63 protein-coding genes, 1 rRNA gene and 1 pseudogene (1 of these 65 cut by a window edge) are annotated in these 52,852 nt (G+C 68.7%); 36 read left to right on the plus strand and 29 right to left on the minus strand.

The genetic code is table 11. From position 1 onward, the window contains the following. The 7 genes from F784_RS0117355 to F784_RS0117385 form a co-directional block, all read left to right on the plus strand. A 16S ribosomal RNA gene (locus F784_RS0117355) occupies positions 1–283 on the plus strand; the annotation flags it as partial. 118 nt (positions 284–401) lie between these two features. Continuing rightward, positions 402–668, plus strand: coding sequence for an acyl-CoA-binding protein (locus tag F784_RS0117360; RefSeq protein WP_019588001.1), 267 nt, complete (start codon positions 402–404; stop codon positions 666–668). 169 nt (positions 669–837) lie between these two features. Beyond that, complete coding sequence (locus F784_RS0117365) at positions 838–1,626, plus strand: ImmA/IrrE family metallo-endopeptidase (RefSeq protein WP_019588002.1); 789 nt, start codon at positions 838–840, stop codon at positions 1,624–1,626. After that, a complete protein-coding gene (gene folP / locus F784_RS0117370) occupies positions 1,610–2,518 on the plus strand; it encodes a dihydropteroate synthase (protein WP_019588003.1) in 909 nt (302 codons plus the stop codon). Before F784_RS0117365 ends, folP begins: the two co-directional genes overlap by 17 nt. A gap of 10 nt (positions 2,519–2,528) precedes the next feature. Next, on the plus strand, positions 2,529–2,888 hold the full coding sequence (gene folB, locus F784_RS0117375; protein WP_019588004.1) for a dihydroneopterin aldolase: 360 nt from the start codon (positions 2,529–2,531) through the stop codon (positions 2,886–2,888). Beyond that, complete coding sequence (folK, locus tag F784_RS0117380; RefSeq protein ID WP_019588005.1) at positions 2,885–3,376, plus strand: 2-amino-4-hydroxy-6-hydroxymethyldihydropteridine diphosphokinase; 492 nt, start codon at positions 2,885–2,887, stop codon at positions 3,374–3,376. The genes folB and folK overlap by 4 nt, the downstream gene beginning before the upstream one ends. A gap of 43 nt (positions 3,377–3,419) precedes the next feature. Continuing rightward, positions 3,420–3,884, plus strand: coding sequence for a hypothetical protein (locus F784_RS0117385; protein ID WP_040383519.1), 465 nt, complete (start codon positions 3,420–3,422; stop codon positions 3,882–3,884). 48 nt (positions 3,885–3,932) lie between these two features. Here the strand turns inward: F784_RS0117385 and F784_RS0117390 are convergent, their stop codons facing one another. Further along, positions 3,933–4,247 carry a hypothetical protein gene (locus F784_RS0117390; protein ID WP_019588007.1) on the minus strand — a complete coding sequence of 105 codons (315 nt, stop codon included), beginning with the start codon at positions 4,245–4,247 and terminating at the stop codon, positions 3,933–3,935. Between the two features lie 37 nt (positions 4,248–4,284). On the opposite strand from F784_RS0117390, the gene F784_RS0117395 reads away from it, so the two are divergent. Beyond that, a complete protein-coding gene (locus F784_RS0117395; protein WP_157465339.1) occupies positions 4,285–4,530 on the plus strand; it encodes a hypothetical protein in 246 nt (81 codons plus the stop codon). A gap of 49 nt (positions 4,531–4,579) precedes the next feature. Here F784_RS0117395 and pnp read toward each other — a convergent pair whose 3' ends face one another. Both pnp and F784_RS0117405 read right to left on the minus strand, forming a co-directional pair. After that, positions 4,580–6,748 (minus strand): polyribonucleotide nucleotidyltransferase, encoded by a 2,169-nt coding sequence (gene pnp / locus F784_RS0117400; RefSeq protein ID WP_019588009.1) that lies wholly within the window; start codon positions 6,746–6,748, stop codon positions 4,580–4,582. A gap of 146 nt (positions 6,749–6,894) precedes the next feature. Beyond that, positions 6,895–7,491, minus strand: a complete 597-nt coding sequence (locus F784_RS0117405) for a GrpB family protein (protein ID WP_019588010.1) — start codon at positions 7,489–7,491, stop codon at positions 6,895–6,897. Positions 7,492–7,626: 135 nt separating this feature from the next. Here F784_RS0117405 and F784_RS0117410 point away from each other — a divergent pair, with 135 nt between their 5' ends. Beyond that, positions 7,627–9,669 (plus strand): molybdopterin oxidoreductase family protein, encoded by a 2,043-nt coding sequence (locus F784_RS0117410; RefSeq protein ID WP_019588011.1) that lies wholly within the window; start codon positions 7,627–7,629, stop codon positions 9,667–9,669. Here F784_RS0117410 and F784_RS0117415 read toward each other — a convergent pair. Continuing rightward, positions 9,666–10,118: a hypothetical protein gene (locus F784_RS0117415; protein ID WP_019588012.1), complete on the minus strand. Its 453-nt coding sequence runs from the start codon at positions 10,116–10,118 to the stop codon at positions 9,666–9,668. The two genes, F784_RS0117410 and F784_RS0117415, sit on opposite strands and share 4 nt — an antisense overlap. A gap of 57 nt (positions 10,119–10,175) precedes the next feature. Between F784_RS0117415 and F784_RS0117420 the strand changes: the two genes are divergently transcribed. Then, positions 10,176–11,267, plus strand: coding sequence for an acyltransferase (locus F784_RS0117420; protein WP_019588013.1), 1,092 nt, complete (start codon positions 10,176–10,178; stop codon positions 11,265–11,267). A 37-nt stretch (positions 11,268–11,304) separates the two neighbouring features. Continuing rightward, positions 11,305–12,156, plus strand: coding sequence for an alpha/beta fold hydrolase (locus F784_RS0117425; protein WP_019588014.1), 852 nt, complete (start codon positions 11,305–11,307; stop codon positions 12,154–12,156). A 4-nt stretch (positions 12,157–12,160) separates the two neighbouring features. Here the strand turns inward: F784_RS0117425 and F784_RS0117430 are convergent, their stop codons facing one another. Further along, positions 12,161–12,517: an ArsC/Spx/MgsR family protein gene (locus F784_RS0117430; RefSeq protein WP_026332556.1), complete on the minus strand. Its 357-nt coding sequence runs from the start codon at positions 12,515–12,517 to the stop codon at positions 12,161–12,163. Between the two features lie 82 nt (positions 12,518–12,599). Beyond that, positions 12,600–13,598: a Holliday junction branch migration DNA helicase RuvB gene (gene ruvB, locus F784_RS0117435; RefSeq protein WP_019588016.1), complete on the minus strand. Its 999-nt coding sequence runs from the start codon at positions 13,596–13,598 to the stop codon at positions 12,600–12,602. A gap of 157 nt (positions 13,599–13,755) precedes the next feature. Here ruvB and F784_RS0117440 point away from each other — a divergent pair, with 157 nt between their 5' ends. Then, positions 13,756–14,535, plus strand: coding sequence for a VOC family protein (locus F784_RS0117440; RefSeq protein ID WP_019588017.1), 780 nt, complete (start codon positions 13,756–13,758; stop codon positions 14,533–14,535). A gap of 48 nt (positions 14,536–14,583) precedes the next feature. Here the strand turns inward: F784_RS0117440 and F784_RS0117445 are convergent, their stop codons facing one another. The 5 genes from F784_RS0117445 to F784_RS0117465 all read right to left on the minus strand — a co-directional run bounded on the left by F784_RS0117445 (position 14,584) and on the right by F784_RS0117465 (position 21,221). Beyond that, positions 14,584–15,261 carry an SCO family protein gene (locus tag F784_RS0117445; RefSeq protein ID WP_019588018.1) on the minus strand — a complete coding sequence of 226 codons (678 nt, stop codon included), beginning with the start codon at positions 15,259–15,261 and terminating at the stop codon, positions 14,584–14,586. Between the two features lie 123 nt (positions 15,262–15,384). Next, a complete protein-coding gene (locus tag F784_RS0117450; protein ID WP_019588019.1) occupies positions 15,385–17,841 on the minus strand; it encodes a cbb3-type cytochrome c oxidase subunit I in 2,457 nt (818 codons plus the stop codon). Then, complete coding sequence (coxB, locus tag F784_RS0117455; protein ID WP_019588020.1) at positions 17,838–19,001, minus strand: cytochrome c oxidase subunit II; 1,164 nt, start codon at positions 18,999–19,001, stop codon at positions 17,838–17,840. Before coxB ends, F784_RS0117450 begins: the two co-directional genes overlap by 4 nt. A gap of 301 nt (positions 19,002–19,302) precedes the next feature. After that, positions 19,303–20,241, minus strand: a complete 939-nt coding sequence (locus F784_RS0117460) for a heme o synthase (RefSeq protein WP_019588021.1) — start codon at positions 20,239–20,241, stop codon at positions 19,303–19,305. Next, entirely contained in the window at positions 20,238–21,221 is a 984-nt protein-coding gene (locus F784_RS0117465; RefSeq protein WP_019588022.1) for a COX15/CtaA family protein, read from the minus strand. Before F784_RS0117465 ends, F784_RS0117460 begins: the two co-directional genes overlap by 4 nt. Positions 21,222–21,387: 166 nt before the next feature. On the opposite strand from F784_RS0117465, the gene F784_RS0117470 reads away from it, so the two are divergent. The 3 genes from F784_RS0117470 (at position 21,388) to F784_RS0117480 (ending at position 23,854) form a co-directional block, all read left to right on the plus strand. Continuing rightward, the gene (locus F784_RS0117470) at positions 21,388–21,867 is read left to right on the plus strand and encodes a DUF420 domain-containing protein (protein WP_019588023.1); all 480 of its coding nucleotides are present in this window, start codon (positions 21,388–21,390) and stop codon (positions 21,865–21,867) included. A gap of 67 nt (positions 21,868–21,934) precedes the next feature. Further along, complete coding sequence (gene panB / locus F784_RS0117475; protein ID WP_019588024.1) at positions 21,935–22,756, plus strand: 3-methyl-2-oxobutanoate hydroxymethyltransferase; 822 nt, start codon at positions 21,935–21,937, stop codon at positions 22,754–22,756. A 78-nt stretch (positions 22,757–22,834) separates the two neighbouring features. Then, entirely contained in the window at positions 22,835–23,854 is a 1,020-nt protein-coding gene (locus F784_RS0117480; RefSeq protein WP_026332557.1) for a GGDEF domain-containing protein, read from the plus strand. Positions 23,855–23,908: 54 nt separating this feature from the next. Here F784_RS0117480 and F784_RS0117485 read toward each other — a convergent pair whose 3' ends face one another. Then, positions 23,909–25,369 (minus strand): sigma 54-interacting transcriptional regulator, encoded by a 1,461-nt coding sequence (locus tag F784_RS0117485; RefSeq protein WP_019588025.1) that lies wholly within the window; start codon positions 25,367–25,369, stop codon positions 23,909–23,911. 67 nt (positions 25,370–25,436) lie between these two features. Next, positions 25,437–25,934, minus strand: a complete 498-nt coding sequence (locus F784_RS0117490; RefSeq protein WP_019588026.1) for a hypothetical protein — start codon at positions 25,932–25,934, stop codon at positions 25,437–25,439. Between the two features lie 89 nt (positions 25,935–26,023). On the opposite strand from F784_RS0117490, the gene F784_RS0117495 reads away from it, so the two are divergent. The 8 genes and pseudogenes from F784_RS0117495 to F784_RS0117525 all read left to right on the plus strand — a co-directional run bounded on the left by F784_RS0117495 (position 26,024) and on the right by F784_RS0117525 (position 31,070). Beyond that, positions 26,024–26,428: a hypothetical protein gene (locus tag F784_RS0117495; RefSeq protein ID WP_019588027.1), complete on the plus strand. Its 405-nt coding sequence runs from the start codon at positions 26,024–26,026 to the stop codon at positions 26,426–26,428. Between the two features lie 4 nt (positions 26,429–26,432). Continuing rightward, complete coding sequence (locus tag F784_RS27315) at positions 26,433–26,633, plus strand: hypothetical protein (RefSeq protein ID WP_019588028.1); 201 nt, start codon at positions 26,433–26,435, stop codon at positions 26,631–26,633. Between the two features lie 36 nt (positions 26,634–26,669). Next, positions 26,670–26,882, plus strand: a pseudogene (locus tag F784_RS27320) (GNAT family N-acetyltransferase); the annotation flags it as partial. Between the two features lie 44 nt (positions 26,883–26,926). Further along, on the plus strand, positions 26,927–27,442 hold the full coding sequence (locus F784_RS0117505; RefSeq protein WP_019588030.1) for a hypothetical protein: 516 nt from the start codon (positions 26,927–26,929) through the stop codon (positions 27,440–27,442). A 43-nt stretch (positions 27,443–27,485) separates the two neighbouring features. Continuing rightward, positions 27,486–28,916, plus strand: a complete 1,431-nt coding sequence (gene gatB, locus F784_RS0117510) for an Asp-tRNA(Asn)/Glu-tRNA(Gln) amidotransferase subunit GatB (RefSeq protein WP_019588031.1) — start codon at positions 27,486–27,488, stop codon at positions 28,914–28,916. Continuing rightward, positions 28,913–29,560: a hypothetical protein gene (locus tag F784_RS0117515; protein WP_026332558.1), complete on the plus strand. Its 648-nt coding sequence runs from the start codon at positions 28,913–28,915 to the stop codon at positions 29,558–29,560. Before gatB ends, F784_RS0117515 begins: the two co-directional genes overlap by 4 nt. Positions 29,561–29,610: 50 nt before the next feature. Continuing rightward, complete coding sequence (locus tag F784_RS0117520) at positions 29,611–30,036, plus strand: hypothetical protein (RefSeq protein WP_019588033.1); 426 nt, start codon at positions 29,611–29,613, stop codon at positions 30,034–30,036. A gap of 350 nt (positions 30,037–30,386) precedes the next feature. Beyond that, positions 30,387–31,070 (plus strand): YqhA family protein, encoded by a 684-nt coding sequence (locus F784_RS0117525; RefSeq protein WP_040383522.1) that lies wholly within the window; start codon positions 30,387–30,389, stop codon positions 31,068–31,070. Between the two features lie 12 nt (positions 31,071–31,082). Here the strand turns inward: F784_RS0117525 and F784_RS0117530 are convergent, their stop codons facing one another. Together F784_RS0117530 and F784_RS0117535 are read right to left on the minus strand one after the other, a co-directional pair. Then, entirely contained in the window at positions 31,083–31,478 is a 396-nt protein-coding gene (locus F784_RS0117530) for a response regulator (protein ID WP_019588035.1), read from the minus strand. Positions 31,479–31,514: 36 nt separating this feature from the next. After that, the gene (locus F784_RS0117535; RefSeq protein WP_019588036.1) at positions 31,515–31,949 is read right to left on the minus strand and encodes a response regulator; all 435 of its coding nucleotides are present in this window, start codon (positions 31,947–31,949) and stop codon (positions 31,515–31,517) included. 335 nt (positions 31,950–32,284) lie between these two features. On the opposite strand from F784_RS0117535, the gene glcF reads away from it, so the two are divergent. Genes glcF through F784_RS0117550 form a run of 3 tightly spaced genes read left to right on the plus strand, consistent with a single transcriptional unit; the run spans position 32,285 to position 35,656 of the window. Further along, positions 32,285–33,562: a glycolate oxidase subunit GlcF gene (gene glcF / locus F784_RS0117540; RefSeq protein WP_019588037.1), complete on the plus strand. Its 1,278-nt coding sequence runs from the start codon at positions 32,285–32,287 to the stop codon at positions 33,560–33,562. After that, a complete protein-coding gene (locus tag F784_RS0117545; protein ID WP_019588038.1) occupies positions 33,559–35,010 on the plus strand; it encodes an FAD-binding oxidoreductase in 1,452 nt (483 codons plus the stop codon). Before glcF ends, F784_RS0117545 begins: the two co-directional genes overlap by 4 nt. Then, the gene (locus tag F784_RS0117550; RefSeq protein ID WP_019588039.1) at positions 34,997–35,656 is read left to right on the plus strand and encodes a DUF5639 domain-containing protein; all 660 of its coding nucleotides are present in this window, start codon (positions 34,997–34,999) and stop codon (positions 35,654–35,656) included. Before F784_RS0117545 ends, F784_RS0117550 begins: the two co-directional genes overlap by 14 nt. 5 nt (positions 35,657–35,661) lie before the next feature. Here the strand turns inward: F784_RS0117550 and F784_RS23695 are convergent, their stop codons facing one another. After that, positions 35,662–36,039: an RlpA-like double-psi beta-barrel domain-containing protein gene (locus F784_RS23695; protein ID WP_019588040.1), complete on the minus strand. Its 378-nt coding sequence runs from the start codon at positions 36,037–36,039 to the stop codon at positions 35,662–35,664. Between the two features lie 354 nt (positions 36,040–36,393). Between F784_RS23695 and surE the strand changes: the two genes are divergently transcribed. Beyond that, a complete protein-coding gene (surE, locus tag F784_RS0117560; RefSeq protein WP_019588041.1) occupies positions 36,394–37,179 on the plus strand; it encodes a 5'/3'-nucleotidase SurE in 786 nt (261 codons plus the stop codon). A gap of 1 nt (position 37,180) precedes the next feature. On the opposite strand, the gene F784_RS0117565 is transcribed toward surE, so the two are convergent. The 5 genes from F784_RS0117565 to F784_RS0117585 form a co-directional block, all read right to left on the minus strand. Beyond that, positions 37,181–38,050, minus strand: a complete 870-nt coding sequence (locus tag F784_RS0117565) for a hypothetical protein (RefSeq protein ID WP_157465340.1) — start codon at positions 38,048–38,050, stop codon at positions 37,181–37,183. Beyond that, positions 38,043–38,381: a permease prefix domain 1-containing protein gene (locus F784_RS0117570; RefSeq protein WP_019588043.1), complete on the minus strand. Its 339-nt coding sequence runs from the start codon at positions 38,379–38,381 to the stop codon at positions 38,043–38,045. The genes F784_RS0117565 and F784_RS0117570 overlap by 8 nt, the downstream gene beginning before the upstream one ends. Beyond that, entirely contained in the window at positions 38,378–38,707 is a 330-nt protein-coding gene (locus F784_RS0117575; RefSeq protein WP_019588044.1) for a PadR family transcriptional regulator, read from the minus strand. Before F784_RS0117575 ends, F784_RS0117570 begins: the two co-directional genes overlap by 4 nt. A gap of 95 nt (positions 38,708–38,802) precedes the next feature. Next, positions 38,803–39,042, minus strand: a complete 240-nt coding sequence (locus F784_RS0117580; protein WP_026332560.1) for an antibiotic biosynthesis monooxygenase family protein — start codon at positions 39,040–39,042, stop codon at positions 38,803–38,805. Positions 39,043–39,067: 25 nt separating this feature from the next. After that, positions 39,068–40,000 carry a LysM peptidoglycan-binding domain-containing M23 family metallopeptidase gene (locus F784_RS0117585; protein ID WP_245557936.1) on the minus strand — a complete coding sequence of 311 codons (933 nt, stop codon included), beginning with the start codon at positions 39,998–40,000 and terminating at the stop codon, positions 39,068–39,070. Positions 40,001–40,065: 65 nt separating this feature from the next. On the opposite strand from F784_RS0117585, the gene truA reads away from it, so the two are divergent. The 3 genes from truA to F784_RS23705 are packed head-to-tail and all read left to right on the plus strand — an operon-like array spanning position 40,066 to position 42,263. Next, positions 40,066–40,908, plus strand: a complete 843-nt coding sequence (gene truA, locus F784_RS23700; RefSeq protein ID WP_019588047.1) for a tRNA pseudouridine(38-40) synthase TruA — start codon at positions 40,066–40,068, stop codon at positions 40,906–40,908. Positions 40,909–40,925: 17 nt separating this feature from the next. Then, positions 40,926–41,147 (plus strand): MerR family transcriptional regulator, encoded by a 222-nt coding sequence (locus tag F784_RS26350; RefSeq protein WP_157465342.1) that lies wholly within the window; start codon positions 40,926–40,928, stop codon positions 41,145–41,147. A 6-nt stretch (positions 41,148–41,153) separates the two neighbouring features. After that, positions 41,154–42,263, plus strand: coding sequence for a DNA cytosine methyltransferase (locus F784_RS23705; protein ID WP_019588048.1), 1,110 nt, complete (start codon positions 41,154–41,156; stop codon positions 42,261–42,263). A gap of 12 nt (positions 42,264–42,275) precedes the next feature. Here the strand turns inward: F784_RS23705 and F784_RS0117600 are convergent, their stop codons facing one another. From F784_RS0117600 to F784_RS0117630, 7 genes are all read right to left on the minus strand, one after another. Beyond that, complete coding sequence (locus F784_RS0117600) at positions 42,276–43,049, minus strand: hypothetical protein (protein ID WP_019588049.1); 774 nt, start codon at positions 43,047–43,049, stop codon at positions 42,276–42,278. Then, positions 43,046–43,555: an HNH endonuclease gene (locus F784_RS23710; RefSeq protein WP_157465343.1), complete on the minus strand. Its 510-nt coding sequence runs from the start codon at positions 43,553–43,555 to the stop codon at positions 43,046–43,048. The genes F784_RS0117600 and F784_RS23710 overlap by 4 nt, the downstream gene beginning before the upstream one ends. A gap of 208 nt (positions 43,556–43,763) precedes the next feature. Continuing rightward, complete coding sequence (gene aguB / locus F784_RS0117610) at positions 43,764–44,657, minus strand: N-carbamoylputrescine amidase (RefSeq protein ID WP_019588051.1); 894 nt, start codon at positions 44,655–44,657, stop codon at positions 43,764–43,766. Then, positions 44,654–45,829 (minus strand): GNAT family N-acetyltransferase, encoded by a 1,176-nt coding sequence (locus F784_RS0117615; protein WP_019588052.1) that lies wholly within the window; start codon positions 45,827–45,829, stop codon positions 44,654–44,656. Before F784_RS0117615 ends, aguB begins: the two co-directional genes overlap by 4 nt. Further along, positions 45,814–46,896 carry an agmatine deiminase family protein gene (locus F784_RS0117620; protein WP_019588053.1) on the minus strand — a complete coding sequence of 361 codons (1,083 nt, stop codon included), beginning with the start codon at positions 46,894–46,896 and terminating at the stop codon, positions 45,814–45,816. Before F784_RS0117620 ends, F784_RS0117615 begins: the two co-directional genes overlap by 16 nt. Before the next feature lie 128 nt (positions 46,897–47,024). Next, the gene (locus F784_RS0117625; protein ID WP_026332561.1) at positions 47,025–47,285 is read right to left on the minus strand and encodes a hypothetical protein; all 261 of its coding nucleotides are present in this window, start codon (positions 47,283–47,285) and stop codon (positions 47,025–47,027) included. A 97-nt stretch (positions 47,286–47,382) separates the two neighbouring features. Then, positions 47,383–48,780 (minus strand): RNB domain-containing ribonuclease, encoded by a 1,398-nt coding sequence (locus tag F784_RS0117630; RefSeq protein ID WP_026332562.1) that lies wholly within the window; start codon positions 48,778–48,780, stop codon positions 47,383–47,385. A gap of 192 nt (positions 48,781–48,972) precedes the next feature. Here F784_RS0117630 and F784_RS0117635 point away from each other — a divergent pair, with 192 nt between their 5' ends. From F784_RS0117635 to F784_RS0117655, 5 genes are all read left to right on the plus strand, one after another. Then, positions 48,973–49,842, plus strand: coding sequence for a DUF4097 family beta strand repeat-containing protein (locus F784_RS0117635; RefSeq protein ID WP_019588056.1), 870 nt, complete (start codon positions 48,973–48,975; stop codon positions 49,840–49,842). Further along, complete coding sequence (locus tag F784_RS0117640) at positions 49,839–50,489, plus strand: hypothetical protein (RefSeq protein WP_019588057.1); 651 nt, start codon at positions 49,839–49,841, stop codon at positions 50,487–50,489. The genes F784_RS0117635 and F784_RS0117640 overlap by 4 nt, the downstream gene beginning before the upstream one ends. A 75-nt stretch (positions 50,490–50,564) precedes the next feature. Next, on the plus strand, positions 50,565–50,921 hold the full coding sequence (locus F784_RS0117645; protein WP_026332563.1) for a DUF2089 domain-containing protein: 357 nt from the start codon (positions 50,565–50,567) through the stop codon (positions 50,919–50,921). A gap of 56 nt (positions 50,922–50,977) precedes the next feature. After that, entirely contained in the window at positions 50,978–51,187 is a 210-nt protein-coding gene (locus F784_RS0117650; protein WP_019588059.1) for a hypothetical protein, read from the plus strand. Positions 51,188–51,367: 180 nt separating this feature from the next. Next, positions 51,368–51,886: a DinB family protein gene (locus tag F784_RS0117655; RefSeq protein WP_019588060.1), complete on the plus strand. Its 519-nt coding sequence runs from the start codon at positions 51,368–51,370 to the stop codon at positions 51,884–51,886. 91 nt (positions 51,887–51,977) lie between these two features. On the opposite strand, the gene F784_RS0117660 is transcribed toward F784_RS0117655, so the two are convergent. Next, positions 51,978–52,508 (minus strand): GNAT family N-acetyltransferase, encoded by a 531-nt coding sequence (locus F784_RS0117660; RefSeq protein WP_019588061.1) that lies wholly within the window; start codon positions 52,506–52,508, stop codon positions 51,978–51,980. A gap of 71 nt (positions 52,509–52,579) precedes the next feature. On the opposite strand from F784_RS0117660, the gene F784_RS24820 reads away from it, so the two are divergent. Then, positions 52,580–52,852: the 5' portion of a GGDEF domain-containing protein gene (locus F784_RS24820; protein ID WP_083939267.1), read on the plus strand. 813 nt of this gene lie beyond the right edge of the window; 273 of the gene's 1,086 nt are visible here — the first part of the coding sequence; its start codon is at positions 52,580–52,582; the stop codon falls past the right edge of the window.

Genomic DNA, 52,852 nt, shown 5'->3' on the forward strand with positions numbered 1-52,852 from the left:
GCCGCCAACTCGCAAGAGTGCGCCAATCGCTGAAAACTGGTCCCAGTTCAGATCGGAGTCTGCAACTCGACTCCGTGAAGGTGGAATCGCTAGTAATCGCGGGTCAGCATACCGCGGTGAATACGTTCCCGGGCCTTGTACACACCGCCCGTCACACCATGGGAGTGCATTGCAGCTGAAACCACCGGGAGCTGAAAGGCAGGTGTCTAGGCTGTGGTTCATGACTGGGGTGAAGTCGTAACAAGGTAACTGTACCGGAAGGTGCGGTTGGATCACCTCCTTTCTACTCGCTCCGCATCTCCCTCTTCCCCCCTGCCCTTCCCTTCACCCCCTGCCCTCCAGCGGGGGGTGTGCGCTTTTCCAAGGGTGGTCACCCTCTTGGACCCACTACAATTCCAACCATGACAGAAGGGGTACGGCAGGCCTTCGAGCAGGCGCAGCAAGACGTGCAGGGTCTTTCTAGAAAGCCCGGTAATGATGTCCTCCTCAAGCTCTACGCCCTGTACAAGCAGGGTACGGTCGGCGACGTGACGGGAGCGCGCCCCGGCGGGTTCGACTTCGTGGGCGGGGCCAAGCACGACGCTTGGGCAGCGCTGCGGGGGCAAAACCAGGAGGACGCGCGGCGTGAATATGTAGCGCTCGTGGATGCCCTTAAAGCGCGGGGCTAGGTTCTCTGCATGAGGTGCCGCCCTGACCCGGGTGGCGCTTCGGCTTTGTGGGAATAGGGCAGGCGGGGCGCGGTAAGCTGCACGGGTGACGCAGGGCCGCACCCCTCCTGAGCAGACCTCCCCGGACGCCTCGCCGGAAACGGGGACGCTCGCTCCTGCCAAGGCGCGGATGCGGGAACTGGCCTCGGCCTACGTCCGGGGCCTCCCCGGTTTGGACACCCACAGCCTGATGAGCGGGCTGGACGCCACCCTGACCTTCATGCCGATGGGGGACCGCGACGGGGCGTACGACCCGGAACACCGCGTGGTGCTGATCAACAGCCGGGTGCGCCCGGAGCGCCAGCGCTTCACCCTCGCGCACGAGATCAGCCACGCCCTGCTGCTGGGCGACGACGACCTGCTGAGCGACCTGCACGACGCCTACGAGGGCGAGCGGCTGGAGCAGGTCATCGAGACGCTGTGTAATGTGGGGGCCGCCGCCATCCTGATGCCGGATGCGCTGATTGACGAGTTGCTCGCCCGCTTCGGACCCAGCGGGCGGGCGCTGGCGGAACTCGCCCGCCGGGCGGATGTGAGTGCGAGCAGCGCCCTGTATGCCCTCGCGGAACGGACGGCAGCGCCGGTGCTCTACGCGGTCTGCGCCGTGGCCCGGCTGGAGGCGGAGCCCGGCGACGAGGAGCGGCCCACCGGCAAGGCGCTGACGGTGCGGGCCAGCGGCGGGGCGCCCAGCGTGAAGTACAGCCTGCGGCCCGGCACCCTGATCCCGGCGGAGCATCCGGTCGCCGTGGCGCTGGAAACGCATCTGCCCATAGCCCAGGAGAGCTACGTGCCCTTCCGCTCCGGTCGGCGGATGCCCGCCTACGTGGACGCCTTTCCCGAGCGGCAGCGGGTGATGGTCAGCTTCACCCTGACGCCCCGGCCCACCAAGGGTGGGGAAAGCGATGAGCCCGCAGGTTGAGGACTGGACGGCGCGAACCCACGCCCTGACTTTCGGGTTCCCCGTACCGGGGGGAGAGCGTGCGCCGAATGGGTGGCGGGTCACCTGGAAGGGCTGCGCCGTGATGGGCGTCCTGAACGTCACGCCGGACAGCTTCAGCGACGGGGGCAGACACGCTTCTCTGGAGGCCGCTGTCACCCGGGCGCGGGCGATGCGGGACGCGGGCGCCATGTTTATCGACGTGGGCGGTGAGAGCACCCGGCCCGGCGCGGAGCCGGTGCCCGCCGAGCAGGAGCTGGACCGGGTGCGGCCCGTGCTGCGGGCGTTGGCGGGCGAGGGTGTGCTGCTCAGCGTGGACACCATGAAGCCCGAGGTGGCTCACGCGGCGCTCGCGGCGGGCGCCCACCTGATCAACGACGTGACGGGACTGCGCGACCCCGGGATGGTAGAGGTCTGCACCGCGGCGGGCGCCCCCGCCTGCGTCATGCACATGCACGGCGAGCCGCGCACCATGCAGCGCTCGCCCCAGTACCGCAATGTGGTGGCTGAGGTCCACGCTTTCCTGCGTGAGCGCGCGGCGGCTGTTCTCGCGGCGGGCGTGCCCTCGGTGCTCCTCGACCCTGGGCTGGGCTTCGGGAAGACGGCGGCGCACAACCTGACCCTGCTGCGGGCGTTGCCGGAGCTCACGGCCGGGCCAGCTCCCGTGCTGGTCGGGGCGAGCCGCAAAAAGATGATTGACCTGTTGGCGGGGGTGCCGAACGCTGCCGACCGTGACCCGGGCAGCCTGGCCCTGCACCTGCATGCGGCGCGGCAGGGGGCGGCGATGGTGCGCGTCCATGCAGCCGCGGCCCACGTCCAGGCCCTGCGGGTGCAGGCGGCGCTGGACGACCCCGACTTCTTCCCCGGTCGCTAGAATCCCGGGCATGAGCCGGGTCGTTCTGGAGGGGCTGGAGTTTCACGCGCGGCACGGCGTGTACGAGACGGAGGCGGCGCTGGGGGCCCGTTTCGTGATTGACGCGGAGCTGCACTGGCCCTTCGCCGGGATTCCCGACGAACTGGCCGCCGCCGTGAATTATGCCGCGGTCTACGACGCCATTCGGGAGGAGGTGACGGGTGAGCGCCACCGGCTGATCGAAGTGCTGGCGGGCCGCATCGCCCGGAGATTGCTGCGCGACCATCCCCGACTGGAGGTCGTGACCGTGCGGGTCCACAAGCCCTTCGCGCCGCTGCCCGGCGTCTTTCGGGACGTGTACGCGGAACTGACCCTGCGGCAGGGCGAGTGAGCGAGGCGGCCTTCATCGCCCTGGGCGCGAACCTGGGCGAACCGCTGATCACGCTGCGCCGCGCCCGGCAGGACCTCGCCGCGCTGGGCGGGGTGACGGGCGTGAGCCGCCTGTACCGCACCGCTCCTGTCGGCGGTCCCCCCGGGCAACCCGACTACCTCAACGCGATGGTGCGGGTGGAGACGGACCTCGCCCCGGTGGAACTGCTCGCCGCCCTCCACAACATCGAAGCGCGGGTCGGGCGGGTACGCCGCGAACGCTGGGAGGCGCGTCTCCTCGACCTCGACCTGATCCTGTACGGGGCGCGGGTGGGGGACGGCCCTGGCCTGATCCTGCCGCACCCCCGTGCCTGGGAGCGGGCTTTCGTGCTGGCCCCCCTCGCCGACCTTGACCCACAGTTGCGGCATCCGGTGACAGGCGAGACGGTGCGGGACGCGCTGGCGCGGGTGGGGCTGGGCGGAGTGACCGGCATCGAGACCGATTGGTGAGGGCATTCCGGCCCTCCCCGTCCACGCTATGCTGACGCTTGACATGAGCGAGCTGACCTCCCCCAAACGTCACGGCAACGTGGGCCGCACGCTGCTGTGGGTCGCCATCCTGCTCAGCGTGCTGCTGCTGGGCTTCGTGACCGCCCTGTCCATCCGCTCCAACCCCTACTACAGCGACGCCCGGGCCAACGGCATCAGCAAGTTCGAGTTTCTGGAAGAGTGCCGCGAGGGTATCCGCGAGGCCGAGCAACTGACGGCCCTGAGGGGGGTACTCCAGCAGGGCGGGCAACTGCAGCCGGGCCAGAACCTGCATGCGGAGATTGCCGCCACACCAAGCGAACTCGTGCGGAATGTGCAAACTGTGCCGGGCGGAGGCTGGACGCTGACGGGTCCCGCCGACATCAGCATCCAGGGGCAGACGGCGGTCCTAGGCCAGCTCGGCGCCCAGTGCGCGTACGATAAGGCGCAGCGCCGCACGGTCGCGCAACTCCAGCTTCCCGGACAGTAATCCTCCTGTCCCAGGCGCCGCTCGGCTCACCCCGGGCGGCGTTTCTCGTCACAACACCGCGTCCAGCCCGCTCAGGCACTCCTCGGCGATGGCGCGGGCCAGCGGATCGCGGGTCGAGCGTGCGTAGCTGACGCCCAGGTGCAGGTGCTCCTGCCCCGCGCCCCCCCCCACCAGGGCGAGCGTCTGGTAAAAGGCGAGGTGGGTGTGCGCCAGCAGCACGTCGCGCGTGCGTTCGGGCGGCAGGGCTCGCAGGATGCTCAGCGCCTCCTCGTAGGCGTCGAGCGCCCGCTCCTGATCACCCTCCACCGCCCATTCGCGCCCGAGTTGCAGGTTGCGGGCGGCGGTCAGGTAGGCGGGCCTCATGCCGGGGATTCTAGCGCCCACCCGGTATCCTGCGGGCATGACGGGCTGGCTCGGGGCAGTGCTGCTCATCCTGGCGGGGTACGGGTGGGGCGCCCGAATCTCGGCGCGGCAGGCGTCCCCCGTGCCGGTCAGGGTCGCCCTCCTCGTCACGCTGGGGGCGAGTGTCGTGGGACTTTCCCTCGTGATCGAGGCCTTTTTGAATCACCAGGACGGGCCGCTGACGATTGGTGCCGTCGGGGCGCTCGTGGCGGCGGCCCTGGCCGTGTTCACGGTGCGCGAATAGAGGAGGGCCGCCTCATTGGAAGCGGCCCCTCTGTCCTAGCTCCTATTCCTCAGTCCCGGCGCGGCGGGCGCGGACCCCGGTCGCTGCCTCCCGTGCGGGCGGGACGGGGCTCACGGGGGGCGATCTTGCCCTCCAGCTCGGGCCGGATCAGGTCGATCTTGCCGCGGTCGTCGATGTTGATGATCTTGACCCGCAGCTTGTCGCCGACGTTGAGCACGTCCTCGACGGCGTTCACCCGCTGCTCGCTCATCTGCGAGATGTGCAGCATCCCGTCCTGGCCGGGGAAGAGGTTGACAAAGGCGCCAAAGGGGGCGGTCTTGACCACCGTTCCCTCGTACTCCTCGCCGACGCGGGCGGTCTTCGTCAGGCCCTCGATGCGGGCGCGGACGGCCTCGGCGGCGGCACCGTCGGCGCTGAAGATGCGGACCGTGCCGTCCTCCTCGACCGTAATCTGCGCGCCCATCGCCTCCAGCTCGCGGATCTGCTTGCCGCCGGGCCCGATCACTTTGCCGATGAGTTCGGGGTTGATCTTGAGGGTCAGGATGCGAGGCGCGGTGGGGGAGAGCTCGAGCCTGGGGGCGGGCAGCACCTCGGCCATCTTGCCCAGGATGTGCAGCCGGGCCTCGCGCGCCTGGGCCAGCGCCTCACGCATGACCGCGGGGGTGATGCCGCCCACCTTGATGTCCATCTGGAGAGCGGTGACGCCCTCCGCCGTGCCGCAGACCTTGAAGTCCATGTCGCCCAGCGCGTCCTCCAGCCCCAGGATGTCGGTGAGGATGCGGTACTTGCCCTCCTCCATTACCAGACCCATCGCCACCCCCGCGACCGGGGCCTTCAGCGGCACGCCCGCGTCCATCAGGCTCAGGGTCCCGGCGCACACCGTTGCCATCGAACTCGATCCGTTGGACTCCAGCACCTCGCCCACCACGCGGATCACGTAGGGGAAGTCGTCAAACTGGGGCAGCACCGCGCGGATCGCCCGCTTGGCGAGATTGCCGTGCCCCACCTCGCGGCGGGACTGGCCGCCCATACGCTTAACCTCGCCCGTGGAGTACGGCGGGAAGTTGTAGTGGAGCAGAAAGCGGTCCTGCGTCTCCTCGGTCAGATCGTCCACAAGCAGCTCGTCGCGCTCAGTGCCCAGCGTCGTGATGCCGAGAACCTGCGTCTCGCCGCGGGTGAAGATCGCGCTGCCGTGCGCCCGGGGCAGGGGCCGCACCTCGATCCAGATGGGGCGGACGGTCCTGGAATTGCGCCCATCGGCGCGCAGGTCCTCCTCGAGGATCAGGCGGCGCAGCTCCTGCTTCTCGACCTTGCCGAAGGCGGCCTTGAGCGCGACGATCTGCTCCTCGGCGCCCTCGACCTCGCCCTCCGGCAGCCGCTCCTCGATCAGGCGGTCACGCAGGGCCTTGAGGTTGGCGCTGCGCTCCTTCTTCTTCGTGGTGAGCAGCGCGTCCCGCAACCCCGCCGCCCGCGCGGCCGCCGCGAGTTCGGGCACGAGGTCGGGGGCCAGGTCCCCGTCCTCCAGGAAGTTGAACTTCTCGCGGCCCAGCTCGGCGCGCATCGTCTCGATCAGGTCCAGCACACCCTGCATCTCGCGGTGGGCGAACTCGATGGCGCCCACCAGGGCCTCCTCGCTGACGACCTGGGCCCCCGCCTCGACCATCATCACGGCGTCCCGCGTTCCGGCGACCACCAGATCCATCCCGGAGCGGGTGAGCTGCTCGGCGGTCGGGTTGATCACGTAGTCGCCGTCAATCTGCCCCACCCGCACGCAGGCGGTCGGCCCGTTCCAGGGAATGTCGCTGACGCTCAGCGCGGCCGAGGCGCCGATGGGTCCCAACACGTCGGGCGCGTTCTGCTGGTCGGCGGAGAGCACGGTGATGATCACCTGCGTCTCGTGACGGTAACCCCTGGGAAACAGGGGCCGAATCTGGCGGTCGGTGATGCGGGCGGAAAGGATCGCGCGCTCGCCAGGCCGCCCCTCTCGGCGGTGGAAGGAGCCGGGAATCTTGCCCACGGCGTAGTGCCGTTCCTCGAACTCGACGGTCAGCGGCAGGAAGTCCAGCGTGCTCTTTTCGTCGCGCGCCTGGGCGGTCACGAGGAGCACGGTGTCGCCGTAACGCAGGGTGACGCTGCCGCTGACGAGTTTCGCCAGCCGCCCCGTCTCGATGCTCAGTTCGCGCCCGCCAAGCATCGTGGTGTAGGTCTTTGCGATCATGGGCAGAAGTCTATCCCGCCCGGACACGGCGAAAAGAAAGCCACGTGAAGAAAGGAAGGATGATCGGCGCGCCGCCGCGGGGGGGCATGACGAGGATTGTGTCTGTGGTGCATCCCCTGTGGGTAGCCCCCCATGATGAGCAGGTGCTACAGCCCTCCTGCCGCCAGGGCCCGGGCGTAGATCGCGTGGATCAGGGGCGCCTTGGCGTTGTTGTACGCGTGCACGTACTCGAAGTTCTGCTCCGAGAGGGCCAGCTTCAACTCCCCATACCGCTGCCGGTCTTCCGGATTCGCCCTCAGCCAGTCGCGGAAGATCAGGTGCCGCGCCGCCTCGGGGCTGCCGAGCGTCCAGACGTGCAGGTTGATGTTGGTGTCCGGTCCCTTGAACATCCGGTGCTCGTGCCAGTCCGGTTCGCGCACGACGAGGCGGTAGCCCGCGGCCTCCAGCAGGGACCGGTACGCGGCCTCGTCCGCCGAGTCGGCGAGCGACAGGTCGATGTCGATGATTGGTTTGGCGGGCAGCCCCGGCACGGCGGTCGAGCCGACGTGATCGAGCGCCAGCACCCGCTCGCCCAGCAGGCCGCGCAAGCGGGCGGCCTCCCGCTCGTACAGGTGCGGCCACTGGGGGTCGTACGCCCGAACCTCCACCCGGCCCGCCAGTCTCGGCAGCTCGCCCACCCAGGCGGCCTGCACCTGCTCCTCGGTAACGGGTTTGGCGTCCGGCTGAAGGGGATGAGGGTTCATGGTGGGGGCATTGTCCGGCCCCGCCCCCACCCAGGACAATCGGCCAGATTCGCTATGGCTGGACGGCACGGCGGCTGTCAGATTCAACGTGTCCTGAAGGGCCTTCCGCCCGCCCCTGGCGCGTAGACTCCTCCCATGACCGTGCCCGCCCCCGTCACCCGCGACGTTCTGCTGACCTGCCCGCTCGACTGCCCGGACGCCTGCCGCCTCCGAATCACCCTGAGCCGCGGCGAGGACGGGGCGGAGCGGGCGGTGAAGTTGACCGGGGACGCGAATCACCCCTACACGAAGGGCTTTGCCTGCGCCAAGACGGTGCATTACCCGGCCCGGCAGAATCATCCTGATCGCCCCCTGTACCCCCTGCGGCGGGTGGGGAAGAAGGCCGACTCCGAGCCCCGTTTCGAGCGCGTGACCTGGGACGAGGCGCTGGACGACATCGCCGCCCGGCTGAAAACGCTGCTGGAGACGCGTGGCCCCTCCACCATCCTGCGTTACAACTACGCGGGGACGATGGGGTTGATGGAGGGCAGCCATGTTCACGCCCTGTGGCGCGCGCTGGGCACCCCTGAACTCGACGAGACGATCTGCGCGACGGCGGGGACGGCGGCCTGGGCGATGGGCTACGGCGCCCGCTACGGGGTGGACCCCCTGGACGTGCCGCACGCCCGCTTGATCATCCTGTGGGGGATCAACTCGTTGAGCACGAACAGCCACCTCACGCCGCAGATGACGGCGGCGCGGAAAAATGGGGCGCGCATCATCCACATCGACCCGTACCGCAACCGCACCAGCCAGTATGCCGACACCCACCTCAAGCTGAAACCCGGCACGGACGCGGCCTTGGCGCTCGGCGTGATGCACGAACTGTTCGCCCACGGCTGGACGGACGATGCTTACATCGCCGAGGCGACCCGGGGCGTGGAGGACTTGCGGGAGGCGGCGCGGGACTGGACCCCCGAGCGCACGGCGGAGGTGACGGGCCTGACGGTGGAGGAGGTCCGCGACCTGGCCCACGCCATCGGCACCACCCGGCCCACCTATATCCGGGTCGGGTACGGAATGACCCGCCACGAGAACGGCGGCACGAACCTGCGCTCTGTGACCCTGATTCCCGCCCTAACCGGGGACTGGCGGCACCGGGGGGGCGGCGTGGTGCTGAGCACGAGCGGTGCCTTCACCCTCAATCGCTCGCGGCTGGGAGCGGCGCACCTGATCCGGCCCGATGTGCCCCACGTCAACATGAACGAGCTGGCCAATGCCCTCGCGCCGGGGGCCGGGCTGGGCGCCCTCGTCGTGTACAACACCAACCCCGCCGTCGTCGCGCCCGACTCGGCCCGGGTTCGCGCGGGGATGATGCGGGACGACCTCCTCATGGTCGTGCTGGAGCAGGCGATGACGGAGACGGCCCGGCTGGCGGATTACGTGCTGCCCGCCACTACGTTCATGGAACACCCCGACGTATACACGAGCTACGGCCACCACTGGCTGGGCTACAACCCGGCCGCCCTGGAGGCCCCCGGCGAGGCGAGGCCCAACACCTGGGTCTTTCAGCAACTCGCCCGCCGCCTGGGCGTGACCGAGCCCAGCGTGTACTGGACGGTGGACGACCTCCTCGCCGAAGTGCTGGACACCGAGCATCCCCACCTCGCTGGCATCACGCCGGAGCGGCTGAAGGCGGAGGGCACGGTGCGCCTGAACCTTCCCGAGAGCTTTCTGCCCTACGCCCACGGGGCAACGACGCCGAGCGGGAAGGTGCAGCTCTCGCCCGCGCCGCAGTACCGGCCAGTGGAGGCTGCTCTGAACGCCGAGTACCCCCTGCGTCTGCTCACGCCTCCCGCCCACCACTTCCTGAACAGCACCTATGGCAACCTCGCCAACCTGAACCGGGCCGAGGGCGGCGAGCCCCACGTCCTGATCCACCCCGGGGACTCCGAGGCGTATGGCCTGGCGGACGGTGAGTACGCCCGCATCGTCAGCGAGGTGGGGCAGGCCCGGCGCCGCGTGAAGGTGACGGAAGCCGCGCAGCCCGGCGTGGCGGTCGTGGAGGGGACGTGGTGGGGCCTGAGCGCCCCGGACGGGACGAGCATCAACGCGGTCACGGCCCAGACACTGACCGACCTGGGTGGGGGGAGCACCTTCCACAACACGCGGGTGCGGCTGGAGCGGGCTGAGCGTTAACCCCCGGTCCTCTTCCGGCCTTCCTCCGACAGCGCCCCCCGGCGCCTCAGGGTTTTGATGAAGCCCACTCGGCGAAAGCGCAGGGCCGTCCAGTCCTCGTCGATGGCGACCTGGCGCACCGGTTCAAATCCCTGGGCGCCCAACTCGGCCCACCCGGTATCCCGGTTAAATTCGCAGGTGTGGCGTTTCGAGGTGCCCTTGGGGTAGGCGATCCAGACCACGGCGTCCCCCCGCGTCCGCCGTCCCACCTGCCGGGCGAAGTCGTCCACCTCATCCTGCCGGGTGGCGAAGGTCAGGATGAAGGCCGGGACGCTGTCCTCCGTCATCTGGGTGTGGACGGTGGTCAGGTTCCGCATCTCGTCCAGCACGGGCTGAAAGTTCTCCGGGGCGTTCAGGACGAACACGTCGGGGTGACCCGCGTAGTTCAGTTTCTTGAGGGTGGAGTGCATGGGCTCACCCTACATCCGGCCCGGGCTGGGAAGGACCTGCCTATACTGGCCCTGCCCATGACGACCGTGAGCAGCGATTCCTCCGCCCCCCCTGCGACGGCCTCCGGGGAGCGGCTCGCGGCCGTGGACCTCTTTCGCGGGCTGGCCATCGTCGCGGTCGTCGCGCACCACCTGACCGGCCTCGCGCTGCGGCACGCGGAGGCGGGGTCGGCCCTGGCGCTCGGCTTGGCCGCCGTCAACCGGACACTGCATTTCGTGGTGCCCGCGTTCGTGTTCATGACGGCCCTCGTGCTGACGCGCTCGGCCCTGCGCCGCTTCGACCCCGGGAAGTACTACTGGGCGCGCGTCCGCACCGCGCTGCTGCCGTACCTGCTGTGGACGGTGCTGTACGTGCTGTTCCGGGTCGCCACCGGGCAGGACGACCCCGCCGCGCTGCGTGACCCTCACCGCTGGCAGGTGTGGGTGCAGTACGGCAAGGGGTACTTCCACCTGTATTTCCTGCTGATCGTCCTCCAGTTCTACCTGGTGCTGCCCCTGCTGTTGCCGCTGTGGCGGCGGCGCTGGCCCTTCCTGGCCGTGCTGCTGGCGGCCTTCGCGGTGCAGTTCGCGGTGTACGGCCTCAACCGGGCGGACATCCTGAACTTCCGCTTCCCCGGCACGATGGCCCTGTGGTACGTCCCGGCCCTGACCCTCGGAATGTACTTCGGAGCGAATCCCGGCGCGTTCGAGGCGCTCTGGTCGCGCTGGCGGGGGTGGTTCGCCCTGGCGGCGGGGCTGGCCCTGCTGTGGTATGTGCCCGTTGCGGTGGCAATGCTGCGGGGCGCGCCCGTGAGCAGCCTGACGTACAGCGCGGCGAACTGGACGTATACGGCGGCGGCGGTCCTCGCCCTGTTCGGGACCGCACAGGTCCTCGCGCCCTGGCAGACCCGGTGGCGATCTGGCCTGGTCTACCTGGGCACCGTGAGCCTCCAGATTTACCTGTTGCACCCGGCAATCCTGTGGTTCCTGGAGCGGCTTGGCTTTCCGCAGGACACGCCCGGGTTCCTGGGGGTGCTCGTCCTGTACGGCCTGGTCGCGCTGGGCGTGCCCGTCCTGGTGGCGCGGCTGCTGGAGGGCACGGCTCTCTCACGCTGGCTGTTCGGACGCTAACCTTCCGGGGCCCGGGGTTCTGGTAGCCTCGGCAGCGATGAAGCGCGTCGCCCTCTCGCTGCTGTTCCTGTCCTCCGTCACCCTGGCGGCAGCGCCCCCCACCCCGCGTTTGGGCAGTCCCGACGCGCCCCAGCCGGTGGCCGGGATAGCGCGGGCCCTGCGCTTCCCGCATCCGCTGGGGGACGCCTTCCTGCTGCGCCCCATCAAGTGCGCCCCCGCATGCCCGCTCGTGGTCGTCTCGCACTCGCGGGGCCTGACGGCCGAGGAGAGCCTGACCCGCCCCCACCTGCGCTCCCTGTTCACGCGCCTGACGGGTGCGGGATACGCGGTCCTGGTCAGCAACGATGCGGGGGCGACGACCTGGGGGGCGCCGCAGGCCATCACCTACAACGCGGACATGCGCCACCGGGCCATCCGCACCTTCGCGTTCAACGGCCGCACCTACAACTTCGGCTACTCGATGGGAGGGCTGCCCGCCCTGCTCGCCGCGTACATGCCCGTCTATCCCGTGTCGGGCGTGGTGCTGCTCGACGCGCAGGTGAGCCTCCTCGATGTCTGGAAGGGGGTGAACCCCAAGTTCCGGGAGGACGTTCGGGTCGCCCACGGCCTGAGCACCCGAGCGGCACTCCCGGCGAACCGGGATCCCGTCACCTTTGCCGGGTCAGCGGTGGCGCGGGTCCCCCTCCTCGTGGCGGGCAGCCCGGAAGATCAGGCCGTGCCCTTCAAGCGCAACGGCGAGGCGATCTTCAAGCGTGCCACCTCGTCCGAAAGCCGCCTGCTGCGTCTGCCCGGCCCGCACCTTGGTGGCTCGCACTTCGGGGCCACGTTCGTCAATGGGATGCTGGCATTCCTGAACCGGCTGGAGCGCCAGGGAGGGGCGAAATCGTAAGGGCTCACCCCTCCAGCATCCGCGCCCAGCCCTCCGGGTCCTCGCCCACCGTCAGCACCTTGCCGCCGCGCACGAGCGGCAACCGCAGCAGCTCCGGCGTCTCGATGATCCGGGTGATGATGCCTTCCTCAGTGGTGCGGAGGTAGGCGAGGTTGGAGCGTTCGTAGGCCTTGCCCTCCAGGTCGAGCAGCGCATTCAGCCCGAACTTCTGCACGAAGCGGGTCAGCTCCCCCTTCGCAATCGGACGCTGCGAGAGGTCCACGAACTGCACCTTCACCCGCCGCTCTTTGAAAAAGCGCTCGGCGGCGCGGGTGGCGGCACTCTTTTTCAGGCCGAACATCTGGACTTGGGGGGCAGTCATGGGGGAAGGATAGCGGTCAGCAAAAGACCCCCAGCAACTGCTGCTGGGAGCCTGCGCTGTCTGAAAACTGATCCTGACCGCCTCAGTTCGTGTAAATCCCCGACAGGTCCTCGTCCCGCCCGCTGACCGGCAGCCCCAGGTGGTCGTAGGCGTGGGCCGTGGCGACGCGACCGCGCGGGGTGCGCTTGATGAAGCCGAGCTGGATCAGGTACGGCTCGTACACGTCCTCCAGGGTCAGGGCGTCCTCCGAGATGGCGGTGGCAAGGGTGTCCACGCCGACTGGCCCGCCCGCGAAGCGGTGGATCAGCGTCTCCAGGTACTTCTTGTCGCGGTCGTCCAGCCCCGCCGCGTCCAGCCCCAGGCGGTCCAGGGCGTCCATCGCGCGCGGCAGCTCGATGACCTTCTCGCCCGCCACCTCGGCATAGTCGCGCACGCGCCGCAGCAGCCGCTTGGCGATGCGCATCGTGCCGCGCGAGCGGGCGCCGATCTCCACCGCCGCGTCCTCGCCCAGCCCGAAGCCCAGCAGCCGGGCGTCGCGCATCAGGTTGGTGCCGATCTCGGTGGGCGTGTAGTACTCCAGGTGCTCAATGATGCCGAAGCGCGAGCGCATGGGCGCCGTGATCAGGCCGGGCCGAGTGGTCGCCCCCACCAGCGTGAAGCGCGGCAGCGGCAGCTCGATGGTCCGCGCCGCCGGACCCTGCCCCAGCACGATGTCGAGTTTGAAATCCTCCATCGCCGGGTAGAGGTGTTCCTCCGCCACCCGCCCCAGCCGGTGAATCTCGTCGATGAACAGCACGTCGCCCTCCTCCAGGCTGTTCGTGAGGATGGCGGCCAGGTCCCCCGGCTTCTCGATGGCCGGACCGGAGGTCACGCGAATGTTCACCCCGAGTTCGGCGGCGATGATGTGCGCGAGCGTCGTCTTGCCCAGGCCGGGGGGGCCGAACAGCAGCGTGTGGTCCAGCGCCTCGCGGCGACCCTTGGCCGCCTGGAGGTACACCGTCAACTTCTCCTTGAGCCGCTCCTGGCCGACGTACTCCGTCAGGGTCTTGGGGCGCAGCGCGGCGTCGAGCGGTTCCGTCATACCCCCTATATTACGCTATTTCCTAAAAAGAAGTAGCAGATGTAGGAGGTTATCTATTTGGTGAAGTTAGGTGCCTTATTCTGCCATTGACATAAGAGGTGTTGTAACTTAAGCTGGGTTATCGGCCCATTCCGCCTCATAACCAGGGAGGGACAGCATGACCGTTCGCACGCAGCAGGCCGCCGGAACGCCCAGTTGGTACGACCTCACGACCGCGAAACCGGAGGAGACGCGGCGGTTTTACAGCCACCTCTTCGGCTGGACCTTCGAGGACCAGGGGCCGGACTACGGGCATTACCACATGGTCCGCCAGTATGGGCATCCCGTCGCTGGATTCATGGAGAAAGGCCCGGAGACGGCGCAGATGCCCAGCGTCTGGACGGTCTACTACTCCAGCGACGACGCCCAGGCCGACGCAGAGCGCATTCGGGAACTGGGCGGGCAGATCATGGTGGAGCCCATGCAGGTGGGGCCGCTGGGTCACATGCTGGTCGCCGCCGACCCCACCGGGGCCGTCTTCGGCCTGTGGCAGCCGCTGGAGTTTCAGGGGTCCGAGCTGGAGAACGAGCACGGCAGCATGACCTGGCAGGAGGTCAACACTCGTGATGCCGAACGTGCCCGCGACTTCTACACACGGCTGTTCGGGGCGACCAGTGAACCCATGCCCGGGGTGGAGGGGCTGACCTACCACACGCTGAAAAAGGGCACCCAGGAGGTCGGCGGCATCATGCAGATGGACGAGGAACACTGGCCCGCCTCCATTCCGCCGCACTGGATGCCCTACTTCGCCGTGAACGAGGTGCAGGACGCGGTAAGGGTCGCCGCCGAGAACGGGGGAACGGTCACCGTGCCGCCCTTCGACTCGCCCTACGGCACAATCGCCGTCCTGACCGACCCGGACGGAGCGGTCTTCAGCGTTATCCAGCTCCGTGACTGATAGGGGGCCGGGGGAGGAACCGCCGCTTTGCCTCCCCCCCCGCCCGCGTTACTGGCCGTACACCCGGATCAGCCCCGGCAGGTCGCGGCCCAGCTCGCCGTCCACCACTTCCCCGTTGTTGTAGACCCTCACGAATCGTCCCCGCGGGTCCACCACGCTGACGTGGTCCCCGTGAACCCGGGCCGCCACGGTCGCGCCCCCCGGCACCTCGTCCGTCTGGTCGGTCCCGCCGTCGTGCCCCAAGTGTTCGCCGTGGGTGCTGGCGGACAGGGGCTGCGGCGGCACATTCGCCACGAACATCACCCGCGCGGCCTCGTTGATGGTCGCTGCGTCGCCCGTCAGCCCGGTGAAGCTGGGGTCGAAGCGCGTCAGGTACTCACGCACCACGGCGGGCCGGTCGTACGCCGGGTCCACAGTGATGAACTGCACCCGCACGCGCTCCCGCTGCCCCGGGGTCAGATCGGCCAGGGTGTTTTTCAGGGTCGCCAGGGTCGCCGGGCACACGTCCGGGCAGCGGACGAAGCCGTAGAACACCAGCCGCAACTTCCCACCGGAGTTGTTCAGGGTCGTCGCCTGGCCCTGGTCGTTCACCAGCCGCAGCGCGGGCAGGGGGACGGGGGTGTCGAGCACCGTCCCCGCCGTGGGGGTGGGAAAGACGTTGCGGTACAGCAGCAGCCCCCCCAGAACCGCCGCCAGGGCCAGCAGTGCTGCCGTGAGCCACTTCATGGGGGCAGGCTAGGGCGGGGAAGGGGGGAGGGGTGTCCCAGGAGGGGTCAGCCGTCAGCCAAAGAAGAGGGTGGAGACGCTCGTCACGTCCCCACCTCTGAATGCTGATGGCTGATCGCTATCTCACCACGCGTAGAAGATCGCCACGATGAACAGCCACACCACGTCCACCAGGTGCCAGTACAGGCTGGCGGGGGCCAGGGAGCCATGGTTGTACTTGTCCATCTTGCCGGTCAGCGCCTGGTAGTACGGCAGGGCCACACCCGTGCCGCCGATCAGGATGTGCAGGCCGTGCAGGCCCACGATGATGAAGAAGCACGACTGCCACAGGTTCTGCTTCCAGTCGCTCTCGTGGCCGAACAGCGAGAACTCGTATACCTGGAACAGCATGAAGAAGGTACCCAGCAGCAGGGTGATGAAGAGCCCCAGCCGGAACCAGGTGTAGCGGCCGTGGTGGTGATCCTGCTCGGCCTTGTGGATCACGAAGGAAGAGGACACCAGGATCAGGGTGTTCAGCGCGGCCAGCCAGACGTTGGGGCGCAGGGCGGGCGGCTCGGCGGCCCCGATCATCCGCAGGTACACGTACCCGGCGATCAGCACGCCGAAGAGGCCCACTTCCGAGATGATGAACCACGCCATGCCCATGAAGCCGTTGTCGTACTTCGTGAGGTGGTGGTGCTCGACGGGCACGTCGTACTCGCGCGTCCCGGCCCACTTGAAGAGCGACCACAGGAACAGCGGGATGCTGGCGTACAGCAGCAGGCTGGCAAAGATATGGCCCGGCGCCGCGTTGAAGAAGGGCTGGAGGCCGCCCGTCGGGGTGTAGTTCGTGAACCACCCGAAGCTCAGGCCGTAGCCCATCAGCAGCACGCTGAAGGCCGTCATGAAGGGCCAGATCGAGTCCACCGGCAGGTGAATGGAGCGCGGGTCCACCGGGGTCAGCCGCTCCCCGCTCTTCTCCCAGTCGTACAGCGGGCGCTCGGTGGGGAAGGTGGTGGGGAACTCATGGGCGAAGTTGTAGGCGGCGGGGGGAGAAGCCGCCGTCCACTCCAGGGTGAACCCGCCCCAGGGGTTGGGGGAGGCGGTGATGGGGCGGCGCATGCTCTGGAGCATGTTCCACACGAACACAACGCCGCCCGCCAGCAGCACGAGCGCGCCCAGGGTGGAGACGAAGTTCAGCTCGGTCCAGGTCCAGTTGCCCGCCGGGTAGGTGTAGTAACGCCGGGGCATGCCCATCAGGCCCAGGATGTACTGCGGCAGGAAGGTCATCCACGAGCCGATCATGAACAGCCAGAAGTGCCACAGCCCGATCTTCTCGTCCATGAAGCGGCCGGTCATCTTCGGCCACCAGTAGTACAGGCCGCCGAAGGCCAGGAACGCCGTGCCAAACATCATCACGTTGTGGAAGTGTGCCACCACGTAGTAGCTCATGGTGACCTGGTAGTCGAAGGGAATCATCCCCAGCGACACGCCCGTGATCCCGCCGATCAGGAAGTTGAAGATGAAGCCCACCAGCCAGTAGGTCGGCGACTTCATCAGGATGCGCCCACCCCACAGGGTGCCGATCAGGTTGAAGATCTTCACGCCGGTCGGCACGGCCACGATCAGGGTGGCGATGGCGAAGGCGATCTGCCAGGCCTCAGGCAACCCGGCCGCGAAGATGTGGTGGACCCACACCAGCAGGCTGACGAGCACGATGCCCAGCAGCGAGTACACCATGACGCGGTAGCCGAACAGCGGCTTGCGGGCCATGGTCGAGGCGATCTCGGCGGCGATGCCCAGGTAGGGCAGCAGCATCACGTACACGGCGGGGTGCGAGTAGAACCAGAAGAACTGTTGCTGGAGGATGGGCACGCCGCCGATGCCGGGGTTGAACATGCTCAGCCCCAGCTTGAGCTCGACAAAGACCGCCAAAGCGGCAGCGGTCAGGCCGCCTAGACTGACGAGCTGGAGGATCGCGGTGGCGAAGATGGACCAGGAGAAGATCGGCATCTTCCACAGGCTCAGGCCGGGCGTGCGCATGTTCACGATGGTCGCCGCGAAGTTCGCGCTGCCCAGCAGCGACCCCAGGCCGTTGAGGATCACGGCGACCATGAAGACCGAGCCGCCCGTCTGGTTGCCGTCCACCACCAGCGGGTAGGGGAAGACCCAGCCGGTGCCGGGCACGCCGCCGTTCACCAGGCTGGAGATCAGGAGGACCAGGCTGAAGACGAAGAGCCACACCGCGAAGGTGTTCACGCGCGGCAGCGCCACGTCACGCACGCCCAGTTGCAGCGGCAGGAAGAAATTCCCGAACCCGAAGAGTCCGATGGGAATCAGGAAGAAGAAAATCATGATCACGGCGTGCGTGGTGAGCACTTGGTTGTAGGCGTTGCCCACCAGCAGGGTCTGCTCGGGCAGCGCCAGTTGCAACCGCATCGCCACGGCCAGGATGCCCGCGATGGCAAAGGCCACGATGGACGTGACGATATACAGAATCCCGATCTTCTTGTGATCGGTGGTCATCATGTAATCCTTGATGACCTCCCACGCGCCCCGGCGGGTCGTGGAGACGGAGGATGGAGCCTGCTGAACCGTCACCGGGTACCTCCTTGATCGCCACCATTGGCCTGGTCGGCGCCGCCCTGCGAGTTGCCCGCTCCTATCACGGGCACCCCGCGCCAGTAGTCCGCTTCCTCCGGCAGGCGCAGGCTGCGGAGGTACGCGGCCACGTCGTCAATCTCCGCGTCCGTCAGCACCCCGCCCTTCTGGACCTTGCCGTTGACCAGGTACTCGCTGCCGTCATAGGTCGGCATCAGCGAGCCGGGCTTGACCTTGGGGCTGTGCTTGAGCCACTCGTGCAGCATCTCGCGGGCACGCTCGCCCTCCCACATCCCAGCGCCCAGCGTGTGGCGCGTACCGAAAAAGCTCAGGTCGGGACCGGCCAGGCCGTTGGCGGGCGTGCCCTGCACCCGGTGACACGAGGCGCAGGCGAGCGCCCCTGTGCTGGGCTTGCCGTTGATAAAGATGTTATACCCACGCTCCTCGGCGCTGCCGGGGGCGGGGGTGGGAGCGCGGTAGGCCCGGGCCGCTTGCAGGAACGTGTTGTAGCGCTCGGGCTCCAGGGCGATCACCCGGAAGCGCATGTTCGCGTGGCTGGCCCCGCACAGGAACGAGCATTCCCCGTAGTAGACGCCCACCCGGTCGGTATCAATCTGCCAGGTTTTCTGGCTGCCCGGGATCGCGTAGCGCTGCGGCCCCAGGTTCGGCGCCCAGAACGCATGGATCACGTCACCCGCGGTCAGGGTGATCGCGACCTGGTTGCGGGTCGGGATCACCAGCTCGTTGCCGTTGGTGACGTTGCCGCCCGCCGCCGCCGGAGCACTCGGGTAGCCGAAGTTCCACCAGAACTGCTTGCCCAGCGCGTCGATCTTCACGGCGTCTTGCGGGGTGGGGTTGATGCGGGCCATCGTCCGCACCGTCAGCACGCTGAGCAGCACCACGATCAGGAACGGCACGACCACCAGCACGACCTCCAGCCGGTTGTTGCCGTGGAACTGGGCGGGCTCGGCCGTGTTGCGGTCCTCGCGGAAGCGCTGCACCGTGTGAAACAGCGTGTACGCGACGGCCACGAAGATGATGATCGAGAAGGCGATGGCCGGGATGCTCATCCAGAACACTTCGCGGTTGGACGCCGACGACAGGTCCCCCATGCTGATCAGTCGCTGCGACTGACAGCCGGTGAGCAGCGCCGCGCCCATCCCGAGCAGGCCCGCCCACAGGGGGCGCGGCAGCCCTCCACGTGATCCGCGGCGGTGGCGGCTATGGTTGGTGTTCAACTTCACTCCTTTCCTCGCCTCCCAGTCTAAAGCGTCACCGGGGGTTTTGCGCCCCCGTGGAGAGCCCCACTAAGCGCGGCTTTCACGTGTGCATTGGCCGATTGGTCAGGCTTGCGGCCATGAGACCAGACCGGGGGACGGGCAAGTGTCCTGACCGAGAGGAAAGGCGGGACGCGAAGAGGGGCGACCCCTCACGGCCGCCCCTCCTTTCCCTGTCTCCCGCTCAGCCCAAGAGTGCCCGGTCGGCCGCTCCCGCCACGAACAGCAGGGCGAGGTACAGCATGGAGTACAGGTACAGCGGCAGCGCGACCCGGCGCTCGACCTTGTTCCCGGCCATCACGTACCGGTACAGCCGCCAGGAATCACGCAGCAGCAGCGCCCCCAGCACAAGCGCCGACAGGACGTACAGCCAGCCGACCTCTCCCAGCAGCGCGGGCATCAGGGACAGCCCCACCGTGCCGATGGCGTACAGGCCGATCTGCATGACGGTCAGCTTGTCCCCGTACACGACCGGCAGCATGGGAATGCCGACCTCGCGGTACTCTTCCTTGATCATCAGCGCAAGTGCCCAGAAGTGGACGGGCGTCCAGAAGAAGATGATGGCGAAGAGGAACCACGCGAAGAGGTTGAGGTTCCCCGTCACGGCGGCCCAGCCCACCAGCGGGGGGAAGCACCCCGCCGCCCCGCCCAGCACGATGTTGTGCCAGGTCGCCCGCTTGAGCCAGCGCGTGTACACGACCACGTAAGTCAGGAAGCCCGCCAGGCTCATCCAGGCCGCGAGCGGGGTGGCCCAGAACCACAGCATCGCGAACGAGAGCACTTGCAGCGCAGTGCCGAAAATCGCCGCGTCGCGGGTGGAGATCAGGCCGCTCGTGGTGGGCCGCGTCGCCGTGCGCTTCATCTTGAGGTCGATGTCGCGGTCGATGATCATGTTGAACACGCCCGCCGATCCCGCCGAGGCGTAGCCCGCGACGCTTACCACGATCAGCAGTCCTAGCCCCGGCCAGCCGCGCGCCGCCATCACCATCGCGGTGAGGGTGGTCCACAGCAGCAGGCTGATCACCTTGGGCTTGGTGAGCGCCAGGTAATCGCGCCAGGTGGCCCGTAGGGGCTGTACCGCGCCTGTCCCGGGGGAGGGACGTACCGCCCGGTCCACGGTCATGCCGTCACCCCTGCCGGGGCGGTGGACTCCAGGCGGCGGGGAGCCGTCAGGGCTTCATAGCTGAGCAGCACGGTCACGAGCCACATGATGCACGCCAGCCCCAGGTGCGTGAGCTGCATCCAGGCCGGGGCCTTGAGCGCCACGTTCACGAAGCCCGCGAGGACCTGAAGCCCGATGACGCCCGTCAGCACCAGACTCCAGCGGGCGACCCCCGCCGAGGGCCGCAGGCGCCGGAGCGCCCCCGCCATCCAGACCAGATAGACGCTGCCCAGAATAGCGAGCATGGGATGGATCACGCGCAGATTCTGAATCAGCCCGGCGGTCGCCGAGAAGTCGCGCCGCACCGTGTCGATGGGGGTGCCGGGCGCGGGCGCGAACAAGAGGTCCCCGAGCGCCGTCACGGCCCCCGCCATGCCCAGCAGCAGGGTGAGGACCAGCCCGAAGGCGATCAACCCCAGCGCGCGCCCCTGTCCCCGCAGCTTGAGCGCTGGACGCCCCGACGCCCACAGCGCCGTGAGCAGCAGTGCCCCCAGCAGCAGGAAGGTGTTCGCCAGGTGAACGCCCTGCACCAGGCCGCGCGCCGGGTCCGTCGAGTCGGCGGTCAGGCCCAGCAGCACCTGCACGCCGCCGACCAGCCCCTCAGCCAGGATGAGGAGGAAAGTCAGGATGGCGCCCAGCCGCGCCGGGTGGCGCCTCGGAGTCGTGAGGAAGGCCAGCGCGATCAGCCCCAGCGCCAGCAGGCCGCTCGCCCCGCTCGTCAGGCGGTGGCTGAATTCGATGATGGTGTGCAGGGTCGGGCTCTGCGGCAGGACCACGCCGTTACATAGCGGCCAGTGGTCGCCGCACCCCGCTCCTGCCCCTGTCAGGCGCACGACCGCGCCCCACAGAATCACCAGCACGTTATAGATCAGTGCCGCCCAGGCTAGCCGGGGCAGCCACGCCCCCGCCTGGGACCGGGGCACCGTCAGTGCGCTGCTCACTTCACTCCACCGTCCTTCCGACCGCCCCCGCGGGCGGGTTGGGTTCACCGCCGCATTGTAGGCAGGGCGAGGCTGAAGATTGTCCCCGGGCCACACTCATCCGCCTCCCCTGGCCGGTCACCTGCCCCGGACACCTGCCCCCCCAGCCTCCCCCTAGACTGCACCCGTGGCGGCCATTATCAACCAGTGGGCAGTGATCACCATCGTCCTGAGCGGCATCGCGCTGACGGTCGGGGTGTTCCTGATTCGGAGCGGCAACCGCGAGGCGCATATGCGCGCCATGCTGATCGCCAGCGGCCTGGCGACCCTCTTCCTCGTCCTGTACCTCACCCGGCTGGGGCTGGGGTACGAGAAGAAGTACGTCGGGCCGGAGCAGTGGCGCGGGGCGTATTTCTTCCTGCTGATCAGCCACATCCTCCTGGCGGCGCTGAACCTCCCGCTCGCGCTCCTGGCGCTGTGGAACGCCTGGAAGGGCCTGCGGGCCGCCGGGAACCTGGGCAACATCGGCGCCCCCGCCGCGCGTCCCTTCTTCAATCGGCACCGCGCCTGGGTGCGCTGGACGGTGCCCGTCTGGCTGTATGTGGCCGCGACGGGCTGGATCATCTACCTCGTGCTGGGGCGGTACGGCGAGGTTGTGAAGGGGTGAGGGCGGGCAGAACTCAGGGCGCGGGAACTCCAATGTTCTCCGCGCCCCATCTGCTACCTTCCCCTCCATGAAACGCAGCGTTCCCGACCTCCTGCACGCCCAGCAGCCGCTGGTGATGGTCACCGCCTACGACTACCCGGGCGGGCGGCACGCCGAGGGGGCGGGGGTGGACCTGATCCTGGTGGGCGACAGCCTGGGGAACGTGGTGCTGGGCTACGACTCGACCGCACCGGTCACGCTCGACGACATGATCCACCACGCACGGGCGGTGCGGCGGGGGGCGAAGGGCACCTTCCTGGTCGTGGACCTGCCCTTCGGCACCTACCACACCGGGGTGACGGACGCGATGCGGAGCGCCGTGCGCGTGATTCAGGAGACGGGCGCCGACGCGGTCAAGATGGAGGGCGCGACCCCCGAGGTGCTGGAGGTCGTCGCCGTGCTGGGCCGCAACGGCATCCCCGTGATGGGCCACGTCGGCCTGATGCCCCAGACGGCGACCGCGCAGGGCGGTCTGAAGGTGCAGGGCCGGGACGAGGAGGGCGCCCGCCGCACCCTGGAGGGGGCGCTCGCGCTGGAGGCCGCCGGGGCCTTCGCCGTGGTGCTGGAGGCGATTCCCGCCCGGCTGGCCCGGCTGATCACCGAGCGGCTCCGCATCCCGACCATCGGCATCGGCGCGGGGGCCTACTGCCGGGGCCAGGTGCTCGTGTACCACGACCTGCTGGGCCTGTACGAGGGCGACGAGAAGAAGCTCGCCAAGCGGTATGCGGAGCTGGGCAAGGGGGCGCGTGAGGCCATCGCCGCCTACGCCCACGAGGTGCGCGCCCGCGAGTTTCCGACGAAGGAGCAGAGCTTCGTGATGAAGGACGAGGTGCTGGGCAAGCTGTACTGATGGGGGAGGGGTGATCCCCCCGGCGGTCCGGCACATGCGTGCCCCGATTCTTTGACGTGATGCTATGACAGTGGAGCCATGACGCCCGGCCCGCTCCGACCGGAAGACCTGCCCGCGCCGGTCACCCGCCTGTATTTCGGGGCGGTGGTGCCCCTGATTGCGGCGATTCTGGTGTGGGGGGCGGTGGTGCCGCTGGCCGACCTGAGCGTGCCGACGCTGGTGTTCGCGGCCCTGCTGCTCCTGACCGCCGCCGCCTACCTGCTGCTGCCCAGGCGCTGGGAATGGCCGCTGCGTCTGATCGCAGCGGGCACCCAGGTGCTGTTCGTGGCCGCCCTGGCGCTCCTGGGGCTGGGCGTTCGCGGTGACGAGCAGGCGCTTCACACCCTGCTCCTCGTCGCGCCGTTCACCCAGCTCGTCTGGAGCCTGCTGTTTTTCGACCGCCCCACCGTGGGCCGTGCCCTGGGGCTGGCCCTGGCCGTCGCTGCCACCCTGCTCGTCATCCGCTGGGACCACACCAGTCCCCAACCCGAGCCCGGAACCGCACCCCTCCTGCTGGCCGTCTGCCTGATGGCCCAGGTGTTCGGCTGGGCCTTTGTGAACCTTCAGCGGCGCGTCATCGCGGGGGAACGCACGGCCCGGCGCGACCCCCTCACGGGGCTGCTCAACCGCCGGGCCTTTGAGGAGGCCAGCGCCGCCCCCGGCCCCCCGGGCGTGCTGGCCGTCCTCGACATCGACCACTTCAAGGTCGTGAACGACCGCCACGGCCACGAGACGGGCGACAACGTGCTGCGGGCCGTCGCTGAGGTGCTGGTGACCCTGGTGGACCCCTACGGGCAGGTGTACCGCTGGGGCGGCGAGGAATTCGTCGTGTGCCTGCCCGGCGCCTACGCTCCCAGCGCCCACCTGCTGATGGGGCGGGTCCGGCGCGAGGTGGCGGGACGCACCCTGGTGGACGGCCCGGCCGTCACCCTCAGCATCGGCCTGGGGGCCTACGCGGTGGGCCAGTCCCCGCGCCAGGCTTTCGCCAGCGCCGACACCGCCCTGCTCGCCGCCAAGAACGCCGGGCGCAACCGCATCGTGACGGCGCCCGCGACGTAGGCGAAAACGAAAGGCCCCGCCCCGGCAAGGGGGAGGGCCTTCGAGGGAAAGAGCTCAGTTCCAGCGTCCGCCGCGCTGCTGGCGCACCTCGGGCTCGGGGGCGGCGTAGGTCTCCTCGGCCCGGCTGAGCTTCTTGCGGCCGTACAGGCCCTCCAGCACGAACTCGGCGGCGGAGGCGCGCACGGCGTCGTCACCACTGGCCGCGACCTGGGCGGCGATCTCCGTCAGGCCGGGCACCGTCTTGGTGGACCGCATCGCCGCCGAGGCGTCCCCGGACTGCGGGAAGCGGAACACGTTGCCGTCCTCGAACCACTTTTCCAGAGCGCGGGTGTCGAAGCTCGCGTAGCGGCGCGCGTACACCGCCCCGGCGGCCTTGCGGATCACGTCGCGGGCGACCACGTCCGCGCCCTTGAGTTCTCCCTCGTACTCCAGCTCCAGCTTGCCCGTGATCGCGGGCAGGCCCGCGTACACGTCGCTGACGCGCACGACCGACACGTCCCCGGAAACCAGGGCGCGGCGCTCGGCGTTCGCGGACGCGACTTCCATCAGCGAGATCGGGAGGCGCTGGGACACGCCGCTCATCTTGTCCACCCGGCCGTCCTCACGCGCCTGGAAGGCGATCTCCTCGATCAGCTCCGAGATGAACTCGGGCACGAGGACACCTTCCGCCCGCACGGCCTCCTGCGCGGTGATGTCCATGCCCAGCCGCACGTCGGTGGGGTAGTGGGTGCGAATCTCACTGCCGATGCGGTCCTTGAGGGGCGTGACGATCTTGCCGCGCGCCGTGTAGTCCTCGGGGTTGGCCGAGAAGACCAGCATCACGTCGAGTTCCAGCCGGATGGGGTAGCCCTTGATCTGCACGTCCCCCTCCTGAAGGATGTTGAAGAGGGCCACCTGCACCTTGGGTGCGAGGTCGGCCAGCTCGTTCACCGCGAAGATGCCCCGGTTGGCGCGCGGCAGCAGCCCGAAGTGCATGGAGCGGGTGTCACCCAGCGAGGTGCCCAGCCGGGCGGCCTTGATGGGGTCCACGTCGCCGATCAGGTCGGCCACCGTCACGTCCGGGGTGGCGAGCTTCTCCACATAGCGGTCGGCGCGCGGCAGCCAGCGGATGGGCAGTTCCAGCCCGTGGGCTTCCAGCAGGTGACGCCCCTCGGCCCCGATGGGGTTGAGGGGATCGTCGGGCATGTCCACCCCGTCGATCACGGGCACGAAGTCGTCGAGCAGCCCGGTGATCGCGCGCAGGATGCGGCTCTTGGCCTGCCCGCGCAGTCCCAGCAGGATGAAGTTCTGGCGCGCCAGCAGCGCGTTCGTCAGTTGCGGGATGACGGTTTCGTCGTAGCCGACCACGCCGGGAAACAGTTCCTCCCCGTTTCGCAGCTTGCGCGTCAGGTTCTCGCGTACCTCGTCCTGCACCGTCCGCACCCGGCCGTCGAAGGGCGTGCGGCCCGCGTATTCCGGCGTCTGAAGGAGTTCCCCGAGCGTCCTGGCCTTCACCTGTCCCTGTACGGCAGTCATGATGCGGCGAACGTAGCACGCGCGTCATGGTGGGAATGTGCGGCTTGCGGGAGAAATTCGGCCTTGCTCAGGAGGACGGATGGTTCGCGGCAGCCGCTGCCGTCTGGTCGTCCTCCAGCACCTTGTAGGCGCACACCGCTGCCAGGGCGGCCAGCTCGGTCGGCACGTCCCCCAGGTCGAGATGCACGTCCTTGCCGTCCACCGCGCCACCTATCCGTCCCTCCAACCGATCCCCATTGCGGTGCAGGTTTACGTCCTTGCCGCTGATCCGGCCCGAGAAGCGCCCGGTCACGCGGTCCCCATCCAGCGTCAGGCGAACGTCGTCCCCGTCCACACGGCCCCCCAGGCGCACCCGCACCTCCCGCGGGGTCACGTCCCCGTCCACGTCGAACCCAGCGAAGGTGCCCCCGACCCGCCCGTCCACGTCCCCGCTGTGCAGCGTCAGCCCGATGTCCTTGCCCTGGAAGGTCCCGCCGATCCGTCCGCGCAACTGGCCGCCCTCCCAATTCGCGTGCAGGTCGTACCCCAGCCGCAAGCCCCCGATGCGTCCGTGCAGTTTGCTCATGCCCCGATGCTGCCACGCTCGGCGGCGAATTGTGGTTCATGGAAGAAGTTCGGCAGCGCCCGCTCACTCTTTCGCGTATACCGGGAGACATGCTCCAGCCGCTCCCACACGTCGCCCCCTCCTGCTCCCCCTGTGCTGAGGTGGGACGGGCGCTCCTGCTCTCCGCCGGGGTGGCGCTGCTGGCGGCGCTGGGGACCGCGGTGGTGCTCGGTCGTCCGCTGCTCGACATGGCTGGGGTTCTCGCTGGCGTCACCTTCAGCACTTGCCTGGCGCTGGCCTACGACCGCTGGTTCGCCTTGAGCTTTCTGCCCGGCCTGCTGCTGTGGGCAGCGTTCGCGGGAGGAGTGGCCCTGGTTGGCCTCTGGCTGGGTCTCGGGCTGGGCGAGGCCCCACCGCCCGTCCTCACCTGGCGGCTGCCCCTCCTCGGCCTGACCGCCGCCCTGCTCAGCGCCGCGCTCGCCCTGAAATGGGGTCGCCCGCGCCCGGCCCTGTGACGGGGTGAGCGTCTGCCCCGCAACGTCCGCCGACGCCCCCACCATCGCGCACCACCGTTACCCCGACGAGGAGGACGCTGCCGAGCGCCCCATCTACGCAGCCTGGGTCGAGTCGGCCCTGGAACGGGGCCTGTACCTCGGTTTTCTGGGCATTGCGAACGGGGGAGAGACCGTCGCTGGGGCCGGACTCACGCTGCTGGAATAAGGGCCGACGCGCGGCGACCCGCAACCGTACCGGGCGCGGGTGGTGAACGTGTGGACCCGTCCCGACTTCAGGCGGCGCGGCCTGGCCCGGGAACCCGTCTTACATTGCCTGAACATGGCCCATGACCGCGGCGTCTCCCGCGTCAGCCTGGGCACGAGGGTGGTGGCCCGCCCGCTCTACGAGTCGCTGGGCTTCCGGGCGAGCAAGGCGGAGATGGTCCGGAATGAGCGTCGCCCGGAACGCCCGTGAACCCGGGCGCATTCTTTTCACCGCGCCCCGCCTTACTGTGACGCATGAAGCTCGCCCACCTGGGGAGAGGAGCGCTGACGGCCCTGCTCCTCCCACTCCTGCCCGCCCCGAGCCCGGCCCTCGCCCAGCCGGTGGCCCTGCCCTGCGGCGGGGTGATCGCCGCCCGCACCATCAACGGGGACATCGAGGTGCCCCAGGGGCGCGTCTGCACGCTCCGCAACCTTCAGGTCAACGGCGAGGTGCGGGTGGAGCGCGGCGCGAGCCTCACGGTTCAGAACACCCGGATTGCGGGCGACCTGAGGGCCGGGAGCGGCTTTGCCCGGCTGACGGTCAGGAGCAGCGTCGTGACCGGCCGCCTGGCGGCGCAGGGGGGCGGTGCCGTGGACATACGGGATGCGCGGGTCGAGGGTGACCTCCGGTTGGAACGCAATGCGGGAACCCTGCGCCTGAGCCGCCTGACCATCCTGGGGAACCTGGAGTGCCTGAACAACGCCCGCGCCCCCTCCGGCACGAGTCTCGGGGTTGACGGCGAGCAGACGGGCCAGTGCCGGACCCTCTAGCCTATTTCCGCCCCGCCGGACCGCCCGCGCTAGACTCCCCCGCATGTACCGCGCCGTCATCGGGCTGGAAGTTCACCTGCAACTGCGAACGCGCTCCAAGCTCTTCAGCGCGTGCCCGGCGGACTACCACGGCGCCGACCCGAACACCTACACCGACCCCCTCACCCTGGGGCTGCCCGGCACGCTCCCGACGCTGAACCGGGAGGCCGTGGACCTCGCGCTGATGTTCGGCCTCGCGCTGAACTGCGACGTGTCGGGCTTCACCCAGTTTCACCGCAAGAACTACTTCTACCCGGACTCGCCCAAGAACTTCCAGCTCTCGCAGTACGACCGCCCCATCGCCCGGGACGGGTATCTGGACGTGCCCCTGGAGGACGGCTCGGTGGGTCGCGTCCGCATCAAGCGCGCCCACCTGGAGGACGACGCGGGCAAGCTGATCCACCCCACGTACGCGCCCTACTCCCTGCTCGACCTCAACCGCGCGGGGTCACCGCTGATCGAGATGGTGACCGAGGCGGACCTCACGGGACCCGGGCAGGCCCGCGCCTTTTTGGAGGCGGTGCAGGCCATCGCCCAGTCGCTCGGGGTGTCCGACGCCACGCCCGAGGAGGGCAAGATGCGCTGCGACGTGAACCTCAGCCTGCACAAACCCGGCGAGCCCTGGGGCACCAAGGTGGAAGTGAAAAACCTCAACTCCTTCCGCTCGGTCGCCCGCGCCATCGAGTTCGAGACGGCCCGGCAGACGCGGGTGCTGAGTGCGGGGGGGCGGATCACCCAGGACACCCTGGGCTGGGACGAGGGCGGCCAGAAGACCTTCGTCATGCGGACGAAGGAGGGCGAGGCCGACTACCGCTACTTCCCCGAGCCGGACCTGCCGCCCCTGGACATCACGCCCGAGTGGGTCGAGCGCGTCCGGGCGCGGATGCCCGAACTGCCCGCGGGGAAGCGGGAGCGCTACCTGGCGGCGGGGGTGCGTGCCGGGGACGCCGAGACGCTCAGCCTGAACGTGCCCCTCTCGCGCTTCTACGACGAGGCGCTGGCGAGTGCGCCCGCCCCGGATGCCCAGAGGCTCGCCAACTGGCTCCTGACCGACGTGGTGGGCTTCCTCGCCGCCCAGGAGCAGACCATCCGGGACGCGGCCCTGCGCCCCGCCCACCTCGCCGCCCTGGTCCGCCTGATCGACGCGGGCACGATCAGCGGCCGGGTCGCCAAGGACCTCCTCCCCGAGGTGATGGCCGGGGAGGACCCCGAGCGGCTGGTGCGGGAACGCGGGCTGAGCGTGGTGACCGACACCGGGGCCATCGACGCCGCCATCGACGCGGCCATGCAGGCGGACCCTGCCACGGTGGAAAAGGTGCGCGCGGGCAACGCCAAGGCCATGAACGCCCTCTTCGGCCCGGTGATGAGGGCCACGGGCGGCCAGGCCAAGCCCGAGGTCGTCCGCGAGCGCCTGCGGGCGAAGCTGGGGCTGTGAGGAGGGGCCGACTTCGGGCCCGCGGCTGGCGTGAGGCCGCGTTCGCGGCGCTTTGGGTGCAGGTTGCGGGGCTGTTCGCGCTGGTGGCCTTCTCGCTGTACCGGGGAAACTTCTCGGAGGGGGCGTGGCTCTCGGCCATTGAGGCCTTCCTGGCCGGGCTGGTCCTCGCCTGGTGGACGCTGGTCCTGGGCCGCTTCACGGCGGGGCAGGCTGTTCCCCCCACCGACGGGACGCTGCGGGCACTGCGGATTGCCTTTCCCTGGCTCACGTCCTTCCGGCTGGTGCTGTGGTTCCTGACCCTGCTGAGCGTGCTGAGTGGCGGCGCGCCGGAAGCGAACACTGTGGCCCTCACCGCCCTGCTGACCGTATGGCCCGCGGGTACCCTCGCCGGAAACGCCGTGTACGGCACCCTGGCCCGCCTGGCCCCCAATCCCGCCGACGACACCGGGCGGAAGCGGTTGGCGGACTGGCTCAATCTCGCCGCCGCCCTCAGCCTCGCCATGGCCGTGTTCAACGTGGTCCCTATCCGGGGCTTTAGCGATTCCCCCACCCTGACGGATCAACTCGTGTACGGCCTGAGCGGCGCGCTCGACGTGCTGGCGACCCTGCTGGCGATGCGGACCGTCCAATCCATGAAGGGGTAACCCCAAAGGATGTGAGACACCTGTGACTTCGTGTTGTATACCTTAAGGGTATGTCCACACTCACCGATGTGGTGCTGGGAAAGCTCAGAACCCGTGGCGTCTTCGGTATTCAGTGCGAGCCCATTGACGAGGGGTCGAAAAACGTCGTCGCGCTTCCCGGAGGTCTGGACGACATCGTCAAGGTCGCCAAGGGCAACGGGGGCGTGGTGTATTTCGCCGAGGTGATCTTCGGCGACGACGCGCTGAGGGTCGAGATCGAGCATCCGGGCACGGGCCTCCGGGAGACGGTGGACCTCTCGCAATTCCACGAGCTGCAAAAGTTCGAGTACCGCAAGGGCAGTGTCGCCTTCCACATCCTCTACGTGCCCAGTAACGGTTACCTGATCCGCGCCTGTGGGAACGCGGCGGAGTGGTACAAGGAATTCCGGTCCCTGCGGGAAGCGGTGGTGGGCAGGCTGGTGGCGCAGGCAGTTTGAGGGAGCAGTGGGTCCGGGCCTGGTCATGAGGGGAGCGGCCAGGCTTTGATCTCCACCAGAAACGTGGTCACCCCGAGCGCAGGCGAAGGGTCCAGGACGCTGGGCGGGAGGGGCTTCGCCTGCGGCTGGGCAGGACGGGTTCTCTTATAGGCAGCAGAAGCCGTGCCTGTGCTTTCTACCTGAAGGGAAGCTGCGTCGGGAAATTAGAGCGGCCTCCATCCTTGCCCTCAGGAGGACTTGGAGTCCTGACCCCCTCCTGAAGGACTCCCCGCCGAATGGGCCACTCACGCGAGGGCGGGAACATCTTCATTCATGCGGCGCCCGGCTCGCGGCGTGGGCATCATGGGGACGTGACCCGGACCCGTTCCCAGACTGGCAATGAGCCCTCCAGGCGCGAGTGGTTCAGCGAGGTGATCGGCCGCACCCGCTTCGTGGTGCTGATCGCCGTGATCGCGGTGCTGCTGGTGGCCTTCAGCCTCTTTCTCCAGGGCACCCTGCTCGCGCTGACCACAATCTACGAGACCTGGCGGGGCACGTTCGACGACGGCATCGGCAGCCAGTCGGGCACGCTCGCGGTGGAGTTCCTGGAGGTGGTCAGCACCATGCTCAAGGCGGTGGTGTTCTACATCATTGGCGTGGGGCTGTACTCGCTCTTCATCACGCCGCTCAACCTCACCTCGGCGCTGGGGGTGGAGAGCCTCTCGGACCTGGAGCAGAAGATCATCTCGGTCGTGATCGTGATCCTGGGCGTGACTTTCCTGGAACACTTCATCCGCTGGGAGGAGCCGCTGGAGACGCTGTACTTCGCCGGGGCCTTCGCGCTGGCGGGGGGGGCGCTGGTGTTGTTCCAGCGGGTCCACCGGGGCCGGGGGGGCGACCTCGGGCAGCCCGAGGCCAAGCTGCGCGCCCGGCGCGAGCTGTTCGAACACGACACCGAGCAGCGCCACATTGGCGAGGGGGACGTGCGGCGGGCCGAGCGCGCGACCGAGGCGAAGGTCGAGGGCCAGGTCGAGGCCGGGGAGGGCAGCGAGTAGCCCGGTGTCCAGCTACAGGCTGAGCAGTTTCTCCGCCAGCCGGCGCAGGTCGTCCTGCCCCACCGGTTTTTCCACATACGCTGTGGCCCCCGAGGCGTAGGCCGTCTCGACCTCGCGCGGCTGGGCCAGGCTGCTCCATAGCACCAGGCGAACCCGGGGGCCAGCCTGTGCCCGCAGGTGGGCGAGCAGTTCCAGGCTGTCCACCCGCGGCAGGTGCAGGTCCAGCAGCACCAGGTCCGGCGTGGGCGGCGCCTGAAAGGCGGGCAGCGCCGCCTCGCCGTCATGCACGATGTCCACCTGCACGTCCGGGGCGACCTCCTGAAGGGCCAACTCCAGCAGCAGGGCGTCCGCCAGGGAGTCCTCGATCACCAGGATGCGCTGCGGGTTCCCGGCGGCGCCTGGAGTCATGCCGCCTAGCGTAGAGGCTCGACCATGAAATTGCCTTCAGGAAGAGGTTATCTCCGGCCAGCTTGTGAGGCGCGCCCGGGTCCAGAACTCCAGAAAGCCCTCGACCTGGGAGACAAAATCCCGGAAATTCACCGACTTGATCAGATAGGAGCTGGCGTGCAGCGTGTACGCCTGCCGCACGTCCTGGTCGTGGTTGGAGGTGGTCAGCATCACCACCGGAATCCGGACCAGGCGCGGGTGGCCCTTCATGGCCGTCAGCACCTCGAAGCCCGACATGCCGGGCATGTTGATGTCGAGCAGCACCACGTCGGGTAGCTCGGCATCCGGGGCGAGCATGGCGTCCAGGGCCGCCTGACCGCTGGACGCCGTGGTCACCGTGCAGCGGTCGGCGTACTCGGCGAACACCTCCTCGGCGAGGTGGCGGTCCATGTTGCTGTCGTCGATGAGAAGAATACGCAGGGGACGGGTCATGCTCCGGCCCCCAGTTCGGCTGCTGGCGGTCGTCCCGGAAAAAGCAAGTGCATGCGCGTCATGGCCCGGTCCCACTGTAGCGGAAGGCCACGCGCGAAAGGGGGCAAATACCCAATTCCGCAAGTTTGATCACGTTTGGGCCTCATCTCCGCCACAGACAGGGGAGGGGGACGGGGCAGGACACCCTGCGGGGCCTGGAGGGAATCACGCGCCCCTCGCCTCCTGAAAGCAGGATGGACCCGTCGCCGCTTCCCCTGCCTACATCCCTCCCATTCGTCCCTGCTCCGCGCGCCTATCCTGACCCCCATGAGGGCTGGACCGAGCGGAGCAGGCGCGTGAACCACGACATTCCCACACAGGACATCGGGCCGCAGGGCGAGGTGATGGCGCACGCGGTGGACGCCTGCGTGCATTGCGGCTTCTGCCTGCCCGCCTGCCCCACCTACGCCCTCCTGGGTGACGAGATGGACTCCCCACGCGGGCGCATCGTCCTGATGAAGGAGGTGCTGGAGGGGGAGTTGCCCCTTGAGGACGCCGCCCCACACCTTGACCGTTGCCTGGGGTGCCAGGCCTGTGTCTCTGCCTGCCCCAGCGGGGTGCCCTACGGCGAACTCATCACCAGTTTTCGCGGCTGGAGCGAGCCACGGCGGGAGCGGAGCCCATTCGACCGGGCGAAACGCGCGGCGATCCTCAAAGTCCTCCCCGCCCCGAAGGTCTTCAGCCTGGCTGCCCGCGCCGGGCAGTACACCAAGCCCCTCGCACCCCTGCTGCCCGCCGCGCTGCGGGCGCCCCTGGACCTCCTGCCCGAGCACGTTCCCGCCATGCAGCCCAGCCCGAGGGTGACTCCGGCGCGGGGAAGGCGGCGGGGCCGCGTGGCCTGCCTCGCCGGGTGTGCCCAGCAGGCCCTGGCCCCCAACTTCAACGCCGCCACCCTGCGGGTTCTCGCCCGCAACGGCATTGAAGTCGTGATCCCCGAAGGCCAGGGCTGCTGCGGCGCCGCTGCGCTCCACACCGGGGCGCGGGACGAGGCGCTGCGGCTGGTCCGCCGGAACCTCGCCGCCTTCGACCCCGACGAGTACGACGCGATCCTCTCCAACGCGGCGGGCTGCGGGGCCGGGCTGAAGGAGTACCCGGTCGTCCTGCACGGCCTGCCCGACGAGGAGCAGGCGCGGGCCTTTGCCGCGAAGGTGCAGGACATCTCCGAGTTCCTGGCGGGGCTGCTGCGGGAGGGGGATCTCGACCCCCCCATGCCCACCTCGCGGCCCCTCACCGTCGCCTACCACGACGCCTGCCACCTGGCCCACGCGCAGAAAATCCGGCTGGCCCCCCGCGAACTCCTGCGGAGCATCCCCGGCGTGACCGTCGCCGAGGTGCCCGAGGGCGACCTGTGCTGCGGCTCAGCGGGCACGTACAACCTGGAACAGCCCCTGCTGGCGAACGAGCTGGGAGTCAGGAAGGCGAAGAACATCCTCTCGACCAGGCCCGACCTGATCGTGAGCGGCAACATCGGTTGCCACACCCAGATTCAGAGCCACGTGCGCCGGTCGGGGAGCCGGGTGCCCGTCTTGCACACGGTCGAGCTGCTCGATCTGGCGTACCGGGGGGAGCTGTGACGACTGGGAATCCTGAGAAGGTCGCCCTGAGCACCACCTCCCCCGCGCCAAGGCCCCGCTCGAATGGGAAGCCGGACAATGTCCTGGCCGCCGAGCTCACCCGCCTGCTGGGGCCAAAGAAGGTGCTCTCCAACCTCTCGGAGCGGATGAATTACCGCTATGATGCGATTCAATTCGGGGCGACGCCACTGGCGGTCGTGCTGCCCGAGTCGACGGCGGACGTGGTGACAGCGGTGCGGGTGGCGCGGGCGGCGGGCGTGCCCGTCGTGGGGCGCGGGGCGGCGAGCGGGCTGAGCGGCGGGGCGGCGCCCACGCTCCCGGGCCTGGTGATCTCCTTTACCCGCATGACCCGGCTGGACATCTTCCCCGAGCGGCGCGAGGCGCGGGCGCAGGCGGGCGTGGTGACCCTGGCGGTGACGGAGAAGGCCCGGCCTCACGGCCTGATCTACCCGCCCGACCCGGCCTCCTTCCGCACGAGCACCATCGGCGGGAACCTGGGCGAGAACGCGGGCGGGCCGCTGTGCTTCAAGTACGGGGTGAGCGGCGACTATGTGAAGGAGTTGGAGTTCGTGGACGCGAACGGGGACGTGCATGAGTTGACCCGCGACGCCTACGACCTCGCCGGGCTCCTCATCGGGTCGGAGGGGACGCTGGGCCTGATCACGGAGGCAACCTTGCGACTGACCCCCCCGCCGAAATTCACCCGCACGCTGATGGCGAGCTTCCCCGAGGTGGGCGCCTGTGCCGAGGCGGTCAGCGCCGCCATCGCCGCCGGGGCCGTGCCGGGCAAGCTGGAATTCATGGACCAGGCCTGCACGAACGCGGTCGAGGACTTCCTCGCCATCGGACTTCCGCGTGAAGCCGGGGCCGTGCTGCTGGTGGACACCGATGGCGACGACCTGGAGACGGTGGAGGAGGAGCGCGCCCTGGTAGAGGCGGCCTGCCTGAACGCTGGGGGCACCGTGCGCCGCGCGGCCACCGACGCGGAGAGCGCCGCCCTCTGGCAGGCCCGCCGCAGCGTGAGCCCCGCCCTGGGCCGCATCCGCCCCCAGCGCATGAACGAGGACATCGTGGTGCCCCGCTCCGCCCTCCCGGAGGTGGTGCGGGAAGTCCGCGCGCTGGGCGACGCCTCCGGCCTGCCCCTCGTGCAGTTCGGGCACATCGGCGACGGGAACCTGCACCCCAACATCCTCTTCGACCCCCGGCGCGAGTCCCCGGAGGCCGTTCACGACCTTGCCCACCAGATCGCCCTCGTCGCCATCCGCCACGGCGGGGTGCTGAGCGGCGAACACGGCATCGGCACCATGAAACGCTCCTTCATGCGCGACGCGGTGGACCCGGTGACACTGGGGGCGCTGCGCGACGTGAAACGCGCTTTGGACCCGGCTGGAACGCTCAATCCCGGCAAGATTCTTCCCGACGAGGAAGGAACCCATGCCCATCCTTGACCTCTCGCCCGGGGACCAGACGATCACGGTGACGGGCGACACGGCCCTGCTGGAGGTGTACGCGGCCCTGCCGCCCGGCCTCTACCCCCCCTTCCCACGTGTGGAACTGCCGGATGGGGTGGGCGGGCTGGTGTTGCGCGGCGGCTTCGGGCAGACCTTCTTCTTTGGAGCCGAGGTGCTGGGCGTGACCTTCCGTGCCCCAAGCGGGCGGGTGATCCGGGCGGGTGGGCGCACGGTCAAGAACGTGCAGGGCTACGACCTGACCCGGCCCTTCGTGGGCTCCTTCGGGGTGATGGGCGAAGCGCTGGAGGTCACGCTGCGGCTGCGCCCCGGCCTGAGCGCGCGGCACGTCTCGGCGCCTGGGCAGTTGGACTCCCTCGGTTCCCCGACCGCCCGGTTCACCTGGCAGGACGGGGAGGAAGTTCACCTGCTGCACTTCGGCCACGCCCGCGAGGTGGAGGGGACGCTGAGCGGGGTGCCGGGCGCGCGGGAGGTCACCGGACCCCTCGACCTCACCTCCCGTTTCCCCGACGGAATGGGCTTGGGGGAGGGCGGAACATTGCGGGACCGCCGTTTCGGTTGGGTCAACGGAGGCTCGGCCCCACCCGTCCCGCCCCTGTTCGCGCGGGTCGCCGCCGCCCTGTAATGGGGTTAGCCCTGGTAGGGCGTGCCCTTCCGCAGCACGGTCAGGGTGCCCTTGGAGACGCCCAGCTTGCGGGCCGTGCTCGTCCGGTTGACCAGAATGTCGGCGGTGCGCCGGTAACGCGGGTGCATCGTGTCGTTCACCACGTACACGTGGCTGCGGCCATTCACGGTGACCCGAACCCGTGCGCCGCAGCCGACCTTCCGCAGCAGGTCACGGCTCAGGGCGATCTGCCCCCGGCGGGTCGGGCCGCAGGCGGAGATATGGGGAGTCCGGTCCGTCTGGGCCTGCACCGCGTTGTAGTGGCTGACGCGCTGAAGCGAGTAGGAGGCCGCCTGACCCTCCACAGCGAGGGCGGCCAGCAGGGTGACGAAAAAACGCCGCATAACGCCGCACCTTAGCGTTGGGTGGACACAAATTCCGTAACCTCTATCCTGGGCGGCTCAAGGACGAGTTGAGCCTTTGTCGGCGGCGCTCCTCCCGTTGGTCTTGCAGATGAAGCCTCCAGGCCTGAACGCCCATCGCAAGGGCAACGGCACTCCCCAGTGCGAATTCGGCCAGGAGAACGTCGAGCAGAAACGGCATGTCCCAGGCTGCCAGATGGGGATCAAAAAAAGCGCAAATCCAGGTGTGGAAACGCAGGTCTCTCCGGATTCCATTTGGTCCCAGGAAACGCAGTATTCGGGAACGTCCGTCCCCGACGAGCAACCCGGCCCTGACGCCCCGCGCTAGCCTGCGGCATGACCCACCCGGAACAGCACGCCCGGCCCCGTATCCTTGTTGCCAATGACGACGGCATTTTCTCGCCCGGCATCAAGGCGCTGGCGCTCGCCCTGTCGGACGTGGGGGATGTGGTCGTGGTCGCGCCCGACGTGGAGCAGTCGGCGGTCGGGCACGGCATCACCATCCGCCGCCCGCTGCGCTTCAAGCACACCGCGTCGGCGGGTTTCGGGGAGCTTCCCGCCTATCGGGTGGACGGCACGCCCGCCGACTGCGTGGTGCTGGGCGTCCACCTGCTCGGGCGGCCCGATCTGGTCGTCAGCGGCATTAACCTGGGGCCAAACTTGGGCGACGACCTGACGCACTCGGGGACGGTCGCGGCGGCCATCGAGGGGCTCGCGCTGGGGCTGCCTGCCATCGCCTTCAGCCAGCGCCCCAGCGATGGCGGGGAGTACAGCTTTACGGCGGGGGCCGCCTACGCCGCCCGACTGGCGCGCGAGGTGCTGGAACGGGGACTGCCGCCGCGCGTGCTGCTCAACGTCAATTTCCCGGCGCCCCCGGCGCAGGGTGTGCGCGTCACTCGGGTGGGCGAACACCGCTGGGAGGACGCCATCGTGACGAGATTGGACCCGGAGGGCCGCGAGTACCACTGGGTCGCCGGGGCCAGCCGCGCTCCCGACGCGCACGACCTGGACACCGATTACGGCGCGGTACAGGCGGGTTACATCAGCGTGACCCCAGTCAGGCTGGACCTGACCGCCCGCGACCTGCTGGATGAGGTCGCGGACTACGTGCCGGAGGTGTAGGTCAGGGGCGGGTGATGAGGTGAACTTGGGGGGCAGGGACGGGGGTAAGCTTCAGGTCCCGCAGGTCAGAGGTGTCCACGCGGTACAGCAGGACGACTGGCTGGCCCCTCGCTCGCACCTGGAAGAACTCGGGTAGGGTCTTGACTACGCGCGGAATGGTGCGCTGGGCGCCGCCCCAGCAAATGGTCGGAAAGACGACACGTCCTCCCTGGGCGGAACGAAGGGCGAAACTGGGTGTGCGCCCGTCCGCAGATGTTTGACCGTAGACGATGGCGTACATGGCCCCCTCGGCTCCTGATACGGAAAAGCTGAGGGCTGGGGACGAGGTCCGGCCGTTCTCAGGAAAAAGAGCCATGTCGCGCAGCTGGGAAGGGTCCGGTGCGGCGAGTTGCAGTTCCCTGGAGATGTCGTTCCAGACAATGAAGCCATAGAGATTGGCGCTGTAGACAGGTCGCTCCACTGTGCCCAATTGCATTCGGGCGGGGCCAACTGCCAGGGTAGGATTCTTCCATCCGGTCAGCCGTACAGGTGCCTTTACCACATACCGGAGTTGCCCCAGCAGGTTCCCCACAGCTATGTACCGCTCTTCCCCAAGCTCCCGGACGAAATCGTTGAGGTTCAGAGGCTGTGGCTCGCTGGCATCTGGGAACCTCAGATGCAAGAAGGCGTCGGTGCCCGTCAGCACCTCCACACCCACTCCGCCCGCCCGGAGAGCCGCGATCAGGTCGCTGAGCCGCAACAGGTCATTCGGAACCCCGGGATTAGCGCGGCACTTGGCCTCCAGCCACTCACGCCCACCGGGTTTTGCTATCTCGGCCTGTAGCCGCTCCTGTTCCGAGGAGGGCAGGTCTCTCAGGAGAGCATCATTCAACTGGCAAGAAGGTGGAGGAGTCGAAGAAGCTGCACTCACCGTCGGCCCCTGCGCCAGCGCCTGCACGCCGAGCAGCGTGGCAACCCCGGCTAGGAGTGCGGCGCGAACCCTTGCGGGGGGTATGCACTCGGCTCAGGTCCCGGGCGATGGCGTGGGGGCTCCCCAGATCACGCAGGGCGGCGCGAGCAGCCTCTGCTTCGCTCAGGCCCAGCAGGCGGTAGCGGTACACCTTGTCCTCGATGGCCCCGCGCAGTTCGGTCTGGGCGTCCCGCCGCTTCTGGCCCCACAAGCCACGGGTGGCCCGGTTCAGGTATACTTCCGTCTCCCTCATGCCTGGCCCCCGATTACGCCGCGCACGGCGGCACTGAAGCGTTCGTAGCGTTCGCGCTGGCGGCGCAGTTCCTCCCGGCCGCCCGGGGTCAGGGCGTACACCTTGACCGGGCTGCCCCCACGCGGGAGGAGCTGGAACTCGCCCCTGATCCATCCAGCCTTCTCGATGCGGTGCAGGGCCGGGTACAGGGTGCCCTCCCGCAGGGTGAAGTACCCATCCGTACTCGCCTGCACGTGGGCGATGATCTGCCCCCCGTAGCGCGGCCCCTGTTCCAGGGTGGCGAGCAAAAGCAGGTCGAGGTGACCTTTGAGCTGTTGAGCGTCCATCAGGCCTCCTTTCTCCATCGGAGGGGGAGGCATAACTAACCGATGTCGTAGCATCGTAAACCTAGGGGCCTAGGAAAGCAAGGATAGGGTATAAGCTACCGCGCCTCCAGCACCTCGAAGACCCAGGCCCGCGCTCCCGCTAGCAGGGGGAGGGGCGGCGCCTGGCCGGACCAGCGGCTCGCCACCAGGGCCAGGCCCGGCTGGGCAGGACTGACGAGCAGTTCGGCGCCCAGGAAGCCCGGCTGGGAGGGCAGGGCGTTCAGGAATGAGCGGAGGTCGTCCTCGGCCTGATCGCCGCGAACTTCGGTGTAATGCACCTGTGGCCTGGGAGTCATAGGCTCAGGGTAAGGCCTGGGCCGCTCACTCGCCGTACAGCCTGAGGGGGTCTTTGGGGTTCCAGCGCAGGTAGGTGCCGAAGTGCAGGTGTGGCCCGGTGCTGCGGCCGGTGTTGCCCACCCGGCCAATCAACTGCCCGCGTACCACCCGGTCACCCGCCCGGGCCAGATTGGCGCTGAGGTGGGCGTAGCGGGTGATCCAACCGTCCGGGTGCTCGATCACGACGGTCCAGCCCCAGCCCCGCTCGAAATCGGCGCGGGATTCCAGCACCCGCCCCGAGCGGGCGGCCCGGACATTGGTGCCCTCCGGCGCCACGATGTCCACCCCGTAGTGCATCTCGTGGTCCCCGTCGATATTGCGCTCACCGAAGCCGCTGCTGATATACCTGTACCCCGCCACCGGCCACAGCCACCCTGACGCCGAGGGAACCGCGGACACCCGGATGGATGCGCTGCGGACAGTCGCCCCCTGGGCGGGACGACTGGCACTCCTCGCCGCCGGGGTCCGGCTCGCCGTGCTCGGCAGCCGCGCGGCCACGTTGCGCCCGGGGATACGAACGGTGACCCCGGCCCGCAGCGGACGCCCGGCGTCAATCTGTGGGTTGGCGCGCAGCAGTTGCGAGAGGGTGAAGCTGTAGCGGTGTGCAATGACGGTCAGGTTCTCTCCGCTCTTCACCCGGTGCGTCTGCCCCGGAAGCTGCCGGTTGGGAATCCGCAGCACCTGCCCGGCCTCGACGTGGTCGGCATTCCGCAGCTTCGGGTTCGCGGCTTTGAGCGCCGAGATGCTGATACCCGCGCGCCTCGCAATGGTGGTCAGGTTGTCGCCGGAGCGCACCCGGTAGTTCGTCGCGGCGCTCGCCAGGCCCGCCAGGACGAGCACCCCGGTGGCAAGAAGATGCCGGGCCGGGGCCACCCACGTTCTCGACCTGGACGGACTCTGGATGAGAGGGGAATTCACAATCTTTAGCATAAGGGTGAGGCGGTGAGCAGGACGTGAGAAATGCGGGACGCTACCCTGCCGCCATGTCCTCTCCTCCTGCCTTTGCCCCGCCCCCCGGCCTCAGGCGCCTGCGTCTGCTGCTCGCCTGGGACGGCGCGGATTTTGCCGGGTGGCAGGCCCAGGCGAATGCCCCCAGCGTGCAGGACACGCTCCACACGGCCCTCGTGCGCCTCGGCGGGGAGGGGGCGGCTCGTCCGGTCGCCGCGGGCCGCACCGATGCGGGCGTCCACGCGGCAGCGATGCCCGCCCATGTGGATGTGCCCGCGGAGTTCCGCATCCCTCCTGAAAAGCTCGCCCGGGCGCTCAACGCCCATCTGCCCCCCAGCGTCGCCGTGCTGGAGGCGGAGATGGCCCCCTCCGGCCTCCACGCCCGCTTCTCCTGCACCGAGCGGCGGTATACCTACCTGCTCCTGGCCGCGCCGCAGCGACATCCACTGTGGGCTGGGCGGGCGCTCCACGTGCCCGGACCCTTGGACGTGCCCGCCATGAATGCCGCCGCCGCCCATCTCATCGGCACCCACGACTTCGCCGCCTTTGCCACCCAGGAGGACCGGCAGACGGTGCGGGAACTGCGCGCCCTGGAAGTTCGGCCCGGCTCCCCCGTCCCTGGCGGCGGAATCTGGGAAGTCCACGTCGCGGGCGAGAGCTTCCTGCGCCATATGGTGCGGGGGCTGGTCGGCACCCTGCTCCTCGTCGGCCAGGGCAGGCTGGAGGAGGAGGACGTGACGGCCATCCTCGCCGGGCGCGAGCGAGCGCGGGCCGGGGCGAACGTGCCCGCGCATGGGCTGACCTTCACGGGGGCGAGTTACGGGGGCTTTGAGGGCGAAGGAGCTACTCCCAGGAGACCGCACGCAGGTGTTTTGTGAACCCGTAGAGTGTGGGCATGGGTTCCATCTCGGTCACGGAGGCCGTTGCTATCAGTGGTCTGACGCCGCAACACCTGCGCCGGCTGGTCAAGACGGCAAAGGTGCAGGGCCGCCAGACCGGCGAAAACGGCGTCTGGCTGGTGGATGAGGAGAGCCTGCGGAACTATCTCCGACAGCAGCGGCGACCAGGACCAAAACCTAAGGGCACTGTAGACAGTCAGGTTCCTAATGGAACATAATTTTACATGAACGAAGCCCAGGGCAGGCCCGGCAGTGTCGAATATTTGGGGGTAACGCCCCGGAGTCAGCGTCTGACCCTCCTCGACCTGTTCGCGGGTGCCGGTGGCCTCAGCCTGGGGCTGACCTGGGCGGGCTTTCGCAGCCTCGCGGCCGTCGAGGTGGACCCGGCCGCCGCCGCCACCTACGACGCCAACTTCGGCGGGCATATTCTGCGTGACAGCCGGGGCCGACCGCTCCCCATGGAGCAGGTGGACTTCACGAGCTTCAGGGGCAGGGTGGACCTGCTCAGCGGCGGCCCGCCGTGCCAGGGCTTCTCCCTGCTCGGCACGCGGCTGGAGGATGACCCCCGTAACCGGCTGTGGCGGGAGTTCATTCGCGCCGTGGACGAGGTGCAACCACGTGCCTTCCTGATGGAAAATGTGCCGCCCATCCTGAAGACCCAGGAGGGCGCCTTCACCATTGAGCATGCGCGCGAGCTGGGCTACAGCGTCGTGGCTGGCGTCCTGTCGGCCGAGCAGTTCGGGGTACCCCAGAAGCGCAAAAGGGCCTTCTTCCTCGGGGTAAGGGACGGTGCGGTCTCCCTGCCGCGGCCCCTCCCCGGCACGAAGTTCATGACGGTGCGCCGGGCCTTCGCGGGCCTCCCGCTGCAACCCACTAATGAGGACCTGCACATGGGCAGGACACCCACGGGGACGAGTCTGGAACGGTACGCGACGGTTCCCGAGGGGGGCAACCGCTTCGACCTGATGGCGAAGCGGCCGGACATCACGCCGAGGTGCTGGCTGGAGAAAGCCACAGGTTCCACAGACGTGTTTGGCCGCCTGCATTGGGACCAGCCAGCGCTCACCATCCGCACCGAGTTTTACAAGCCCGAGAAGGGCCGCTACCTGCACCCGTCCGAACACCGGCCGATCACACACCGTGAGGCCGCGCGTCTGCAAACCTTTCCGGACGACTTCCACTTCGAGGGCTCGAAGATCGAGGTCGCCCGGCAGATCGGCAACGCCGTGCCGCCCCTCCTGGCCTACGTGATCGGGTTGCACCTGGAAAGCGCCCTGGAGAGGCGCAGCGTGCCCACAGTGCAGCCGACGCTGTTCGAACTTGTCCCGGGTTGACCGGATCGAAATTTAGGCTCCGAGCGTGTGTGCGAGTCTTTCGACGCTCGCATCGCTGGAAATCCAGAAGTTGCCGTACCCCTGCCGCTCGATAGCAACGTGATGGATTCTGAAGGGCGGGTCGGCCTTCCCCAGGAACTGCTCGGCCTGCGGCTTCCGGCCCCGGTCCCGGTCGCGGTACTTCGGATTGGCGAAGTAGATGCACACAACATCGTCGTTCACCCAGAAGTCCGAGCGCAGCAGCACGTCAGCCAGCAGGTGGTAGTGCACGGGCAGGCCGTACTCCTGGCGCAGACGCACGAAGAGTTCCAGCTCGCGCATGGCGGAGTAGTAGAACTTCCCGAGTCGCCAGCGGAAGGCCCGCCTCAGCTCGTGTTTCCGCTCTCGGTCCGCCTGATGCCAGTCGAGGTCCTGCAACAGGGGGTGAATGAAGAACGACGCGGCGTCGCCGTTCAACCATGCGCTGAAGTCCTGCCAAGTTGGTACGGCACGTCGCTCCTCCAGGTAGTGGTGGAACAGGTGTTCAAAGGCGAAGCCTGTCGTCCAGTCTTCGACCTCCCGGAGTTGTTCCTCACTCCGCACGTCGCCCAGAGCGTGTTCGGAACGGGCGCGCGCATCCAGCAGCTCCTCACGGGTGATCTCCCCAAGATACCGGTGAACGAAGCCATGCACGAAATCGTGGACGGGCTGGTAGCCCGGCCGACCGAGCCACCGGCGGTAGACCCCCTGGGCAGGGGGGCCGCCACGTTCCAGCAGTTCCCGGCGACAGTCCTCGAAGGAGGTCACGACTGCACTCCGGGCTTCAAGATTCTTCGCAGCAGTTCGTACACACGCCGCTGCTCCTCCAGGGGCGCGTGGCGCATCAGGGCCTCCAGCCCGAGCCGGGCCTCGCCGAGCCTCCCGGGGTACTTGTTCCACTTGCCCTCCTTGCAGACGTCGCACAGCGTCTGGAGGTTCTGATTCAAGTACGGGTCAATGCCGTACTTCTCGGCCCTGGAGATGGGGGAGATGTGGTCCACGACGAGCCGAACGGTTCGGTCCGGCTCCATGGGGTGCGGGTCGCCGGGCTGTGCTCCATAGGACAGGCACCGGTGCCCATCGCGGTCGAGGATACGGAAACGTTGGCCCTTGCCGATATTGCGAACGTGGGCCGTAGAACGCGGTTCGGTTGAAGTCAGGATGGAGTCGTCGGGGCGTAACTCGCCGGTCCGGTCCTTGTGACTCAGGATCATGTAGCCCAGTTCGTCGCGCCGCTCGCGCACTCGTCTCGCCCACTCGCTAAGACCTGCCACTGCAATCCGCTCTTTGGTGGCGACTCGCCCGCTGTTTTCCATGAACAGTTCCAGGAGGCGCGTCCGTGCTGCGCCTCCCCCTACCTTCCGCACTGCCACCCACAGCTCCCTTGACTCTCCGTATATCTGTGACAACGTGAAGTGATCCACGTTGATATACCAAGCACTCCGTCCGGTTGCACAGAGGCCAGCAATGAAACTGTGATCCTCACCCCCGCCGCGTCACCCCGTCCGTCGTCAGCAGCGTGCCGTACAAGTCGGGGCGGCGGTCCCGGAAGAAGCCCATCCCTGCGCGGAACTTCCGGGCCTCGGTGAGGTTCAGCGTGTGGGCCAGCGCCCCCTCGTCCGTCTCGCCGAACTCGGCCACGATCTCGCCGGTGTAGTCGGCGATGAAGGTGTGGCCGTAGTACGTCTGGGTGAAGTCGCCGACGCGCTCGACGCCGATCCGGTTGCAGGACCCCACATAGGTGGAGTTGCTGACCGCGTGGCCCTGCATGGCCCGCTGCCACATCTGGTAGTTGTTCGGGGTCTCGACCTCGGCGGGCTCGGTGCCGATGGCGGTGGGATACAGCAGGAAGTCGGCGCCCAGCAGCATCATCGCGCGGGCGGTTTCGGGGTACCACTGATCCCAGCAGATGCCCACGCCCACCCGTCCGAAGCGGGTGCGCCAGACCTTGAAGCCGGTGTCGCCCAGGGCGAAGTAGTACTTCTCCTCGTAGCCGGGGCCATCGGGGATATGGGTCTTGCGGTAGTTGCCCAGCACCGTGCCGTCCGCGTCGATGCACACCAGCGAGTTGTAGTGCGCCTGCCCCGCCCGCTCGAAGTACGAGAGCGGCAGCACCACGCCGAGTTCGGCGGCGAGGTTCTGGAAGCGGCCGATAAAGGGGTGGCCCTCCAGCGGGTGCGCCAGCTCGAAGTAGTCCTCGCGCTCAACCTGGCAGAAGTACAGGTTCTCGAACAGCTCGGGGAGCAGCACGACCTGAGCGCCCTGCCGCGCGGCGTCGCGCACGTGGGCCTCGGCGCGGCTCACGTTGTCCTCGAGCTGGTCCGTCATGTGCATCTGGATCACGGCCAGGTTGACAGTGTGCGGCGTCTGGGTCATGTCTCATCCTCCCTCAAATTCAGGCCCAGGCGGCGGGCCACCTCACCTTTCGGGTGGGTCAGGCCGCTGCGGGCGTCCATGTACTCGCGGTAAACGTCGTCGAAGGCGTGGATCAGGACGGACATCACGCCGTGATCGTCCACCTGAAGTCCCTGGATGCGGAAGCCCGCGCGCAGCTTGGGGATCAGTACCGCGTTGTTCGTCGCGTGGTGCTGGCTGCGGACGAGGCGGTAGCCCTCGGCCTCCAGCGCGGCCAGCACGACCGGGAGCAACCGGGTGTAAAGGCCCTTGCCCCGATGAGCGGGGAGGAACGCCGTGTTCACCATGTACGCCGTCCGCGCGTCCCACTGGCGCGAATACTGCCAGCCCGCCACCTCGCCCCCGTGCGCGATCAGCCAGGCGTAGCGGGGCACCTCCGGGCTGAGAAGCGGGGCGGGCACGGCCCAGTCGAAGGACACGGAGGCGTAGGCCGCGTCCTCCAGCTGCTCGTACACGTCCAGGTACATCTCGTAGGGGACGCGGTGGAGGGTGTAGTCGCCGCCCAGATCCACACCCTTCCCCTCGACCTCTGGCATGGATACGGAGGGAAGGGTCACCGTATCCGCTCCTGTCTCTGAGATGTTCAGCCCCAGCCGCCGCGCCGCCGCGCCTGTCGCCTGCTGGAAGCCGCTGCGGACGTGCATTGCCTCCCGGTACGTCCCGTCCAGGCTGAGGGTGAGCGCCACATTCAGCCCGCCCTCGTACAGGTTCAGGCCCTGGAGGAAGAACCCGGCGCGCAGCTTGGGGATGATCACCTGGTTGTTGGTGGCCCGGTGGTGGCTGGTCACGAGAGTGTATCCGGCGTCCCGGTACGCGGCGAGGACGTGTGGGAGGAGCCGGGAGTACAGCCCCTGCCCCTGGTAGCCGGGAAGGATGCCCGTGTCCGCCATGTAGACCGTCCGTTCGCCTTGCTGGTGCGCGTGGTGCCAGCCGATCAGGTCGTTCCCGTGGTAGAGGCCCCACTGGAAAGTTTCACCCAGAGGTGGGGACGATTTGACGGGCCGGTCGAAGGCATACCCCCAGGTTCCGCCGAAGATGCGGCCTTCCAATCGGGCGCAGGCGTCGCGGTAGGTTTCGTAGGAGATGAGTCGGGCCTCGTACCCGTCACCCAGGCGGATTACTCCCCCGTCCACAGCGTTCCTGCCGGTTGCTGCTGGGTCATGCAGTGGAAGGAACCGCCGCCCTCGATGATCTTCCGGCTCATCAGGCCGATCACCTCGCGCCCGGGGAAGAGGGGGCGCAGCACCTCCAGCGCCCGGGCGTCGTTGGGGTCGCCGTACTGCGGCACGACCACGAAGCCGTTGCCGATGTAGAAGTTCGCGTAGGTGGGGGGCAGGCGACCCTCGGCGCCCTCCAGCCGGTTGGCGGGCAGCGGCAGCTCCACGATGCGGAAGGGCTGGCCGCTCAGGTCGGTCATCCCCCGCAGGTCGGCCAGGTTCTTCCGCATCGTGGGGAAGTTGGCGTCCTCCTCGTCCTGGGCCACGCTCGTCACGACCGTCCGCTCGTCCGTGAAGCGGGTGATGGTGTCGATATGCCCGTCGGTGTGGTCGTTTTCCAGGCCGCCGTCCAGCCACAGCAGCTTGTCTATACCCAGAGTTTCGCTCAATAGGGCAGCGTAGCCCTCCTCGCTCAGTCCGGGATTGCGGGTCGGCGTCAGGAAGCAGGAACGCGTCGTCAGGCCCACGCCCGCGCCGTTGACCTCCAGGCCACCGCCCTCCAGCACCTCGGGGTGATCCCAGTGGGGGAGATTCAGGGTCCGGGCAACGTACTCGGGCACCTCATCGTCGTTCTGCCAGTGGAACTTGCCGCCCCAGGCGTTGAAGCGCCAGTTCACCAGGGAGACCCGGCCCCTGGCGTTCCGCACGAAGATCGGCCCGTTGTCCCGAATCCACACGTCGTCCAGGGGAACGCGGTGGAAGGTGACATTGGCGCCCTCCAGCCTTGCTCGCGCGTCCGCCTCGCTCTCCTCGTCCCGCACGAGAAGGTGGACAGGCTCGAAGCGCGCGATCGTCCGCACCAGCTCCGCGAACTCGTCCCGCACGCCCGCCAGGTGGCCGAACCACAACTCGTCGTCGGCGGGCCAGCTCATCCAGGTTGCCGCGTGCTCGGCCCACTCGGGGGGCATGGCAAAGCCCCGCTCGCGCGGTGACGGGTCAGTGGGGGACAGGTGGCGAGGCATGACGTCGTTCACGGCGCGCATTGTCTCATCCTGGGGCGAGGCGAAGGTGACGGGGATGAGCTGTCCGATCGAACCGACAGCCGCGTTTCCCCGTCTCGGATGACCCTAGATTCTGATCAAGGCGAGTTGAGTCTACGCTCCGGGCTTTCTCATCCCAGCAGCGAGAAATCATCCGAGCAGGCCAGCGCCCGGAAGTGGGCGGCTTTCTCGGTCAGCCCCATCTGTTCGTAGCAGGCGGCGAGCTTGAGGGCAAAAAACTCGACGGCGCGGCAGTCCTCACGGCGCTCGGCGGCTTCGAGACACTCACGGTAGTAGAGCACAGCTAGGTGGTACTGCGCTCCCGACGCAGCGTGTTCAGCTCGGCAGTGACTCATCCTGAGGGACACGATGTCGGTGGGCACGCCGTTCATGGCCCTGAGTGTAGACAGGTCTGTGCCCAGATGAATGCAAGGTGAACCCGATTCTGCCTTTTGGACTCGGCACAAGGAGGACGGAAGTCCCGTCACCTCACACCACCCTGGCCCGGACGGTGAGGGCAGGCAGGTTGACCTCCGTCAGCCGGACCTTCAGCGCCGTGCCCGCCGGGGCTGGAGTGCTGACGGGCAAGTCCATCGCGAGGTCGGGGATCAGCAGCGTCGCCTGCGGCCCGCGCCGGTCCACCACCACGGCGTCCCATTCACGTTCCGGCTGCGCGGCCACGAAGCGCAGGGTGTGGTGGCGGCGGCTGAGGCGCTCGGCCTGCCGGGTGGCGTCGGCGTTCATCTGCGCCTGGGCAACGCGGGCGGCAACTTCCTTGCCGGAGAGGGGGTCCGCGCCCGTCAGGTGCGCCCGGAGTTGCTGATGCACGACCAGGTCGAGGTAGCGCCGCATGGGGCTGGTCGCCTGCGCGTACAGGTCCAGGCCCATGCCGTGGTGCGGTCCCGGGGCGGGCTGGAAGCGGGTGCGGGCCAGCGTCTTGCGCCGCGCCCAGTGGGCGTTCAGCGTGTCGCCCCGCACGTCCCGGGTGGGCGCGTCCTGGGTGGCGAAGGGCAGCGGCAGCTCATGGTCGTCCGCATAGATCGCCGCCGCCCAGCCCGCCAGTGTCATGCACTCCTGCACCACAAAGCGCATCTCCGGCTTGGGAAGGGGGGTAACGCTCGCCCCCTCCGCGTCGGCCTTCACCCGCACCTCGGGCAGGTCGATGGAGAGCGCCCCCTCCGACTCGCGCAGGGCACGGCTGGCGCGGGCGAGGCGGGCAAGGGTGACGAAGGGTTCCCCCCCCGCCTCCAACCGGGCCTGGGCCTCGGTGTAGGTCAGCCGCGTCACCCGCACCCGGGTCAACGCCACGTCCACCGCCTCCGCATTCCCGTCCTCGTCCAGGTCGAGGGAGATGGAGAGGGCGGGGCTGGTGTCTGCCAGGCCCAGACCCGCGCGCTCGACCAGCGCGTCCGGCAGCATTCCGATGGTCTGGTCGGGGAGGTACAGGGTGGCTCCCCGCGCCCGCGCCTCCTCGTCAAGCGGGCTGCCCGCCGGGGCGAGGGCGGCCACGTCCGCGACATGAACCCATAGCCGGGTCAGGCCGCCTTCCAGCTTTTCGATCCCCACCGCGTCGTCCGGGTCCCGATTGCCCTCGTCGTCGATGGCATAAGCGTCGAGGTGAGTGAGGTCCAGGCGGTCCTCCTCCGGGAATTCGGGCACGGGCAGCGTCACGGGCGTCAGGGCCGCGCCGAGGCGATCGGCGTAGGGCGTCCTCGCCTCCGTCCACAGGCCCAGCCGCAGCAGCAGGGCGTGGGCGGCCTCGGGCGTCTCAAGCTGGCCCAGCTCGCGCAGAGTTCGCGACTTCTCCTGTTTGCCGCGGGCGACGAGTTCCACCTCCGTGCGCTGGGCGGGCGTCAGTTCGGGAAGGGCAGGCGAGGGGGCAGTCATCTCCCGAGGATACGGGGGAGTCCGGCGTTCGGTGAAATAGAAAAACTGGATTGACATTTTGGGCACAGGAGAGCGGTTTCTCTCCCCGAGCCCCCCGTTCTGGAGCGGTCGATGCCGAGCTTTTCAAAATACATAAAGCTGGACTTGACATATTTCGAAAATAGTGTTTCTATATCTCCAGAGGAGGAAGGCATGAATGAACGCATGGACGAGGGCTTTCGCGCTCAGGTGGAACGTCTGGTGGCCGAAGGCAAACTCACCCCCGAGGAGGCGGCCGGACTGCTGGAGGGGACGGTAGAGGAATCCACCACGGCGGCTGAGCCGTTCGCTCCCCTCATGGCGGCCTATCCGGGAGACACGCCCCCCGACCTGCTCCTGAAGGTCAGCGGGTATAACCTGACGGTGATTCAGGATGCAGGGGTGGGTCAGCCCCAGCTCAGCGCCAACCGCGAGGGCGTACTTCGCCTGACAGCCACGCCGGAAGGTTGGGAGGTGTCGCGCATCCACCGTGGGCCGCTGCACGGCGAGACCCTGCGGGCCATCCTGACTGTGCCCTTCGCGCCCCGGCACGTCCGGGCGGAGGTCAACGGCGGCAACCTCGCGCTGCCCGATATCGGCGGCGAGATGCTGGCTGACGTGAACGGCGGGAATGTCCGCATGGGCCGGGCTGCCAGCCTGCGGGCCGACGTGAATGGGGGCAACCTGAACGCTGCCGAGATGGGCGGCCCCACCCACCTCAACGTGAACGGCGGCAACCTGACGCTGGAGGGCGCCCAGACGCTGAACGCCAGCGTGAACGGCGGAAATCTGCGCTGGGCCGGGCACCTGACCGGGGGGGACCACCGCCTGGAGGTGAACGCGGGGAACGCCACCCTGCACCTGCTGCCGGGCAGCAGCGTCCGCTTCGACGCCAACGTGACGGTGGGCGCCTTCAAGGCGGATTTCCCGACCCGCAAGAACGGCGGCTTCATCAACACGCAGTACCTCGGGCAGCTCGGCGGGGGGGACGCCCTCCTCTCGTGCCGGGTGGCCGCCGGACAGGTCAAGGTCGTGACCGCATGAGAGAGAAAGTCAAACGCCTCCTCGACCTGGTGCGGGCCGGTCGCCTGAGCTTGGAAGACGCCGGGCCGCTGCTCGCCGCCCTGAGCCCCCGCCTCGCACTGACCGACAGTGACCGTGAACTCATCGCGTCCCTGCTCGCCCGCGAGGACCTGGACACCGGTCAGGTCGCTGAACACCTGCTGCTGCTGCGTGGTGTGCGCGACGCGCCCCCGGCACCGCCCTTTCCCCCCAGGGCGCCGCGCGCCTCCGGCTGGCCGGGGGTGGACGGGTGGGTGGACCGCTTTACCGACAACATCGACGGCTTCGTGGACCGGATGGAGGAGACCGTGGAACGTGCTGTTGAAGGCAGGATGCCCCGCTCCCGCGATTCCCGTTATTCCTACTCCTATGCCGGGCCGGGCCGAACCTCCCGCCTCCTGCGCGTGCAGGTCGAGTCCAACGAGGGAGACGAGTACACCGCCAACCTGCCGGTCAGCCTGGCGCCGCACCTGGGCAAGCTGATTCCTCCGCATGGTCGGGAGGCACTGGAACGCGCGGGCCTGAGCATCGAGGCGCTGCAACTCCTGATCGAGGCCGACCCGCCCCCCGGCGACCTGATCAACGCCGAGGACAACGAGGGCAACAGCGTCAAGATCAGCCTGAAATGAGGGAAGCGGTGCGGGGCCAGCAGAACGAGGGAAATGACCCCGCACCCCCGCCCGCCCGCCACGTACCCTGAACCCATGCCCAGACCCCTGCCCCTGCCCTTTCCCGACGAGACCGAAGCCCCGCTGGTCACCGAACTGCGGTTCCCCACAAGCGGTGTCACGGTGCGCGGCGTCTTCGAACTCAACGAATTCGCCACCCTGTCCCCCGAGAACCTGGACTTCCTGCGCCTGTATATCCGCGTGCGCGGCAACCTCAAGGAGGTCGAGCGGGTGCTGGGCATCAGCTACCCCACCGTGCGTGCGCGCTTTGACACGCTGCTGCGCGCCATTGGCTACGAGCCCGAACTCGCCGACCCGCAGGCAGAGGTGCTGGAGCGCCTGGAGCGCGGCGAGATCACCCCGGACGAGGCGGCCAGGAAGCTGCGGCGGTAGGGGGGAAGTGGGGCCGGGCCGGGCCGCGAAGCCACCTGCGGGAGAAAGGAGACGGTATGAACAACTCCTCCTCACACCTCATCCAGAGGCACGCCAACGAAGCTTACGAGGAGCGGGTGGCCCGGCACCTCTACGACGCGGAGGTGCGGCGCTTGCTCGGCCGCCCCAGCCTGCGGGCCAGGCTCGCCGCGGTCCTGCACAGGCTGGCGGACCGGGTGGACCCCCGAACGGCTCCTCTCTACCCGACGGGCCGTTCGGTGCACTGACCGGATTGGCTGGACCCTGGAGAGGCAGTCGCACGGCAGACCCCGGGTCAACCCGGTCCGGTCCCGGACCAGGCGGAATGCCGGATCGGCGCGGCTGGGGGTGGGCTGCCCCCTTCGTTGGCCCCGCCCTCCGCCGGAATCACGACACGACGTGACGGCAAAGGCGCTTAACCTCGGGGCATGGATGCCGAGGCGTTTTACCGTTATCTGACTCAGGCCCGCCGCCGCCTCTGGACCACTCTGCGTGCCCTGCCGGATGAAGCCCTCTCGAGGGCCGTGATCCCCACGCAAGGGGCGCGCTGCATCAAGGACCTCGTGAGGCACGTCGCCGTGGTCGAGGACGGGTGGTTTCGGCTGGACCTGCTCGGCCGGTCCCCGGTCTGGGAAAACTTCGGTGGGGAGCCTGCCTCGGCCGATGAGTACTGGCACCATGAGGACGAGTCGTTGGACGCGCTGCTGGCCTACTGGGAGGCGGTGGAGGCCGATACGCTGCGTCACTGGCCCGCGCTGATGAGCGTGGCCACGTCGGGCCGGAGGGTCCCTGTTTCGGAGGACCGCCCGGAGACGCTCGCCGCCGATGAGGTGATCTGGCACGTCATGCAGCACGAGGTGCGCCACACCGCCCAGATCGTGCAGATGCTCCGCCTGCTCGGGCATCAGCCACCTTCCCTGGACCTGGTGTTCTTGACGGCGGAGTGACTGGACCCGCGGGCGCTTTCCTGGAGTTCCCCCGGAGCGCGCGGGAGACATGGGGGTGGAGGCGGGCAGGCTGACGTTTGCCGGGCTCTCCTCAGCTCTCCCCGAGCCGCGTCAGGTCGTCCCAGATCAGCCGCACCTCGCGCAACTCGCCCGCTGGAACGGTCACGGTCTTCTCGCCCGCCTCGCGTCCTCCCCGGCGCAGATACCACTCCCAGGTGGGGTTCCCGGCAAGGACCCACAGGGCCAGACTCCGGTCTCCGCGTTCCTCCAGGACCCGCGCCACTGCGGCCAGAAGTGCCTGCCCGAGGCCCTGCCCCTGCGCCGCTTTCAGGGCATAAAGCGTGTAAAGTTCCGCGTCGATGCCGGGGTGGTCGCGGGGTGGGCCAGCGGACGCGAAGGCGACGACCTCCCCGTCCCGCTCGGCGACGAGAACGACCTGGGTGGGGTCCGTAACGTCACGCGTCCAGTTCGTGGTCCGCCGTTCCTGCATCGCGCCGTCCGTCATTCGCTCCAGAAACGCCTCCGGCATCCGCCCCATGTACGTCTCCCGCCAACTCGTCACGTGGACGTGGGCGATGGCCGGAGCGTCGGCGGGCGTGGCGGGCCGAAGGGTGAAGGACATGCCCCAGGGTAGATGGGGCGGGCGGCGCGGGGTTGCGAAATCTGTCAGACTCCCCCGCTTACCCTGGGCGGATGGTGCGGCCCATGCCCGGTGACGCGGAGGAGACCCCGGAATTCCAGTTCCGGCACCGCTCCCTCCTCGTCATCCTGGGGTGCGTGCTGGGGGCGTCCATCGCCACGCTGTGCGTCTCGGGAGCCTGGCTGTTCACGGCCCTGGACCGGCTGGTGCTGAGCTTCATCGTGGTCAAGAACGCCCTGCTGTTCGTGTGGCTGTGGCGCAGGCCCCGGGCCCTGGTGCGGGTGGGCGTCATCGAACTGCTGCTGGAGGGGATTGGCGGCGTCGGC

The sequence above is a fragment of the Deinococcus apachensis DSM 19763 genome, assembly GCF_000381345.1.
GTDB classification, from domain to species: domain Bacteria; phylum Deinococcota; class Deinococci; order Deinococcales; family Deinococcaceae; genus Deinococcus; species Deinococcus apachensis.

Excerpts from the sequence above, each read along its gene's own strand:
- F784_RS0117360 (WP_019588001.1), top strand. The coding sequence starts at position 402 with ATGACAGAAGGGGTACGGCAGGCCTTCGAGCAGGCGCAGCAAGACGTG.
- F784_RS0117365 (WP_019588002.1), top strand. The coding sequence starts at position 838 with ATGCGGGAACTGGCCTCGGCCTACGTCCGGGGCCTCCCCGGTTTGGAC.
- folP (WP_019588003.1), top strand. The coding sequence starts at position 1,610 with ATGAGCCCGCAGGTTGAGGACTGGACGGCGCGAACCCACGCCCTGACT.
- folB (WP_019588004.1), top strand. The coding sequence starts at position 2,529 with ATGAGCCGGGTCGTTCTGGAGGGGCTGGAGTTTCACGCGCGGCACGGC.
- F784_RS0117385 (WP_040383519.1), top strand. The coding sequence starts at position 3,420 with ATGAGCGAGCTGACCTCCCCCAAACGTCACGGCAACGTGGGCCGCACG.
- F784_RS0117390 (WP_019588007.1), bottom strand. The coding sequence starts at position 4,247 with ATGAGGCCCGCCTACCTGACCGCCGCCCGCAACCTGCAACTCGGGCGC.
- F784_RS0117395 (WP_157465339.1), top strand. The coding sequence starts at position 4,285 with ATGACGGGCTGGCTCGGGGCAGTGCTGCTCATCCTGGCGGGGTACGGG.
- pnp (WP_019588009.1), bottom strand. The coding sequence starts at position 6,748 with ATGATCGCAAAGACCTACACCACGATGCTTGGCGGGCGCGAACTGAGC.
- F784_RS0117405 (WP_019588010.1), bottom strand. The coding sequence starts at position 7,491 with ATGAACCCTCATCCCCTTCAGCCGGACGCCAAACCCGTTACCGAGGAG.
- F784_RS0117410 (WP_019588011.1), top strand. The coding sequence starts at position 7,627 with ATGACCGTGCCCGCCCCCGTCACCCGCGACGTTCTGCTGACCTGCCCG.
- F784_RS0117415 (WP_019588012.1), bottom strand. The coding sequence starts at position 10,118 with ATGCACTCCACCCTCAAGAAACTGAACTACGCGGGTCACCCCGACGTG.
- F784_RS0117420 (WP_019588013.1), top strand. The coding sequence starts at position 10,176 with ATGACGACCGTGAGCAGCGATTCCTCCGCCCCCCCTGCGACGGCCTCC.
- F784_RS0117425 (WP_019588014.1), top strand. The coding sequence starts at position 11,305 with ATGAAGCGCGTCGCCCTCTCGCTGCTGTTCCTGTCCTCCGTCACCCTG.
- F784_RS0117430 (WP_026332556.1), bottom strand. The coding sequence starts at position 12,517 with ATGACTGCCCCCCAAGTCCAGATGTTCGGCCTGAAAAAGAGTGCCGCC.
- ruvB (WP_019588016.1), bottom strand. The coding sequence starts at position 13,598 with ATGACGGAACCGCTCGACGCCGCGCTGCGCCCCAAGACCCTGACGGAG.
- F784_RS0117440 (WP_019588017.1), top strand. The coding sequence starts at position 13,756 with ATGACCGTTCGCACGCAGCAGGCCGCCGGAACGCCCAGTTGGTACGAC.
- F784_RS0117445 (WP_019588018.1), bottom strand. The coding sequence starts at position 15,261 with ATGAAGTGGCTCACGGCAGCACTGCTGGCCCTGGCGGCGGTTCTGGGG.
- coxB (WP_019588020.1), bottom strand. The coding sequence starts at position 19,001 with ATGGGCGCGGCGCTGCTCACCGGCTGTCAGTCGCAGCGACTGATCAGC.
- F784_RS0117460 (WP_019588021.1), bottom strand. The coding sequence starts at position 20,241 with ATGACCGTGGACCGGGCGGTACGTCCCTCCCCCGGGACAGGCGCGGTA.
- panB (WP_019588024.1), top strand. The coding sequence starts at position 21,935 with ATGAAACGCAGCGTTCCCGACCTCCTGCACGCCCAGCAGCCGCTGGTG.
- F784_RS0117480 (WP_026332557.1), top strand. The coding sequence starts at position 22,835 with ATGACGCCCGGCCCGCTCCGACCGGAAGACCTGCCCGCGCCGGTCACC.
- F784_RS0117485 (WP_019588025.1), bottom strand. The coding sequence starts at position 25,369 with ATGACTGCCGTACAGGGACAGGTGAAGGCCAGGACGCTCGGGGAACTC.
- F784_RS0117490 (WP_019588026.1), bottom strand. The coding sequence starts at position 25,934 with ATGAGCAAACTGCACGGACGCATCGGGGGCTTGCGGCTGGGGTACGAC.
- F784_RS0117495 (WP_019588027.1), top strand. The coding sequence starts at position 26,024 with ATGCTCCAGCCGCTCCCACACGTCGCCCCCTCCTGCTCCCCCTGTGCT.
- F784_RS0117505 (WP_019588030.1), top strand. The coding sequence starts at position 26,927 with ATGAAGCTCGCCCACCTGGGGAGAGGAGCGCTGACGGCCCTGCTCCTC.
- gatB (WP_019588031.1), top strand. The coding sequence starts at position 27,486 with ATGTACCGCGCCGTCATCGGGCTGGAAGTTCACCTGCAACTGCGAACG.
- F784_RS0117520 (WP_019588033.1), top strand. The coding sequence starts at position 29,611 with ATGTCCACACTCACCGATGTGGTGCTGGGAAAGCTCAGAACCCGTGGC.
- F784_RS0117530 (WP_019588035.1), bottom strand. The coding sequence starts at position 31,478 with ATGACTCCAGGCGCCGCCGGGAACCCGCAGCGCATCCTGGTGATCGAG.
- F784_RS0117535 (WP_019588036.1), bottom strand. The coding sequence starts at position 31,949 with ATGACCCGTCCCCTGCGTATTCTTCTCATCGACGACAGCAACATGGAC.
- F784_RS0117550 (WP_019588039.1), top strand. The coding sequence starts at position 34,997 with ATGCCCATCCTTGACCTCTCGCCCGGGGACCAGACGATCACGGTGACG.
- F784_RS23695 (WP_019588040.1), bottom strand. The coding sequence starts at position 36,039 with ATGCGGCGTTTTTTCGTCACCCTGCTGGCCGCCCTCGCTGTGGAGGGT.
- surE (WP_019588041.1), top strand. The coding sequence starts at position 36,394 with ATGACCCACCCGGAACAGCACGCCCGGCCCCGTATCCTTGTTGCCAAT.
- F784_RS0117570 (WP_019588043.1), bottom strand. The coding sequence starts at position 38,381 with ATGAGGGAGACGGAAGTATACCTGAACCGGGCCACCCGTGGCTTGTGG.
- F784_RS0117575 (WP_019588044.1), bottom strand. The coding sequence starts at position 38,707 with ATGGACGCTCAACAGCTCAAAGGTCACCTCGACCTGCTTTTGCTCGCC.
- F784_RS0117580 (WP_026332560.1), bottom strand. The coding sequence starts at position 39,042 with ATGACTCCCAGGCCACAGGTGCATTACACCGAAGTTCGCGGCGATCAG.
- truA (WP_019588047.1), top strand. The coding sequence starts at position 40,066 with ATGTCCTCTCCTCCTGCCTTTGCCCCGCCCCCCGGCCTCAGGCGCCTG.
- F784_RS26350 (WP_157465342.1), top strand. The coding sequence starts at position 40,926 with ATGGGTTCCATCTCGGTCACGGAGGCCGTTGCTATCAGTGGTCTGACG.
- F784_RS23705 (WP_019588048.1), top strand. The coding sequence starts at position 41,154 with ATGAACGAAGCCCAGGGCAGGCCCGGCAGTGTCGAATATTTGGGGGTA.
- aguB (WP_019588051.1), bottom strand. The coding sequence starts at position 44,657 with ATGACCCAGACGCCGCACACTGTCAACCTGGCCGTGATCCAGATGCAC.
- F784_RS0117620 (WP_019588053.1), bottom strand. The coding sequence starts at position 46,896 with ATGCGCGCCGTGAACGACGTCATGCCTCGCCACCTGTCCCCCACTGAC.
- F784_RS0117625 (WP_026332561.1), bottom strand. The coding sequence starts at position 47,285 with ATGAACGGCGTGCCCACCGACATCGTGTCCCTCAGGATGAGTCACTGC.
- F784_RS0117630 (WP_026332562.1), bottom strand. The coding sequence starts at position 48,780 with ATGACTGCCCCCTCGCCTGCCCTTCCCGAACTGACGCCCGCCCAGCGC.
- F784_RS0117635 (WP_019588056.1), top strand. The coding sequence starts at position 48,973 with ATGAATGAACGCATGGACGAGGGCTTTCGCGCTCAGGTGGAACGTCTG.
- F784_RS0117640 (WP_019588057.1), top strand. The coding sequence starts at position 49,839 with ATGAGAGAGAAAGTCAAACGCCTCCTCGACCTGGTGCGGGCCGGTCGC.
- F784_RS0117645 (WP_026332563.1), top strand. The coding sequence starts at position 50,565 with ATGCCCAGACCCCTGCCCCTGCCCTTTCCCGACGAGACCGAAGCCCCG.
- F784_RS0117650 (WP_019588059.1), top strand. The coding sequence starts at position 50,978 with ATGAACAACTCCTCCTCACACCTCATCCAGAGGCACGCCAACGAAGCT.
- F784_RS0117655 (WP_019588060.1), top strand. The coding sequence starts at position 51,368 with ATGGATGCCGAGGCGTTTTACCGTTATCTGACTCAGGCCCGCCGCCGC.
- F784_RS0117660 (WP_019588061.1), bottom strand. The coding sequence starts at position 52,508 with ATGTCCTTCACCCTTCGGCCCGCCACGCCCGCCGACGCTCCGGCCATC.